Raw genomic sequence first — 57,671 nt, 5'->3', positions numbered from 1 at the left:
TTCTGTCATCAAAAACTCCATAGTCTTAGGATCATCATAAATCGTCACTGGTGTCCAAACACCATCAAGTGTTAACCCATAGCGACCAAACGAATGATTGAGCATGGTATAGATGCCATAGTTTTCATAGATGTATCTAATCCATTTGGCAGGAACACCGGTATATTGACGAATGACATTGACACCCATGTTTTTCAGGAGTGACATTTCGGTATCAAGGCCCGCTTTAATAATGTCATCCGATTTTTCCCAAAATTGTGCATTTACCGTGTTGGTACCAATGGGGATGTAATCCCAGTTCATTCCATTAATCATGAAATCCTCTCCATTGACCACCAATCTCGTGCCCGTTTCCTCACTTACAACGGATACCTTATCCGCTTGTGCGTGGACACCCATGCTGAACAGTAAAAAAATTAGTACGCGCAGATAGTTTTTCATAGTAGTGTGTTAGTTTAAGTTGATTCTGTTGTTAAGGTAATTTTGTAAATTTTGCAGACAAGGATTTCAAGGTTTCAAGACCTTAAACGATTAAACTTCCTCAGCAAAACAAAAATTGCCATTTTACAGAACGTTAAACTTAGCTTAAAGAACTATCAATTCCATAAAAAATACCTCAACAAAAAATATACAACACAAAAAAAGACCCAATTTTTTGCGACATTGTCATTGTGCCTGTTTTTACGGGGCTTAAGGAAAAGAATGGTGTTTAAAATTTATGTAAGAAAAATCAACATGTATAGGTGTTGTTGTGGAAAATAGGGCAAACTGTATAGTGCTATAGCTTAAGAATATAGTCTACAAGATTGTCCTCGTGAGCCAATTCCATCTTTTTTCTGAGACGGTAGCGTTTTATCTCCACACTTCTAACAGAGATGTTCAGCAGCGGAGCAATCTCTTTGGATGAAAGATTCAAACGTAAATAGGCACATAACCTAACATCATTAGGTGAAAGATTTGGATGTGCCTTTTTCAATTTTTTCAGGAACTTTCGGTCAGCATTGTTAAATGCTTCCTTGAACATTTCCCAATCATCATTCTGGGTAAGGTTCTTATCGATTACACGAATGATCGGCTTTATGGATTCCTTGTCCTCAACATTAGATACTAGCTGTTCCTTTACTTTAGACAGCAACTCATTTTTCCTAATAATGCTTAAGGTAGATGCTGCCAATTCATTGCTCTTACTTTTGAACTCTTGTTGAAGTTGTTCATTTTTGATCTTAACGATCTCCTTTTCATTTTGAGCCCTGGCAAGCTCCATTTCCTTTTTGTTTTGTTCTATCAATACCCTTTGTTTTTTGTGATAGTGACGCCTGTAGGCCTGATGCATCAGTAATGCTCCCAAAACAAAACCGATGACATATAAGGCCAAAAACACATTGGAGAGATACCAAGGTCTATTTATCTTGAATGAATAGGTGGCAATATTGTTGGAAATCGTATCCCCAATCTTGGCTTTAACCCTAAACGTATATTCACCAAATGGGAGATTCTCGAAAGTCGCCGTTGATTCTTCCGACCAGTTGCTCCAATTATCATAGATTCCCTGTAGTTGGAATTGATAATTGGTGTTTAAATATTTGTTGTACTCCGCAGCGAAAAACGTAATCTCCAAGTTGTTCTCGTGGCTTTCAAAATTTCCTTGTGCATCCTTTTTCACAAAGGTTTTTGTATTATTCTCCTTATTCGTCTTTGAGACATTGTCTATGTTAACTTCGAATTCCTGTTCCGTTACATCTTCAATATCCACAATCAGATAACCCGAGCTGCTCCCGATTAAATAGTCTCCACTATCTCCAAATTCCGTTACATTTTCATATCCCACTATATCACCTCTCATTTTTTCCAATAAGGGTATGGATTCAATAATAGGAGTATTCGCCAGCTTACCCTGTGAGATTATCCCAATATCATCATTTGTGAATATCCAAAGATGGCCTTTACGCTCATCCAAAATCATTTTCCCGGATACATAATTGTTTTCTGTGAACACGTTACTCAAAATACTATCCTTGATGAAGGTATTCGAATTTTCATCATATTTTAAAACTCCCTTCTTATAAGCGTATAACAGATTGCCATTATACTTTGCAATCCCCGTATTAAATCCTCTAAAGGTGGTATCGATATTTACGTTACTGGCTTTGATATAGTCCGGGTCCACCTCCATACTAAAGATTCCTTTGTACTCATGGTTCACGAAAACCTTGTCTCCAAGAATCTCAAAAAATCGTGAAGAGTTCTCAAATCCTTCAATTTTATTTCGAAGTCTCCATTCGTCCCCAATCTGTTCTAAAATATAAAGGCCGTCATAGTTTCCCTGCAACAAAAGGTTTGGTTTTCCTGGCACACGTCCAATCTTCCAGGTACCTTCCACATTGGCAACACGTCTGGCATTGCCTTCTTCAACAATAAAAGTTCCCCTGTGATGACAGCAAAAAAGCGTTTCGCCTATGATTTTTAAAGACCAAACCTGCCCCTGGGTACCTTTAATCAATCGAAAGTCCTTTGAGCTGTTTATGGGTTTATAAAAAAGTCCTTGGTTGGTACCTAAGTAGAGCATATCATTCTTCACGATTGAGGCATAAATACTACCCACCACTCCTTTATTGTCATAGTAAACCCTAATCGGGGATTTAAGGTCCAGATAGCTCACACCATTGTCCAGGCCCAACCAGATATTATGGTCTAAATCTTCCATCAGTGACAGTACCGTATTATTTCTTAGTCCCTTAATCTGGTCTATGTGTTGGATAAGCTGCCCGTTCTCATCGAGAAGGATTACCCCATTCGAAATGGTACCAAGTGCGAAACTGTTGTCTTCCAACTGTATGGCACTATATGTGCTTATTTTTGGAGACAGGCTGTCCAGACTTGATTCCCACTTTGCAATCTCTCCGTCATGGGCACTGAAAAGACCGTTATTCCGAGAAATCAACAAAATGTCATTCTCTCTTTGAAAAATATTAATGATTTCGTCCTTAACCGCAGGTCCATCATCATAAGCCAAAATCGGCATGCCATTTTCTATCCTAAATATTCCTTTATCGCTTTTCTGAAAGTAAATGCTTTCCCCCACTTTAAACATGCGGAACAAATTGGTTTCCGAATCAATGATGTGGAACGAATCATCAACAGTATTGTACACATATATTCTGTTGAGCGATTGAAACAAAATCCAACTATCCATATGGAAAATGCCCCAAAACTCCTCGTCTTGAATCAGCTTTTCCGCAATTTTTTTTGACAATGAGGTGTACTCCAGTTGTCCAAAACCATTCCGAATCCAATAGCCGAACTCCATATAACATCCTGTATAAATTCTGTCTTCCACAACCTTTACGGAACGCATGATTGTTTCATTCGGAGAGGGGAATAGCTTCCATTTGGCACCATTGAATTCCAAAAGACCCTTGCTGTTGGCTATATACAGGAGTTTGTCTTTTGATTGTGATATGGCCCAGTTTTGATTTTCGGCCTGATAATCGGACGGTGCATAATTTTGAATAGGCGGAAGCTCTTGTGAAAAGAGTGATACAGCACTTAAAAACAGGCAGAGAATAGATGGCAGTCGCATTACTTTTGAAAATCTTTTTCTTAAGATATGACCTTTTTTCAGAAAAACACAAATCGGTCTACTTCATCATTATAAAGAAAACTCATGCCGAACAGTGATTGTGTTGAAAGGGAAAGAAAAAATAATTATCTAACTTTATCCTTGAAGTTAATGCGACCTGTAAATGAGAGCACTAAAGATTGGTAAAGAAATTGAACTTTTGATTGCCTTGGTTGCAGCGGTACAAGGTTTTTACCTTTCCATCATTTCTTTCCTTTCAAGAAAAAGATCTCCATCGGCATTGTTGCTCAGCGTGGTGTTCTTTAGTGTTACCCTCAGAATAGTTAAATCTTTGCTCTGGGTTTATGCTGAGGATGTGGAGCTATGGGTATTGAATTTTGGTTTCCTTGCCCACTCGGTGTATGGCCCTGCCCTTTTCCTATATATTTATTGTGAGCTCTATAGCAAAAAGTGGACAAGCATTTTTTTCATCCATTTTGTTCCATCTCTCTTTTTACTCCTAACACTTTCCTCCCTAACCTTAGATAGGTTTTGGTACTCATTTGGATATTCAACACTGCTAATTCATCAAGGGTTGTACATAGTTGCCACTTGGATTATGTTTTTGGTCGGTCTCCGACAAGGCCATTTGGCTCATACCATTGAAAAAGAAAGAAAAAGCTGGTACATGTTGCTTTTATTGGGTGGTTTTTTACTTCAACTGGCCTACTTTTCCAATTACATACTGGGACTGACCCCTTATCTGATGGGGCCCGTGATCTACGCGATATTCTTATTTGTGACCAGTATTTATGTATTCAAGTACCCACAGGTTCTAAGTGCTTCAAAGGGCAATCAAAATATTGCCATAGCACCAGAGCATGTAGAAAGGATTAGCAAAAGGCTTTTGGAACACATGAAAACGGAGCAGCCTTTTTTAAATCCAAACTGTACACTTGGCAGTTTGGCCAAAGAAATTAATGTGCAACCTTACAAGCTGTCCTATTTAATAAATAAAGAATTTGACCAGAATTTTTCCACGTTCTTGAATACCTACAGAATCCAAAAAGCAATGCAATTGCTACAGGATGAAAATTATCGAAGTATTAAAATTTCTGCCATTGCCTTTGATTGTGGGTTCAATTCACTTTCATCTTTCAATACTGCCTTCAAAAAAGCTACTTCCCAAACACCATCAGAATTTCGGGCAGGGAATAACTTGACAGATTTGTAAATCTGTCAGCCTCTTTTCAGAATCCAATAGGTTCTTCCTTCCATCTTAATCAAATTTGAATACAAGCTTAATTCTTGGGTTCAAAATTCATGGATGTCATCGAGAAAATATTACTGGTAAAACCTAAAGAAAGGACTTCTGTTCTACTGTCCTTTTTCTTTTTTTTCAGTCTGCTTTGCGCTTATTTTGTACTAAGGCCCATACGTGATGAAATGGGTATCCAAAATGGTGCTGAAAACATGCAATGGCTTTTTACCGGCACTTTTTTGGCAATGCTTTTCATCGTTCCTGTCTTTGGCCTCTTAAACAGGAGATACAGCCCATTTAGCTTGCTTTTGTATTGCTACACATTCTTCTTTCTAAACATTCTTGGATTCTATGGGCTATTTCACCTTGAAATTGGATTGGGTTGGTTACCAACGGCATTTTTTATATGGATCAGTGTTTTTAATCTCTTTGTGGTGTCGCTTTTCTGGAGTTTTATGGCCGATTTGTTTTCGAGTTTTTCTTCAAAGCGGGTTTTCGGTGTTATCGCATCCGGTGGCAGTTTGGGTGCAATTTCAGGGCCTCTTTTGTCCAATTACCTATCCTATCTTGTAAGTTTTAAGGAAATGCTTCTGGTTGCGGCGCTATTATTATCGATTGGAATTGGCTGCATGTTAGGCCTCTTTTCCATGGCTAAAAATTCTCTCCCAGAAGAAAACAGGATGTCCAAACAAAAACGGAGCAATCAAAACAGCGGTCTGTTTTATGGCATTAGTAACACTTTTAAATCAAACTATCTTTTGGGGATAGCTACCTTTGTATTGCTTTACACTTCCATTTCCACTTTTCTTTATTTCGAGCAGGCCCATTTATTGGAAGTAGCCAGCTTAAACAGTGGTCAACGAATATCCTATTTTTCCAAAGTGGATTTGGCAACCAATACATTGGCCATAGTTGGCCAGTTGCTTTTTACATCTCGAATCATAAAAAAGATGGGTTTAGCATTAACCATGGCCATAATTCCGTTGTTGGTGGCCATCGGTTTATTCCTAATGGGTTTTAAATTATCCTTAATATTGATAGCCGTTTTGTTGATCGTTCACCGGGCCGGGAACTTTTTTCTACTGCGACCAAGCAAGGAAATTCTTTTCACCGTTACCTCGCATGAATATAAATATCAGTCAAAAAACTTTATCGACACGGCCATATACCGGGGAGGTGATGCGATAACAGGATGGTTTTTTGCCGGCCTGACCTCATTGGGATTGGGGCTGTCAACAATTGCCCTTGTTGCTGTGCCCTTGGCCTTGCTTTGGTCGTACAACGGTCTTAGGTTGGGACTTGGACATGCAAAAAGAGAACTAAATACATCAATATGAAAACTATAAAATCAAGAAGGGAAGCACTGGAACTTTGCGGCTTAGGAGCAGCCAGCCTTTTTATGCCATTTTCCATGATGGGGATTCCTTTCTCCAACGTCATGAAGCTTAGGAAAATACCCATGTCAGGAGAGCAAATCCCTGTTGTGGGCTTGGGCACCTGGCAAACTTTTGACGTAGGGTCTTCTACTGAAAAGAGAGCAATTCTATTGGAAGTATTGAAAAAAATGCATGAAAAAGGGGGCAGGGTCATTGATTCATCCCCAATGTATGGGAGCTCAGAATCCGTGGTGGGTGATTTGACCGAAAAAACCAATTACCCTAACGAGTTTTTTTATGCTACAAAAGTGTGGACGCAAGGTAAAGAAGCGGGACTACAACAAATAAAAAACTCTATAGGAAGAATAAGGCAAAAACAAATGGATTTGATTCAAATTCACAATCTGGTAGATTACCGGACACATATTAAGTCCCTTAGGTCTTTAAAAGACAATGAGACCATCCGCTATTGGGGAATTACCCACTATGTGGACAGTGCCCATGATAGGTTAGCAGCCATAATTAAGTCGGAACACCCAGATTTTGTTCAGTTCAACTATTCGATTCGGTCACGGAATGCCGAAAGGGTCCTTCTGGAAACTGCTCAGAAATACAGTACAGCAGTTTTGATAAACCGGCCCTTTGAAGGAGGCTCATTGTTCCGCCTTACCAAAAACAAGCCATTGCCAGAATGGTGTGAAGGGTTTCAAATAAAAAGTTGGGGACAATACTTTTTAAAATATATTTTATCCCATGAAGCGGTTACATGTGTTATTCCAGGTACATCCAAACCTCATCATGTTATTGACAACATGATGGCCGGATATGGCAACATGCCTGATCAGAAAACCCGGGAGAAAATGTATAGTTTTATTAAAAACTAAAAAGGCATTTTAGTGCACTTAGCCTGCTTTGTTTTCTAATCCTGTATGGATGTTTTGCGACTGCGGGAGAATCAATCAATTTCATTTGTCAATTCGTTATTCAATATCTCGTGATTTTCTAATTCAATCGAATAGGTTTTCGAACAGAACGGATTTAAACTCCTGTTCCTTGAGGAATCATGGCTACTTATCCACAACACATATAAAGAAAAGCCCGGACTTTACAATCTCGGGTTTTTTGGTTTGGTATGTCAAATTGGAAATGCCATAGGAATACAAATCATTTAATTTGGTGACATTCACTTTATCGGAGGAGACTCTTGTCTTTTTGAACTGTGGACAATCAAAATTCTCGTTCGTTTGATTGTTCCGTTGTCATCATTGTTTACCTGTTTTTATGGTAACGATCATTATTGACCCGCTGAGTTATAAAAATCCTTTGTTGAAAAAGTTGCTTTGATTTTTCATCGGCATCGAAAAAAGGTTTGAACAGTAGTTGCATTACATTGTTTAACAGCTTAGCAAAATCATTCATAATATGTGTTTTTATTGGTTTTTTACTTTTAGTTTTTAAGAAGCTGGATTTAACTTGCTTTGGGCAATCTCTCTATCCATACGTACTCCGTGGTTGCAAATTTTGCCGATTTTTCCAATACTTGATTTTTAAGCACTTTGTCAATGGATTTTTCAAATCGGGATTTATTCATGGGCTTGACCAGATAATCCTTGACGTGGTCATATTGAAATGCATGAAGCGCAAATTGCGAACGGGTGGAGTTTAAGATTACCTGACAATCATATTCTATAAAATTCAATATATCGAAACCATTTAATTCTGGCATTTCAATGTCTAGAAACAATACATCAGGACGTAAGCTATTGACGGCAGCAAGCCCTTTTATAGGATCGTTAAAAAAATCTACCAATTGTATGTTAGGGTGGTTTTCAATCAATTTACAGGTAGCCATTTGTTGTAGTGGCGAATCGTCGATTACAATTGCAGTTAAAGTCATGTTTAGTTAGTTTGGTTTATACTATTGAAACAAGTACACCGCAATTCTTCCTGACCCAAAAGGACAAACGGGCTCTTTTTTCGATAAAGGTTCAAAAGCATTTATTTTATTGGCAAAACGAGTAGGCTCTTTCTTACCAATCTTGCTGAATGAACTACCCACAAGAATGGTCCATACCAAAACCAATTAAGGTGTTGGTCGATTAGATTTCAATTAGGTGCAAAATTCATTCTCAGCTAAGTAGAAAAGTGTTTGTTCATTGGGGAAAGGCTGAGCCAAGTCTTAACACGAAAGCCGCATACCATGAACATATGGCCTTTTAAAGCGAAGTAACGTTCATAACATTAAATCTCTTAAGGAATTAAAAAAAGAAGTGGCATTTCCAGAGAATTTTAAGAAGGAATGCTGATTTGCCATTGTCTCTGACAAAGCATTCTATCCATACTATGGTCCGCCAACCAATCGGTGATTGAATACCTATGACGTACCTAAAACAATGAAACTCAAAAATGGCCTCCTGTTTGGTAATGGATCTGTACGAACCACCCGAACAAAAGGCCAACTATCCCGTCCTAAAATCTACTCAGGACTTTTCTTAATATTATTGCTTTGTCAGGACCAGTATGTCATTACCTCCCAATTCTCTTAATTCCACTTGGGTATCGGACACTGAATCAATTTCCCAACCCATATTGAGCTTTTCAAATGGAACGGAATCCGCAAAATCCAATACCAGTCTTGTATTACCATTTTCAGTACTCCATGTACCGTTAATTGGAGTGCCATTATCGGCAACAACTGTACCGTCATTGTTGAAACTTATGTTATATCCAACAAAATTTGCGGTTTCATCAATAGCTCCGTCCATATAAGAATCTACTTGCCAAATTCCATCTTCAAGCACGGTGTCGACATCTGGACCTGCATTCCCTCCAGGGTTACCATTAGTACATGCATCCTGAAATCGAAGCGTATTCCCATCACCCTCATGAAGTGTTATTTTTGTTATTCCAGGTGTTTCCAAAATTCTATTCAGGTTCCACGCGGCATTGAAGTCGTTTAAACTTGGGATATCAATGACAACAAGAATATCATTTCCTGACCCGCTGGCCGACCAAGTGCCCAAAAAGACTTCCGTTTCAGAGGCAGCCGTTAAATTACCATCTTCTTCAAAGCTAAATGCAAGATCATCGTATTGGCTTTTAAGGTTTTCTCCATCAAGACTGAACTTGTTCACTCCAAAGTCAGCGCATCCAGCAAAGGCTTCTTGAAGTTGCTCTACAGTACAATCGTTACAATTGTCATCGTCAAAATCATTGTCATCATCTTCGTCACATTCCTCGATAAAGCCTTCAATGGTATTTTCAAGCTCTTCTAAATCGGAAATTTCCAGTTCCGTATTATCGGTCAAAACCAAAACAATCGGAAATTCAATATTTACAATGTCGTCTTCATCCAACTCCTCTATAAAATCGTTCAGGGCTTCATCGCTATCCAACGAGATGGTATCGAACAGTTCGGTGTTGGGATTGAAAATGGAAACAGATATAGGATAAACGATGTCCACACATTCGATATCATCATCGACTTCGTTCTCACCTGGACAAGTTTCTGCTAAATCTTCCAATTCTTCAGCACTTGAGACCATTGTTTCGGTGTAATCAGAAAATGTAATGGTTACAGGGAAGACTATTTCCAAGGAGTCGGTATCATCATCACTCTCTTCAAAAATAAGTTCGATTTCATCAAGGTCCCCTTCCTCTTCTACGGTAATTTCAGTACCATTGACTATAACTGTCACGGGAAGCGCTATTGAAAAACAATTGGCTTGATCTAAGATATTATCCGTGGAACCGTCTTTTAGGGATGTTCTGAACAAAAGATTCGCTGCATTCGAATCTGCCTGTAAAGCTTGTTCAGGTGATGTTCCTAGAGACTCAAATTCCTCTTTCCTACAAGAGGTGTTCATTATACTTAACGCAAGTAGTAAAATGCCTAAATGTTTTGCAATATTTTTCATGTTCTTGAGGTTTCTTGTAATTTAGTATTTATACATAGAACAACTAAACGGTTTAAACTCCTGAAAAATTTTAAAAAAAGATTCTATCTTTAGTAAACTAAACTCAACCTTAATTGAAGAATATCCTATATCAGGACGTTTGTGATGAGTCCCTGTTCGCAAAAGTCTATGAAAAGTATGCCAAAAGTCTCCATGATTTCCTTTATTATAAGTATGGCGATAAGCTAAACCCTGGCGACAAAGCCCAAGATGCTTTTGCCAAGCTTTGGGAGAACTGTAAAAAAGTCACCTATGAAAAGGCCAAGTCGTTTTTGTACACCGTGGCCAACAACTTAATGCTCAATGAGGTAAAACATCAAAAAGTGGTCTTGAAGTACCAAATTGAAGCTCCTAAGGGATATACCAATGAAAACCCAGAGTTTTTATTGGAGAAAGAACAGTATTATAAGAAATATCAGCTTGCCCTTTCCAAATTATCCGAAGAACAACGCATTGCCTTCATGTTAAATAAGGTCGAAGGAAAGAAACACGAAGAAATTGCCCAATTGTTGGGTGTTACCCGAAAGGTTGTAGAGTACCGTATTTACTCAGCTTTTGACCAATTGAAGAAAGAATTGGAAAATTTTAGGATAAAATAGTCAGGAAAAATTAATTCTTAGTTGTTCTATACACAAAGATCCGAATTTATGGACCAGGAAAATTTAATACACAAGTGGCTCTTAGATGACCTTTCAGGTAAAGAAAGTAAAGCATTCGATGAACTGGAAGACGCGTCTTTTTATAAAGAAATCATTGAAGATGCGGCACGTTTCAAGGCATCCAACTTTTCAACAGTGGATGATTTCGAAACGTTCAGGGACCGTTTCATGGTACCAGATTCGAAGGTTAAAAAACTGCAGTGGCACAAGCCTATACTACGTGTGGCCAGTGTGGTGGCAGTTGTTTTCGGGCTTTATTATTTTTTCTTGTTCAATGATGTTACCAAAGTAAATACCATGGTGGCGGAAAAAACCACCATCGAACTGCCCGATGCTTCCCAAGTGGTGGTAAACGCCCTTTCAGAAGTGAGTTTCAATGAAAATGGATGGGAAAAGAAAAGGGAGATCAAACTGGAAGGCGAGGCCTTTTTTGATGTGGCCAAAGGAGCCAAATTTGACGTGGTTACCCCAGAAGGTACTGTGAGCGTTTTGGGTACGGAGTTCAATGTGAAGCAACGCGGCACTTTCTTTGAAGTGTCATGTTTTGAGGGTACTGTAAAGGTTTCTACGGGCAAACACACTACTATACTACAGGTTGGGGACAACGTTAAACTAGTTGATGGTGAACCAATAATGGGCAAAAACAGTTTTGACCAACCCCAATGGACCCAAAATAGAAGCTATTTTCAACGTACTCCCGTATCAGAAGTGCTAGCAGAACTAGAAAGACAGTATGATATTACTGTCACAACTGAAAATGTAGACACTGCCCAACTCTTTACTGGAGGCTTTGTCCAAGATAATTTGCAAGACGCACTTAGAGCCATCAGTGAGCCACTAGGCTTGAAACACGAGATACTAAAGCCACGTATGGTGCGTTTTAGTAAGCATGAGTAAAAGACTACTTGTTCTAGTTTTATTACTATTTTCTTTTTGTATTGCCAGTATCAATGCTCAATCAGAACGGGATGAACCTCTGACCACTATTTTGGAAGAGCTACAAGAACGTTTTGGGGTGCAATTCAATTATGTCTCAAAACTGGTTGATGATATCACCTTATTTGCTCCCGAAACTACTTTGAGCCTTCAAGAAACCTTGGATTATCTAAAATCCCAAACCAACCTTAGTTTTGTATTTGTTTCGGACAACATAATTTCCCTAAAGGAGGAACGCATTCTCCTGTGTGGTAATCTAATAGATATGGATACCGGAGAAGTCTTGCCCTATGTAGCGATCCAAAACAGCTCCACAGGTACATTTGCCAATGAACAAGGTTATTTTGAATTAAATGGTGTAAAACGAAGCGATATCATCCAAATTAGGCATATGGGATACAAGCCTGTCAGTTTAAATGTGGCAGATTTAGAAACCTCTAGGTGCAATACCATATTGCTTACCCCTTACCACGAAAAATTGGCTGAGATTACGGTGTACGACTTTTTGGTACGAGGTCTTGACAAGCTTGACAACGGTTCTTATCAATTGGATTTTGATCGGTTCAGAACACTTCCCGGTCTAGTAGAGGATGATGTACTGCTTTCTCTGCAAGCACTGCCGGGTATCCAAAGCATTGACGAAACGGTCTCCAATATCAATATCCGAGGGGGCAGCCACGATCAAAACCTCATCACATGGGACGGCATCAAAATGTATCAATCGGGACATTTTTTTGGATTAATATCGATGTACAATCCTCAAATAACCCAAAAAGTGGAATTGCGAAAAAATGGAAGCAGTGTTTCTGAGACTGATGGTGTGTCCGGTACAATTGCAATGAAAACCGACCAGTTTCTTAATTCTGAATTAAAAGGAAGCATAGGGGTAAATCTTATTGATGCCAACGGTTTTATCGATGCACCTATCGGAAAAAAAGCTTCTTTTCAAATTGCATCCCGAAAATCACTCAGCAATTTAGTGGAAACACCTACCTATGACAAATATTTTGAACGCATTTCGCAGGACACCGAACTCGAAAACAATTCGGCTTCCGTTACCAATACCGATATTGCATTTGATTTTTATGATACATCGTTTCGATTACTGTTCAACCCTTCGGAAAGAGACCAATTAAGGATCAACTTCATCCACACGGCCAATGAGGTGACCTTCGATGAAGTAGCAGAAGTATCGGGTACACAGGTGTTTCGGCAAAGCAATCTTGATCAAACAAGTTTGGCCGAGGGACTTTACTACTACCGCGACTGGACCGAGAAATTGACAACACAAATTGAAATATACAATACGGACTATAAGCTTAAGTCCATCAACTCCAACATTGCCGCAGATCAACGTTTTTTACAGAAAAACGAAGTTTCAGAAACCGGGATCAAAGTAAAAGTGCTGAAGAGCTCATCCGATTACTTGAATTGGACAGGAGGATACCATTTTGTAGAAACCAAGGTCACCAATTTGGATGATGTGGATGACCCAGTTTTTATTCGACTGGAGGGCGAGGTTTTGCGTACTCATGCCCTTTTCACAGAAATGGGGCTATCATCCAAGAATGCCGCCACACAATTAAATTTAGGCCTTCGTTTTAACCATCTCGATGAATTTGACAAACAGCTTTGGGAACCACGCATGAGTTTTAACCAGAGGTTGGGCCAATATTTCAGTTTAGAGTTTCTGGGGGAATTCAAGCACCAAAGCACTTCGCAAGTGATCAATTTTCAAAATGATTTTTTGGGAATTGAAAAGCGAAGATGGCAACTCTCCAACAATCAATCCATACCGGTAATTGAAAGTAAGCAAGCCTCCCTAGGGCTAAGCTTCAATAAGAAAGGCTGGCTGTTGAACGCCGTTTCCTTTTACAAGAATGTGAACGGTGTAACGACACAAAGCCAAGGTTTTCAGGATCGGTACGAGTTTGTAAAAACTTCGGGGTCTTATGAATCCAATGGATTGGACCTATTACTTAGAAAACAGTTTCGAAACAATAGTATCTGGCTTAGCTATTCCTATTTGAACAGTGATTACGTTTTTGATGAACTGACCGAAAGAAGGTTTCCCAACAATTTTGATATTACCCATGCAGTGAACCTGGCCACCAACTATGCCATAGACCAACTGCTCTTGGCAGTTGGATTGAACTGGCGTACTGGAAAACCATTGACCCTTCCCGAATCGGATAACCAAGTGTTAGACGACCAAATTAATTATGGCCAAACAAATGGAAATCGATTGGATGATTATTTTAGAGTCGATATTTCGGGCAAATATGAGTTTAACTTGAGCCATGGCAATAGTTTGGAAGTCGGTGTGGCCGTATGGAATGTTTTAAATCGTGAAAACACAATCAATACCTTTTACAGGCCAACCCTTTTTGGAGATGCTCAAAAATTTGACCAAAGTTCATTGGGAGTTACACCTAATGCCTCATTGAGGTTGATCTTCAATTGATTGGTACACGCAGTAGGATAATCAAACACATTTTTCTAATAGAACAAAAAAAAACGGCATACCCTCAAGAATTTGGTATACCGTTTCTAGTCCTCATTGCTAATGGAACTAAAGCGATCCGACTCGAAATGAACCGCTAGAGTAATTGTAAAACTATCAGGAGTATAATATTCTGAATCAAAGGAAACAAGATAAGCCCTTTGATAAAACTAGATTGTGTATTGAATATTTTTATAAAATCTTCACTTTCCACCTTTTTCAGTACCGTCATTGAATTATAATTCTTCATAGGTCAATGTCTTTGGTTACTTATATAACAACCCAAACAGTAAAACTCCTGAAAAAAACATTTAAAAGTTGTTATTCCCAGAAAACAACATTCATTGGTTTTTTCACTTTTTTAATCAACCTAAATTTCGTTTACAAATTTCCACAATGCTAAATCATATACTATACGTCGTTGAGTTCAATAAATTCGAATTATTATCTTTTAAGGATTTGTTCTTGTTTCCTTATGCTTGAAAGGTGAACCACATTAAGGAGTAATCATATAGACTTATAAAAAGAATGCAACCGAAACTTGGTTCCACGCTGCTAGGGTCCATACGCTACTAAGATCAACATTCAGAAATTCCCTTAAATCCATAGGACTTAATCCTATTAAGAGCATCATATTTATAAATACTGGAAAATGATGTATTCTAACTGTTTACCATTAAATCTATTCCATAACCGAGCCAAAAAGACTAAATCTATTTGTAAGCTTTTTCTTGCCCATAAATTCTTCCATTCTTAGGTAAGTACAAACCGTCAACCCAAATCACATATCTATCAATTGTGCTAAAAATTACCAGAAATACGGTTTTATTTTTGGGCGTAACAAGCGTAACCGCTCCCGCGAGATTTTCAACATAGTAAAAAAAGAAATCAACTATGTTTTAAGTACAAATAATTTGTGGGAGAAAAAAAAATAAATATGAAAGCAACACATTTGAATGTATTAAAAATGGCCTTTTACCTATTTATGGGCCTAAGCATTACTCTTACATCATGTTCTGGAAAAGATGGTGAGGATGGTATTGATGGAATAAATGGTATCGATGGCGAACAAGGTCCACAGGGACCTGCCGGTGAAGATGGCAACGCCAACGTCGTAGCTTCGGATTGGATGCAAATACAGTGGGATAATGCTATTCCAACAGAAGGGAGTATAATGTTAGAAGTCCCAGAATTGAACCTATCAGAATTTGTTGACAACGGAGGCGTAGTACTTGTTTACTTAAGAACATTAGCAGAAGGTGGGGCTATAACCTTTTCCCTCCCATTTACTTTAAATGATGCCACCTTTAGTTTTTACACGATAACTAATGTGGACACACCTGGAATAGTTGTATTGGCTACGGATCCTAATTCCAATTATATTCTGGACATACAAAACGACCCAGATTTCACCCTTAGATATGTCTTGGTACCTGCAAATGTGGCGGAACAAAACGGATTAACAGAAAAAACACCAGCTACTTTTGAGGAAGTCAAATTTCAATTCGGCTTGGATTAATACAAACATTGTTCAAATCAAAAGTATTGTGTGCATATACTCAAAATTTACATGACCCTGTAAGGGATTGATTTTTGAACAAAGTCCTTTGATGTAAATTTTGGTTTATAAAAACGAAAATTCCGGAAACTTGAAGTTTCCGGAATTTTGATTTTAAGGGTAGTTCCCAGTGTCCCTGGGAGGATAAGAACTTTTAATTTATCTAAAGGATAAAAAATTTGCGTAATGTCGCCTTCTACCCGACTTTTGAATCCTAAAACAGCATCAACATGGAAAAGACGGTATCGGAAGCCATAGAATATAGACGTTCAGTTCGGATTTACAGGGAAGAACCGATTGATTCTGAAAAGGTTAAAGCATGTATTGAGAATGCCGTATTGGCCCCAACGAGTTCCAATCTGCAGTTATGGGAATTTTATCAGGTGACCAATCCTGATATCAAGACCAAGATCGTGCATGCGTGTATGAATCAACCTGCAGCTAGGACTGCCCAGCAACTGGTTGTGGTCGTAGCACGAAAGGACAAATGGCGGAATCGTGTCAAGGCCAATATCGACTTCTTGGAAAAGAGTTTTGGAAAGAAACCCAAAAGTGAATATACCCAGCGTGAAAAATTCGTTTTCTCGTACTATAATAAACTCATCCCTTCTCTTTATTCGGATTTTCTTGGTATCCTGGGATTCTTAAAATATATCGTGTTCAACGTGGTGGGGCTATTCCGACCCATGTACCGACAGGTGCGGTTATCCGACATGCGTATCGTAGCGCACAAAAGCGCTGCCCTTGCCGCGGAGAATTTTATGATTTCCATGGCAGCTATAGGATATGATACCTGCCCAATGGAAGGGCATGACAGTCTTCTGATCAAAAAAGCCTTGGGATTGCCTGCCGGTGCCGAAATAAATATGGTGATCGGATGTGGCATCCGTGAACCCGAAGGGATATACGGCCCACGATTCCGGGTGCCTTTTGAGCAGGTCTACAAGCGGGTTTAGTCTTCTTTATCGGGATTCGAAATTGATTCCCTGTCTTTTTCCTGACCAACTAGACCATCGAATCCTGTGTGCAGTGTAAAATCGTGGGATTATCTACCTGTAGTTTGTGGATCATACATCAGGATCATCAATCCACCTGAGAAGGAAGCATAATAGGAAACGGAATATATTCGCACTGTGCCTTTCAAGCCCCTAGAACTCACTTTCGACTTCATCAAAGGGCAACATTTTCAAGAGTGCAATTTACCCTCCCATTTTCTAAACTCAGTTCAAATCAATGAAATGTCAATTCCTATGACACCAAACAGTCCATTGTAATTGCGCGTTAACCTAATTTAAAACAGTATTACTGATCAAAAAAATCAGCTGCAAGCGTCCCAAATTCTAGCCAAACCTATTTATTGGGCGAGATAGAAATCACCAATCCAAACTACAACCTTGACAATCCATTCTAAAAGATTTTATGCAGTCAAAAAAAAAGTCTTTAAATAATTGATTTACAGACTTTTTGAACTCAAATGTGTAGTTCCCAGTGACTGCGGGAGGGTCAGAACTTTAATTTTATCTATTTGATATTCAAAAGTTATTATTTCAATATTTCAAGAACACACAGAATCGCTCACTGGACGGCACCGGTTCTCCTTGATGAACTTATATATGTATAAAATGGCTATAATTCAAAAAGGAACGGCTGTAAGAAATAGGTTATCTTCACGATTAGTAGATGCTCAATTCTTCCTATCGCTTTATCTGTAGTTCCTCGATAGAGTTAATACAACTCTGTTTAACCGTTGTTCCCTACAAACATTTTGCAAAACCCAAATATGTGAACTCTGTTAACCCATGATGTCCAATAAGCGTTAATTAACTGGAACAATAAAAAAGACCGGAAACCAAACACATTGATAGATTAGACTCTGATTTTGTCATATCGCTCAATAAAATGACCATTTTATGTGTTCGCCCGGCAAAACTTCTCTTCCTTTCTTCTATCCCTTTCTTTTTTTATCAAATATAATTCCCTTGAAGTTTGACCTGCCACCGAAGTATTCTCTTCCGCTCTTCGTATTAGGTAGGGCATCACATCTTTAACTGGGCCAAAGGGCAAATATTTAGCTACATTATATCCTTTTTTTGCCAAATTATAGCTGATATGGTCACTCATTCCATACAACTGTCCAAACCAAATTCTCTTATCATTTTTTGAAAGTCTTTTTCCCTGCATAATATCCATGAGAATATAGGAACTTTCTTCATTGTGAGTACCCGCAAACAACGCTAGGTCTTCTAAATTGTCCAACATATATTCGAGTATGCTGTTGTACAATGTGTCTGTTGCTTTTTTATCAATACAGATTGGGTCTTTGTACCCATGAATCAAAGCTCTTTCCCTTTCTTTTTCCATATATGCGCCTCTTACCAATTTCATTCCGATTTTGAATCCCTTGATTTTGGCTATGCCATGAAGCTTTTTTAAATACTCCAATCTATCCCATCGATACGCCTGAAGTGTATTGAAAACAACCACTTCCTCCTTATTATATTCTTCCATCATTTCTTCAACAAGTCCATCTGCCGCATCCTGCATCCAACTTTCTTCCGCATCGATCAGCGCTGGAATTCCATATTCAAACGCTTTGCTACAAACCAAATGAAAACGTTCCTTAATTGACAACCATTCAGCTCTTTCAAGCTCATTTAAAGAATCTCCTTCGGAAAGCTTCTGGTAGATTTTAAAGCGTCCAAATCCTGTTGGCTTGAACACTACAAAGGGTATTGCTTTGTTTTCTTTGGCATATTCCAAGGTTTTCAATGTTTTCTGTACAGCATAAGTAAATTGGGTTTCTTCTTCCTTACCCTCAGCGGAGTAGTCCAAGACCGCATGTACATTTTTGGTATGCATTCGTTTTATGACCCTAAGGCAATCTTCTTCATTGATACCACCACAAAAATGATCGAACACCGTCGAGCGAATTAGTTTTTCCACGGGAAGGTTGGCCTTTAAAGCAAATTTTGTAACAGCCATTCCTATCTTGACCAATGGCTCTTTCTTAATCAATTCAAATAAAAAAAGAGCTCTGTCTAGTTCTGAATCTGATTTTAAAGCTAGGGCAATTTCAGTATTGTCAAAAATTCTTTTCATTGGTTTGCGTATTGAAAAAGTGATTTAAAAGAAGGTACACTGCTCCTGAGGCAATTAAGGACAAAACAGCAGGTATCCCCATGGGGTTTACATATTGGATGAAGTAACCGACCCCTACTCCTACTAGTATACTTATAGTCGCCAACCAGTTCCATGATTGTTTGGCTATGAGTAGAGTCTTGTCAACAAAAAAGTAGTGACTCATGATCACACCTGCTAACACGGGAACAATGAGGGCCGTGGCATATAGGAAATTAACAAACTGATCCATGATGCCCAGTATGGCCAATAGAATACCCACAAGAGCAAACAGCAATGTCAATACTTTTCTGCTCTTTCCATCATTTAAATTGAACATATTGCACAATACCAAGCCACCCGTATAGTTGCTCACCAACTGACTCGTCCAAGTTGCTATCCATAATACTATAAAGCCCCAAGCAGGAAAGCCAAGCTCTTGCATCACTGGTACGATATCGGAATTTCCGGTGCCAATGGACATAACCCCTCCTACGATGAACAATGGAAAACCAACCACTATGATGCCCAGAGGAATCAGAATGTTGTCTCTCCATGTGGGTTTTGCAAATCTGGTATAATCGGGTGCAATTAGCCACTGGGCGACATTTATGCTAATGATCAAGTTAATAGCCTCTATGAACGACATACTGCCTTCTGGATTCCAGGTCGATATTCTCTCCCATCCCAAATTGCTGAAAGAAAGATAAAGTGCTACCGTAACCAAGAGTATCCCTGCAGGAATGGCTATGTAATCTACCCATTTAATGGAGGCGTACCCAAGTATTGAAGGAATGGCAAAAAGGAGTCCGATAACTACAGTACTCAAAATGTATAAAAACAGGTTTTCGTCTTTGTTAATTCCCAATAAGGCACTAAAAGCGTCGGAGGCCACGGAAGTTTGAATAGCCCACCAGCCCAATGTCAGAATCAATATGACAATACCAACTACGATTTTAGACTGCTTGTTCCCAAAGCTTAATGCGGCCAATGCCGAAGATGTCAATCCGGTTTTTGCCCCAATATAACCCTGTATGGCATTCCCAATCCATTGAAAAAACACCAGACCTATCAGCAAAACTCCAATAACCTCCAATAGGCTAAAATTGCCTATTAAAATGCCTCCTACTAAAAGAACGGGTATACAAAACTCAAGTCCACCGAAAATAATGGCAGGAACATACCAAGGTTGACGTTCATTTTGTGGAACCGGTACCAAGGTTGAATCCGTATTTCCTTGTGAATTTTTTACAGAATTTTCCATGGTGAAAAGTTTAAGTTGTCAGTTCTCTTTTCGTAAGCCATTTTTGAAAATGATTATAGACTACTGCCAAAATCAAGACAAAAACCGAGGCTAAAACTCCAAGCACGACGTTATAGTAAGGTTCAATAGTGAGCGAAATCCTAATCAGGATAGTGGCCAACACAAATGCCGTGTATCGAAAAACGCGGTAATAATTGATGGTATAGCGCAAAGCGACCAATACGATTATGATATCGGTAAAAATTAAGACCGTATAAAAGGTATCAAAGGAGTGCAGATATGTTCCGGTTTGAACAAGTACCAGGAAGTCCCGAATGCCTATCAGAAAAAAGGAAATCAACAAAAAAAGTGCTAGCAGCTTTTTGACCCGTACAAATTGTGTCTGATTTACGTAGGTTTCCGATAATCGTATTTTACTGTTCAGTCTATGGGTAAACCCCATAACGGTAAATATTGCCAATCCCCCAAAAGAGTATACCAACATACTCTGAATGGTTTCCTTAGCGTCATTCCACAATAAGAAATTATCCAAATGGCTGAATTCTTTGAATGCATCGCGTAGGAAAATAAGTGAGAGTAACTCAAACTGTTTTCCCAAGGATCTTGAAACGGATTTGGGCAACACAAAAATTAAGCTCAGTAATTCCAAAATAAGAAGTATTGTAAACGCTACTTCAATAGCAAAAAACGGGTGTTTAAAAAGATTGTTGAACGGACCTACCGATAGTAGGTTATAGTAGACCAAAGAGCTACATATTCCACAAACAATAAATGATATTACCAAAAAAGAGCTTATTCTTTGGATGATTTTTGGACTTTCCCAAAACAAAACGTGTTTATCGAACAGTTTAATTATAGGCTTTATCATTCCATTCATTTTTGCAATTTGCATCCACTCCAGTTTAAAAAAGCGAAGAACACCTCCGCTTTTTTACAACTACTTCAAACAAATCAACTTACACTTAAAATTTGCTTTTATATATCGTTGAATAAAAAGAACAGTATTTTACTATCCTCCAATGTTTCCGTTTTACGTATTTCTTCCTTGTTCAAATAGATCAAATCTCCTTTGTTCATTAGCTTCTCGTTTCCATCTTTGGTTGATACTTTCAATTTTCCGGAAATCAAGTAGGATACTTCATGAAAGTCCAACCTCTTAAATGGAAGCAATTGTCCTTTTGTTAGGGTCACGGAACCACATTGCATGGCTACTCCCTTTTCGCTCTTTTCGATGATTTTTTTCAAATAACCATCATCTTCTCCTGGAAAAACCAAACGTTTTATTTCCATTCGTTTATAAGTGTTCGTTATCCAGGGAAAAATTATAATGCTCCAATGCCTGTTCTTTTGTAATGTAACCGTTCTTTATATCAATTTGTACTTTCTCTAAAGGTCTATCAGCAGGATTGCCATATCCACCACCAGTAGCGGTAACCAGTTTTACCTTGTCTCCCTTATTGAGTTTTACATTGGTTACGATATTATATTGCTCCTCTGTACCATCGGTTCTGATTACAGTGAAATAGTTGTAACTACCTTCATGACCTTCATTAAGTCCCCAAGTGGGTATTGAATAGCCCAGGAAAGCTCCCGTTAAATAGGCTTCATCAGATAAAACCCTAAACGTTAGATATTGTCCATTGCCCCCTTGAAATTCTCCATATCCACCACCTTCGTTATGAAATGCGTATTCTTCTACCACTACCCCGTATTTTCTTTCACGGGTTTCGGCAGGAATGTTGTAGGATTCTCCGTGCGCATAGGAGAATTGGCCACGATTACCATCATGAAAAGCGCATGCTCCCCAACCGCCCGAAAGTGGCTCTGCTTGAACATAGAATTCATTGGTTACCGGATGAATCCCGGAGATATAGGTTACACATACAGATCTAAAATGACCAGCCGGTAGTTTTTCCGGAACCACAGGACCCAGTGTTTTCAACAATAAATCTATCGCTGCCAAAAACACTTCGTAATAGACCGATATGGGAGCAGGTGACTTTGCACTGACAATCGTGTTTTCAGGACAAATGAGTTTTACATGCTTAAATGACCCATTGTTTGCAGGTAGGGTCGGCGTGGTAATTGCCTTAAAAGCTGCCCTAACCGCCGTTTCCAATCCCGTTCTTGATAAATTCAATGGTCCCTTTAACTGTTCATGCGATCCTGTAAAATCACAGGTCATGTTCTCATCGGAGATGGTTATTTTCAATTTCAAAGGAAATGGACCATTGCCAAAACCATCATTTTCTATCCAACCCGTGTTTTCATAAACACCATTTGGAATTTTTCGTAACTCCTTTAAACTAATGCGCTCACCATATGCCATAAATTCCTCAGCCGCTTGTTTGTAAGCTTCCAAACCATATTTTTCTATGAGCTTGATAATTCTTTCCGCTCCTACGTCGTTCGCGGCAATGCCCGAGAATAAATCTCCCAAAGTACTTTTAGGGAGTCTTACATTGGCTTCCAACATTTTAATAAGGGCTTGATTTAGCCTACCTTCTTCTTTCACTTTAACGAAAGGAAAATGAATTCCCTCTTGGTAAATCTCGGTTGACACCGTTGATACCGAACCCGGGTTTGTGCCGCCAATATCGGTCCAATGTGCTTTGTTTACGGTAAAGGCCACGCGTTCACCCTTATAAAAAATTGGTGTAATCAGCGCTATATCCGACAGATGTGTTCCACCCCCTGCATAAGGTGTGTTGGCCATTATGACATCCCCTTCCTTAAGAGGATTATCTTCCCCAAATCGCTCCAACGTTTCTTCCACCACAAGACTCATTGCGGCCAAAAATGTAATTACCCCGTTTCCTTGAGCCAATAATCGCCCTTCTCCATCGGTAATACCTACGGCATAATCCAAAGCCTCATAAATAATGGGGCTCATACTGGTGCGCTGTATGGTCTCGAACATGGCCTCGCCAATTGAGATCAAGGAATCTTGAATTATATCTGATGTAAATTTATCTAAGGCCATGGTCACTGTGTTTTAGTGATAATAATGTTTGCATGCTCATCAATTTTGAATTGATGGTTCGGGGGCACAACAGTTGATGTGGATTGTTCCACTATAATCGCGGGACCTTGCACGGTCGTGCCCGGGTCTAGCTTATCCCTGTCGTAAAAGCAGCTTTCATGTATTCCCGATTCGTCAAAATCCACTCTTTCCGTGGCAATTATAGCGTCTTTAACTGCGTTGCCTTTTGCTTCAACTTTGGCAATAACAGGTTTGTTCACTATAACTTCCGCCACTAGGTGATAGTTGACAATTTCAATTTTGGTATCGGTGAGGCTAAAGGCATATCGCTTACTGTGCAATTGGTGAAAATCTTTCTCGATTTCATCCATTTTAAGATTGTTCAGATCGGCCAACCTCAGTTTTACGGAATGTTCTTGTCCCCCATAGCGGAGGTCCAAATAATACTCAAATGTGATGTTGTATTTTTGATAAGCGTCCCTTTCATAAGCCTTGATTGCTTCGTTTTTCATTTCTTGAAAGACCTTCTTTAACATGGAAAAATTGTCGATGTTCAAGTCCATCACATCGGTACGGATATAATCCCTTCTTAAATCGGACATTAGCATTCCAAACGCCGAAAATACACCTGCATTTAACGGAACGATTACATCGGGCATTTGTAGTTCTTCGGCCAAATAAGCCCCGTGCATCGGGCCTCCACCACCAATCACCATTAAGGAAAAATCCCTTGGATCATATCCTTTGTTCACTGATACACTTTTTAATGCATTTATCATGTTGGAATTGGCCACCCGAATAACCCCCCGCGCCACTTCTTTCATCGTCATATCCAATTCTTCGCAGAGTGGTCTTGCCGCTTTCTCCATACTGTCGAAGTCAGGTTTTAGCTCACCGCCTAAGAAGTAATCTTGATGTATGCGATTACACACCACGTTAGCATCGGTGGTTGTAAAATTTGTACCTCCCTTTCCATAAGAGGAAGGACCTGGGTTGGCTGCAGCACTTTTTGGTCCAACACACATCTTTCCGCCATCATCCAACCAGGCAATACTTCCGCCGCCATTACCAATTTCAACAATATCGATTACCGGGGTAAGTATTGGGAATCCGGCCTGTGTTTTTGTTTTTTCAATGTTGTAGGTAGTGACTATTTTAGGAATCCCATTTTCAATTAAAGAGCATTTAGCGGTAGTACCGCCAATATCCAATACCAATAAGTTTTCCTTGCCAATGGTTCTCCCTAAAACAACCGCTCCTAGCATCCCACTTGCCGGTCCTGATTCGATTAATGTAATTGGATTTGCCTTAACATCTCCAACGGTGGTGATTCCCCCATTGGACTGCATGATGTAGAGGTTGTTCTTATACCCTAGTTTTTGCAAGTTATGCGTAAGATTGTTGAGGTACTTGGTAGCTATGGGTTTCACATAGGCGGAAAGTACTGTAGAACTCGTACGTTCATATTCCCTCCATTCGCGTGTGACTTCATGTGAGGTTATGACCTCAAATTGAGGATATTTGGAGCGTATATAATCAGCCAACTTTTTCTCATGAACGGGGTTCTTATATCCATGAAGAAAACAAATTGCAATCGCTTCTACACCCTCTTTGATAAACTCGGCAATATGTTTATCAACTGAAGATTCTTCTAAAGGTGTAATGATCTCTCCTAAATAATTAATGCGCTCTTTGACCTCTTGGCGCAAATAACGCTCAACAAATGGTTCTTCTTTCTTAAAGTTGAAATTGTATAAATCCGGTCTTGTCCCTCGAGCAATTTCGAGAACATCCCTAAAGCCTTCTGTTGTAATTAGCGCTGTTTTAGAACCTTTTCTTTCGGTTATGGCATTGATGACCACCGTTGTGCCGTGAGCAAAAAATTCAATGGTACCAAGATCCAAATCTATTTTATCGATAGCATTAAGAATTCCCTTCTCAAATTCACCGGGAGTGGTGCTGGATTTTGACACCTCGACATTTTTTACCTCTTTGTTTTTCTGATCATAATCAAAGAACACAAGGTCTGTAAAGGTTCCTCCTATGTCTGTTGCAACTCTCATATTCTCTATTGTTTATGGGTTATGCTGACCACAATTTTACCAACCTGCTGATTCGAAAGCATATATTCATAGGCTTTTTTGTAATCCTCAAAATCAAAAACTTTGCTCACTTTGGGTTTTAGTATTCCTTTTTTGATTCTTTCCAAAACATAAGCCTTGCATTCGTTTAGTTTGTCAATGTCCTCTACGTGGTTAAATTGAGAATAAGCATCCATCACCGCTTTTTTCCTGATAAGTGGAACCAAAGGGTATGGCGTTGGGTTGGGATCTAACAGTCCGTAAATAATTACTACTGCCCCCATTGATAGAGCATCCAAATATTCATTACAAAAATTACCGGCGATAGGGTCATACACAAAGCTGACGCCTTCCCCTTTGGTTAGCTGCATCAGTCTTTTTTCAACCGACTCCTCACTTGAAATGATAAGATGATCAATTCCAAGTTTTTTGAGGTCGTCTTTCTTAGCACTTGTTCTGGTAGAACCAATGACCATCGCTCCGGCGTCTTTGGCCAGCTCGAAGCAACCGTACCCAGCTGAACTGGAAATGGCCGGAACAAAAACAAAATCTCCTTCTTTTACATTACCTACATGAAACAAAGCAAAATACGCGGTAGAATACTGCATCCAAATAGAGCAAGCTTCCTCGATGGTTAAATTTTCTGGAGCCTTGGTCAAATAGTCCTGCGGTACCAGGGCGTACTCTCCCTGTACTCCATATTTGGCCGTATTGAAGGGTATGGAAGTAACCCTATCACCAACCTTAAAGTCAGTTACGTTTGCACCAATCTTGATAACTTCTCCCGTAGCCTCTGAACCAAGTCGCGATGGAAAATCGGGTAAAGTCGTATGGAATCCTTGGTAGTGAAGAACATCTGCCCTATTGAGGGCGAAGGCATCAACTTTGAACAGAACTTCATCATCAACCGGGTCTTCCACCGTTATATTCTCAAGAGCCAAAACGTCCAGCTCTCCTGTCTCATGAAATCGCACTACTCTACAAGTTATACTCATGTTTTTTATTTAAAATTAGAAATGAATCAACCACCCTCCTACCTTGACCAGATTAGAAGCAATCATAAAAGCTTAATTTGCTTTAGCGTGTCAGAAACTATAGGAAAGGTCCACTCCCACTGTAGTCGGTGTGTTAGGAAACCTTAAATTATTGAAACCGAACTCTGCGGTTGGGAAAAACTCTTGATTGAATTGGGTGTCGAAAATGTTATTTGCCCAAACTGTTACCCCGACATTATTGAACCTGAACTTAGCCCTTGCATTCACCAACGTATACGGCTCTTGTTTATATTCCTCAAGCGGGTCCCAATAAAGTGTACCTCGACTATCCGCATTAGCAAATAACGTTACTCCGGATTTTTCGCTAAAATTGACATTGGCATTAAACCCAATTTGAAAGGTACTCTTTACCGTGAAGGGAGAAGTATTGCCACTTACATCCACTTCTTCGTTTGTCTCATAATCAAATGCTGCAGCATTAGTCAGTAGGTTATAAGTGCCTTCTTTTATTTCGCCGTCATTTATCCCCAAACTGGCAAAAAAGTCGAGGTTGTTCGTTGCCCTGAATTTCAATTCAGATTCGAAACCTGAAATCTTCGCTTCTTCAAAATTATAGATACCCAAAATTGAGGGAGTCAATGGGATAAAGGTATATTGTTGTTGATTCTCAAAATTGATGTAATAAAAAGCATTGTTGAAGATAATCCGGTTGTTCAAGAAGCTTGTTTTTAACCCTACTTCGAAGTTATCCGTGAATTCAGGGTCATATTCCTTCTCAAATTTCACCGTTGGCTCAGAATTGAAACCTCCACTGCGATAACCACGACCATAATTGGCATAGGCCAGAACATTTTCAGATGCAGCGTATGCTATTGAAAATTTAGGCTGCACCACGGTAATATCCGTTTCAATGGCTGTGTTGGTGATACGAGAGTCGTTGGTCAGTTTATCATTGTCTACCCTAACACCTCCGGACAAAGTAAGCTTCTCTGAGACATGAAAATCCAAAAAGGCAAATGCCGCCAATGTTCTAATGGTATTGTCATCGTCATTACCGACCAAGGGATCCTCACTGTAGTTTGCATTCTCCGCAGATGCATCCACAAATCCCCCTTCATAAAAAGTGAGATTCAAAAATGTAGAGGTATTCAGATACCTTTCACTGTTTTGGAACAAGGTGCCAAAGGTATAATCTACCAGCTGAGTTTCTGCACCATTTGATGTTAGACGGAGCTCTTGACTAAAAGTATCTGAGTCTGAAGTTTGCGATACCTTACTAAAAGCATACTGTGAATAATCATTTTCGCCGATGTAATACCGCCGGGTGGCATTGAAAGAGGTAACCGATTGAAATCTGGCTTTATTGAGATTACCCTCAACCTTAAGGCTACTCAATGAATTGGATAGTTCTGAATCGCCCTGAACATCCCCGAACGGCTCGCTGGAATAATCATCATCAGCAAGTACGGGAATCGATGGGTCGAAAATATCGGTTTTGGTCACATAGTAATTTCCGCCTGCATCTACTTTGAAATTGTCTTGAACATAGGTAGCGGACCATCTAGGGTTAAAGCGATATTTAAGTTTTGCCCTAATATTGAATTCATCATAAAAGTCAACCTTTTCATTTAAGAAGGTATTGTTGATCAGCCCATCAAAGGTTTCATAATTTCCGGCAATACTATAATATAGCTTGTTCTTCACTAGGGCTCCGGAAGAAGAAAGTCCAGCACCTAACAAACCTCCATTTCCGGCATTGGTCATCACCTTGGTCTTGTTGGTATTGGTAGGCTCCTTAGTGATTATATTAATAGCCCCGGCGATAGCGTTTTTACCATAAAGCGTTCCTTGGGGACCCTTTACAAACTCCAATAGTTCGGTATCGTACAAGGTCATATTCATGGCACTTGCGTCTGGTAAAGTCATCCCATCAATGACAACAGCCACAGGAGACTCGGCATTTCTAATTTGCGAAATACCACGCACAGTTAGGAAATTCACTCCAGGTTGTTGCGCTTGGTTAAAGGTAACGTTTGAAATTTGGGATGTGAAGGATTGAATATTATCTATTCCGCTCGTTTCTATGGTCTCCGCATTAATTGCTACGGTAGTTTCGGGCAAGGTTTGTATGGCTTGGGTTCTAACCCGAGCTTTACTCGCAACAGAAGAAAATCCTTGAACGGTCACACCTTCCAATTGATTTGGCGCAGGTTGTAACGCAATGTTAAGGTAATTCCCCTCAATCTTGACGGTTTTATTCTCGAAACCCAAATAGGAGATGGTAAGTTCTTGTGTTGTTTCATTAACGGAAATAACAAATTCCCCATTAAAATCGGAAATAACCCCATTTTCTGGATTACCCGCCTCCATAATAGTTGCGCCCGGAAGAGGGTTGCCCGAATCGTCCATAATCTCACCCCCGATATCCTTTTTTGTTTGCCCGAAAACGGATAGGGATGTCATGCACAGGATACATAGGAATAGATTTTTCATTTTAAAAGTTTTTTTCAGTTAGTTGAACAAACCTATAAATACCAAAAAGTTAATTCCATCATTCCTGTTATTTTTTTATTATTAATTTAAAATAGGAATTTAAATGGAATATCTCTAATTTTAAAGGTGTTAAGAAATTTAAACCTATGAATGTAAGAGGAATTCATATTTCCAATGGTTTTATGTTAAGCCTTCATGAAGAGCTTTTGACCGTTTTCTCCAAGCATTATTCCATAGAAACAAAAACCCTGACCGTGTTTCAATTATATGGTTTTGGCAGTTATGATGAAGGGCGGCCCAGTTTAAAAGGTTTTATCACTGAAATCACTGGACAATGGATAAACGGAAAATATTTGTACAATAAAATTCGGGAAATTGAAAGGGGCAACAGTAAAAACGTAAAATTACGAAGGGATTATCTGTCCCTTTTAATTCTTGCTGCAGGGTATGATAATTATAGTCAATATCTCAACAATTCTCCTTTTATAACCGCTGCTATTCGAAAAGAGGAAGGGAGCAATTTTGATCAAACCTCCAATGATATAGACGCTCTTTATTATGTTGGGTACTATGTTGAAGATAGACAGTATTACATCAAGTCCAAATTCACCATTTATAAAATGAAAACGGCTTACTGGGAGATTCTATACTGGGAAAAGAACTACGAACCGACCTTCTACAACTATTTTGGAAAATGTGTGCCTACAGGCGAAAGTGCGTTATCCTTTTATTTCAGCAAAGAGAATTCGAACCTTAACAAGGAATGTTTTGTAAACATTTTCTACGGCAACAATATGCAGACCAAACCTGTGTTGTTAGGGGCATATTGCGGTTTTGACCGGAGCAATAACCCTGTTATCGGAAAATTAGTTTTTGAGCAGGTAAATGACGCAGATGAACAAAATGAAAAAGTAAGAAGTAAGGATATCAATCCAATTTTTCACCATTACCTATATTCCCAACGGATGGAGGTAGATGGAATACTGCCCCATAAAGATTCGGATCTTTCAGTTTCCCTGAACCGACTAGAAATCATCAATTTCTTGATTGGCGATTATCTCGGATTCTATTTGGATAAGAACAATTATTTGATTCCTATATCCTTTGAAGTTTTGAACGAACTTGGAGAGTTAAAATTCAAAGTCAACAATACCAATTTTAGGGGCATTGGCAGAATGAGCAGAACCGAGAACTACCTAATATCTGAATTCAGTGAAAGGAATATGTCATATTCGCAGTTCTCATTGCAAGTACAGCCTTTGGAAAGGGATTTGTTTCTGGGCCATATGCTGGTTTATTCTGGTGCAAATGTCCTAAATGGTAGGGTATTGTTGTGGAAAAAAAACAAAAAGTTGAAAAAGTTCATGGAACGAAATAAAGAGTTCTATCTGAACAAGACCGATTTGGAAGATTTTGTAAACACTAAGATCTCGGAATATCTCGAAATCCATATTCCAGAAACCATTCAGAGTTAATCGAAACGACCAAACATTTAAACTATGAGTCTTGAGCATATGCCCAAATTAAATGTTTGACTCATAATACCAACATTTTTTTAGAATAACGGACTATTTACTGCGAGGCAATTAATCCCAGATTTTACTCGACTTAGAAAATCCGCTTCCGAAAGTTCAATTCCCTATACCTATTTCTAAACTTATCCAAAGTTCATCGAAAGGGCTATTTTAATGACGCTAAACGGTGGGTTTATGATGCCTAGTTGACACGTCTCAAAGTAGTATTATCGACAAAAAAAAATCAACTGAATGGCGAACGAAACTAGTTTCGCGCTACAGGCGTCCCAAATTCTTGCCAAACTGATTTACTGGGCGATGCAGAAATCACCAATCCAAACTACAACCTTGACAGGATCTAAAAAGATTTTACGTAATCAAAAAAAAGTCTCAAAATCAATGATTTTCAGACTTTTTGAATTCAAATATGTAGTTCCCAGTGACCGCGGGAGGATTCGAACCCCCAACCCTCAGAGCCGAAATCTGATATTCTATCCAGTTGAACTACGCGGCCTTTTATGTTTCTTATGAACTTAATTTTGCTTTTACAATGGTAGAAATGGTCTTTCCATCGGCCTGACCAGCCAATTCTTTGGAAACGATTCCCATGACCTTTCCCATATCCTGCATTCCAGAAGCTCCTATGGCATCTATGGTTTGCACTACAATTTTTTCTATTTCCACTTCCCCAAGTTGTTCGGGCAAAAACTTTTCTATAACGGCAACCTGGGCCAATTCAGGCTCTGCAAGGTCATCACGACCCTGTTCTTTAAAAATAGCTGCGCTATCCTTACGTTGCTTTACCAACTTCTGTACCAGCCTGATCTCATCTGCTTCGCTAAGCTCACCAACAGCACCCTTATCAGTTTTAGCCAACAAGATTGCAGACTTTATGGCACGCAGTGATTCCAGTGCAACCGCATCCTTGGATTTCATCGCTGCCTTCATCTCCTCCATTACTTTTTCTTGCAAAGCCATTTCAATCTATTTTGGGCTGCGAATATAAAAAAATAAACCCGAAAGTCTATCAACCATCGGGCTTATGCTCTCCATTGAAAATGGATTTCAATTTAAACACTACTAATCAACATTATCGTGCAAAAAAGAGTTGTTGGAACGCAATTGAAGGTCATCATTGCTATCCTCACTCAATGTAGTCCTGGAAACCTTCTGCTCTTTAGGAACCTCGTTTAAATCAACACCCTGACGTTTGTAGGCTGGCTGTTTTTCTATTTCATCAATACTGTTTCGGTTGTTCTGAAACTTATAATTGAAGTTTTTCAGTTTTTTTCTGCGCTCGTCAGCACGATCTTTCAGCAACTCGCTGATCGGACTGTTAAGCGGTCCGGCGTTCGACCCCTCCGCATCATTTTCTTTATTGGCTTCCACTTTAATGGTCTTTTTTTCAAAAACCAGTTCGTTTTCCATCAATTTAGGTTCGTGGGTTTCAGCCACAGATTTAGCTCCCGTCAATTTATTTTCCAACTCCATATACTCTTCCAAATTGTAACGGGTCTCGCCTTCCTTTCTATATTCCAATACGGGCTTTACCTCAACATATTCATTTACGTTGATGTCCTTGACTTCTTCATCCAGATTAAAGGTTACTGTTTGCTCCTTTTCTTCTTCCACTTGATTTAGTGGCATATCAAAACTTAAGGTAAATTGATCTTCTTCTGCTTTGGGTGAAACAACTTCTGCATCTACAACCTCTATATTGTTCAGAATACTTTTGGTCTCGATAATGACAAAGTCATCTTCCACGTTTTCGGGCACTACTTCTTCATAAAACACATTGAAGTTTCGGATATAGCTCGTGGTCGTAATTAAATCAGATTCTTTTTCCTGCAGTTTTTCTTCAAGCCCTTCATCCATCTCCAATGTATGTTTGACCACCTGTGGTACAGGTTCCACAGGATTCTTTTCAATCCTAACATCCTGCACGGAAGTGGTCTCAGTACTAAGATCATGTTCTGCAGTCTGCTCATCCTCAAGCGTATAGAATACTTTTTTTGACTCGGTATTTACGATATCATCTTGCTGATCTATGTTAAATCCCGTAGCTATCACGGTAACCGCTATGGCCTCGCCCAAATTTTCATCCTCTCCTACTCCCATAATGATATTGGCTCCATGCCCAGCCTCGATTTGGATATGGTCATTGATTTCACCTATCTCATCAATAGTGATTTCTTGGGTACCTGATACTATGAGCAGCAACACATTTTTAGCCCCGTTTATTTTGTTATCGTTAAGCAAAGGAGAATCCAATGCTTTCGTAATAGCTTCATTGGCACGAGCGGAACCTGTTGCCGAGGCGGACCCCATAATTGCTGTTCCACTATTGGAAAGTACGGTTTTGGCATCTCTAAGGTCAATATTCTGAGTGTAGTGATGTGTAATGACTTCTGCTATACCCCTAGCGGCAGTGGCCAAAACTTCATCTGCTTTTGAGAATCCCGCCTTAAACCCAAGATTTCCATAAACCTCCCTAAGCTTGTTGTTGTTGATTACAATCAAAGAATCAACATTGGCGCGCAGTTTTTCAATCCCTAGTTGTGCTTGTTTGTTTCGCATGGCCCCTTCGAACTGAAAGGGTATGGTCACAATGCCTACGGTAAGAATGTCCATTTCCTTAGCCAACTTGGCAATAACTGGAGCGGCACCTGTTCCGGTTCCTCCTCCCATTCCCGCGGTAATAAAAGCCATTTTTGTAGTCTGCTCCAACATGGCCTTGATATCGTCCATGCTTTCCAGGGCTGCCTGCTCCCCAATTTCAGGATTAGCTCCAGCTCCAAGACCTTCTGTAAGGGATACCCCCAATTGAATCTTATTGGGCACAGAGCTGTTCTGCAATGCTTGGGCATCGGTATTGCAGATTACAAAGTCCACTCCGTTGATACCGGCCTGGAACATGTGATTGATGGCATTGCTTCCTCCGCCTCCAACTCCAATTACTTTTATTACGTTGCTTTTGTTCTTGGGCAAATCAAAAGCGATGTTGTCAAATTCAGCGTTCTTACTCATGACAGTTTTGTTTCTTTATGGGGTTACTATTCTGCATTGTCCAAAAAGTCCTTCAACTTTTCCGACCATTTATCAAAAATGGATTTCCTTGCTCTATGGCTTTCCATAGTCATTTTTCCTTCCGTGTGTCCTTGTTCTACCAAAACCTTCTCTTCTTCTGGCACTCCATCTTCATCAACAGGGAGATTTTCACTTGTTGATTCCAAGGCATTCATCAACAATCCTACGGCCGTTGCGTATAAAGGACTTGCCACCTCTTCATCGGAATCGCCGGCCAAATGCTCGTTGGGGTAGCCAATACGGGTATCCATACCGGTGATGTACTCCACCAATTGTTTTAGGTGCTTCAATTGACTTCCTCCTCCAGTGAGCACAATACCTGCAATCAATTTTTTCTTTTGCTCTTCGTGACCGTAGTTTTTGATTTCCACATACACCTGCTCTATAATTTCCACAACACGGGCATGAATGATCTTGGACAGGTTTTTAAGGGTGATTTCCTTGGGTTCCCGACCGCGTAGCCCAGGAATGGAAACGATTTCGTTGTCCTTGTTTTCTCCGGGCCAGGCAGAACCAAATTTTATCTTCAATAGTTCAGCTTGCTTCTCTATGATGGAGCAGCCTTCTTTGATATCTTCTGTTATTACATTACCTCCGAAAGGTATTACCGATGTATGACGTATGATACCGTCCTTGAAAATGGCCAAATCCGTGGTTCCGCCACCTATATCGATCAATGCTACACCAGCTTCTTTTTCCTCTTGGCTCAATACCGCCTCTGCAGATGCCAAAGGTTCCAAAGTGATGTTACCCAAATCCAAACCAGCACTTTTTATGCACCTTCCGATGTTTTTGATGGAGGATACCTGACCCACAACCACATGAAAATTGGCTTCCAGTCGACCGCCGTACATCCCTTTGGGCTCTTTTATTTCTGATTGGCCATCGACCTTGTATTCTTGGGGCAGTACATGGATGATTTCTTCACCAGGAAGCATAACCAACTTATAGACTTGGTTGCAAAGTCGGTCCAAATCATCGTTATCGATTACTTCTTCAGAATTTGGACGAGTAATGTAGTCGCTGTGCTGGAGGCTACGAATATGTTGCCCTGCAATTCCGACCACCACTGAACCAATCTTCAATCCCGAATTGATCTCTGCTTGTTCCACAGCTTGCTGAATGGAGGATATGGTCTGGGTTATATTATTGACCACCCCCCTGTGCACTCCCAGGCTCTTCGACTTTCCAGTTCCTAGAACTTCAATTTTTCCATATTCATTTTCCCTACCGATGATTGCCACGATCTTAGTAGTTCCAATGTCCAGCCCGACTGAATAATTACCCTGTTCCATACGTTATATTTTGGTGCAAACCACTTGGTTGTTGAATTCTAAACTCACTATTGCATAATTTTCCAAGGAATTGTCCTTGGTTGCCTTGGCATAAAAAGCCATGAAATTTTTAAACTTCTCATTAAGGTTATCAACCCCACCTAAATTCACCACAAAGTTTTCCATACGAAACTTTAATTGGTATTTCCCTTCCTCTTCTATATGTATTCCGATTACATTTTTCCTTAGAAAATCATCGGCGTTTATATAATTCAAAATAACGTAGGCGTCCTCCAAGGATTTCCCTGTAATTTTGCCCGTGATAATGGGAACCCTCGCCGAGTGATACTTTGACAAAGGCATGCGTTCTCCCAAATCATCCAAATAAAATTTAGAGACTCCCTCTACTCTTCCAATCGGTTTGCGTTGAACAATCTTGGATATAAGTTCCCCGTTTACAGTAAGATAGACCTGGGCGTTTTTCACCATATCATTGGACAGTAATACTTCCTCTATGGTATTCAAAACTAATTGTTCTTTAGGCCTATTTTTTACGGGTCCATAATTTTGTATTAACAATTTATTAACTGCACCTTCGGTAATGTACAAATTGTTATCTCCCATAAATACGATGGAGAAATCGTCTACCTTTTTCTTCTTGCTACGGTGATCGGCAAAGCCATAAAGCGCAATTACCGCAACAGATAAACATGCTAATTTTATGTGATCCCAGTTAACTCGCATACGCCAATTCTTTTTTTATTTTTGATACTTCCATTCCAATGTCTCCAGCACCCATACTTACCAAAACCCCTGTTTTACAGTGTTTTATCTCCTGTATCAAATTTGATTTTGAAATCAACTTCTTATTGGGGTTATCAATCTTATCCAATAGCCAAGAAGAAGTAATTCCTTCGATGGGCTCTTCTCGGGCTGGATAGATCTCCATCAGCAAAATCGAGTCAAATTGCGAAAGACTTGCAGCAAATTCGTCTGCAAAATCCTTTGTTCTGGAGAAAAGATGGGGTTGAAAAACTGCGGTCACTTGTGCCTCCTCATGCATCTCACGTATCGCTTGGTATACCGCATTTATTTCTGTGGGATGATGGGCATAATCGTCTATATAAACAAAATTCTTTTCTTTAATTTGATACGAAAATCTTCGCTGTACCCCTTTGAAGGTTTCCAAAGCCTTGGCAAGGCGGTGTGGTGGGGAACCTATTTGCACCGCCATGGCAAAAGCAGCTAATCCATTGAGCAAATTATGCCTTCCGGGTTTGTTGAATCGAACGTGTTTCAATTCTTCGGATGGGGTGACCAAATCAAATATGTAGGTGCCTTGTTCAACTTCTATGTTTTTTATGCAGAAATCAGACCCGTCTTCTATCCCAAAGGTGATTCCTTTAATGGATAATCCACTTTTCACCAATAATGATCCCTTGGGTTTAACACGGAATGAAAAATCCTTAAAAGATTGCTCCAACTCTTCCTTGGTTCCATAAATGTCCAAATGATCCGCATCCATGGAAGTTATGCATGCTATTTGGGGTGATAGGTGCAGAAAGGACCGGTCGAACTCATCGGCCTCCACCACGGAATATTGGGTGCCATCGAGTACAAAATTGCTGTTGAAATCTTCAGAAATACCTCCTAAAAATGCCATGAACGGCAGGCCGCATTCCTTAAGCAAATGCGCTAAAATACAGGAAGTAGTTGTTTTGCCATGTGTGCCGGCCACCGCTAGGCAAAAAGTATCCCTTGATATGATACCCAAGACCTCAGCACGTTTCTTTACTTGAAACCCGTTATCCTTGAAAAACTGCAGCTCAGAATGCTCGACTGGCACAGCAGGTGTATAAACAACAAGTGTGTCCCGTTCTTTGAAACTTTCCGGAATCTTCTGAACATCATCATCGAAGTGTACTAAAACACCTTTCTCCGTCAATTCTTGTGTGATGGGTGTCATGGTCCGGTCGTACCCTGCCACTTGCTTGCCCACAAAATGAAAATAATGCGCCAAAGCGGACATACCAATGCCGCCAATACCAATAAAATAGACGCTATGTATGTCTTTCAAATTCACTTCAACAACTTTTCAATTTCATCGACAATATGCTCAGTGGCTTTTGGCATGGCCAATTTTCTAATGTTTGCTCCAAGCGTTTGTTGCATTTCTTCGGAATTCATCAATTGGGAAAACCTTTCCTCAAATGTTGAATCCAACTCCATTTCTTTAAGCATGATCCCAGCATCCTTGGTCACAAGTGCTTTTGCATTCTGTGTCTGATGATCTTCGGCCACGTTCGGCGATGGGATAAACAACACGGGCTTCCCTACCAAACACAATTCGGAGACCGAACCTGCTCCGGCTCTGGAGATTATTACATCGGCAGCTGTATAGGCAAAATCCATGCGGTTGACAAATGCCAGTACCTTCACGGTTTCCGAATTGTATTTCCTGTATTCTTCAAAATAGAGTTTGCCACATTGCCAAAGTACCTGCAATCCCATTGCATCAAAGAAATCGAGTTCCCTTTCAATCAATTGGTTGATACGTCGTGCGCCAAGACTCCCCCCGAGAATCAAGATGGTTTTTCTGTTCGGATTCAACCCAAAAAAACTGAGTGCTTCTTTATTGTCCTTTTTCAAATTCACCAAATCCATACGAATTGGATTTCCGGTTTTCACAATCTTTTCCTTTGGAAAAAACCGCTCCATGCCATCATAGGCCACACATATCTTTTTTGCCTTGCCCGATAGCAGCTTGTTTGTGATGCCTGCAAAAGAATTCTGCTCTTGAAGCACACAAGGTATCCCAGCACTTGCAGCCATCCTAAGTAATGGCCCACTGGCAAAACCTCCCGTTCCGATGGCAACATCCGGTTTAAACTGCTTCACTATTTTTCGCGCACGTAACAAACTACTTATCAGCTTTAATGGAAACATGAGATTTTTCAATGTCAGTTTCCTTTGTATTCCACTTATCCACAGACCCTCAATTTTATATCCCGCCTGTGGCACTTTTTCCATTTCCATTTTATCCTTGGCTCCCACGAACAAAAACTCTGCATTGGTATGCCTTCGTTTCAATTCGTTGGCTATGGCTATGGCCGGATAAATATGTCCTCCTGTACCTCCTCCAGAAAGTATAAACCTATATCTGTCCACTCAATACTTCTAAAGGATTGGTTTCATCTATGTCATAGGATTCCTCCTCACTGGTTTCTTTTTTATTGCTTGCACTGAGCACAATCCCGATGGCCAAGCAAGTCATCCAAATGGATGTTCCTCCCATACTTATCAGTGGAAGGGGCTGTCCGGTAACTGGAAACAGCTGCACCACCACCGCCATATTGATAAATGCTTGAAAAACAATGGGCAGGCCCACTCCAATTACCAACAATTTTGAAAAAACTGTTTTAGCCGAATGTGCCACAACCACTATCCTGAACAATAGCAATAGATAGAAAAAGAGCAACGCTCCTCCTCCCAACAAACCGTATTCTTCGATAATTATGGCAAAAATGAAATCGGAGGTGCTCTGTGACAACATGTTCTTCATAACACTTTTACCAGCACCCTTGCCTACCACACCTCCCTCTGCTATGGCTATTTTGGCCAAGGTCAACTGATGTAAGTCGTCCTTATCCGCTTTCTCTGGATGTACAAAGGTTTCTATTCTAGATTTCCACGTCCCTGCCCGTTGCGGCAACACTTCTGGGGCCTTGAAAAGGACAAAAAGAAACATTCCTCCCAAAACCAAAACTGTACCCACCATTGCTAATAGGTATTTCAGCGGATATCCACCCAAAAAACACAACACCAAAACCAAAAAACTGATTATGGCAGCAGTGGAGAAGTTTTCGGGCAATATGAGCAATACAACAAGGGCTGTAGGCAGCCAAAGTGGCAAAAGACTTTCTTTAAAGGTGATCTTTACATCCTTTATCTTGGTCAAATAACGAGCAATCCAAATCATTAAAACCACGGAAGCCAAGGTGGATGTCTGGAAATTGACCCCGACAAATGGAATCTTTATCCACCGATTGGCCGTAACACCACCTATTCGGGTCTCCACGGTGAGGGTATATGCCAATAGCAACAAAACTATGGGCAGTGCAATAATGGAGAGGCCCTTAAAGTAATGTGCAGGTATGCGATGTACAGCATATATAATTCCGAAGCCCAAGAACAGGAGCACGGCATGTTTTACCAAATGACCAAAAGTGGTTCCATCATCGTTTACATAAACCAAATTGGTGCTTGCGCTGTAGACAGGTAAAAATGAGAAAAGGGCCAATAGGGCCACTACGCCCCAAATGGCTTTATCACCTTTCAAATTTTTGAAAACTGTCATCACGTTCTATAGATTTTTTATTGCGTTTTTGAATTGATTTCCTCTATCCTCGTAATTTTTAAAAAGGTCGAAACTGGCGCACGCTGGCGACAGCAGTACGGCATCACCACGTTCGGCAATCTTGTAGGCCACCTTCACGGCTTCTTCCATGGAATAGGTTTCGACCATCAAGTCGATGACGTTGCCAAAGGCGTCTTTAAGTTTCGTGTTATCCATTCCCAAGCAAACAATCGCTTTTACTTTCTCTCGCACCAAAGGCATTAGTTCGGAGTACTCATTGCCCTTATCAATACCTCCAGCAATCCACACTATCGGTTTTTTGATTCCATCCAGGGCATAAAATGCTGCATTTACATTGGTTGCTTTGGAATCGTTAATGTATTCCACGTGATTTATCTTCAAGACCTTCTCCAATCTATGGGGTACCCCTTGAAAAGACTGAATACTTTGACGAATGGTCTCTTTTCTGACATTCACCAGCAATGCCGCCAAACTGGCTGCCATCGCATTTTTTACGTTGTGCTGGCCTTCCAAGGCCAAAATATCTGTACTCATTTCCAAGGTTTTATGTTCTATTTTTAATTTCATTGTATCATTTTCCAGCCAAGCTCCTTCCTTTTGTTTCTCCTTTAAGGAGAAAGGAACCAATTTGGATTGAACTGGGTTTTCTTTTAACCAATCACGGATTACTTCATCATCGGCATCATATATCAGATAATCATGTTCATCTTGGTTCATGGCTATCCGAAATTTGGAGGCGATATAATTCTCAAATATGTACTCGTATCGGTCCAGGTGATCGGGTGTAATGTTAGTGATCATGGCAATTCGTGGTTTAAAATCCAAAATACCGTCCAACTGAAAACTGCTGATTTCCAACACATAATGTTCAAAATTTTGTTCCGCCACCATTTTTGCAAAACTGTCACCGATATTTCCTGCCATACCCACCTTCAATCCACCATTTTTCAACAGATGGTACGTAAGCATGGTCGTGGTTGTCTTTCCATTGCTGCCTGTTATCCCGATAATGTTTGCATCAGTATACCTAGAAGCAAACTCGATTTCCGAAATCACAGGGATGTTCTTCGCCACAAGCTTTTTTACCAAAGGCACCGCATCTGGAATACCAGGACTTTTCATCACTATATCGGCCTTCATGATTTTGGTTTCGGTATGTTGGCCCGATTCCCATTCAATCTCAAAATGTTCAAGAACTTTGCTGTATTCCTTTTTTATTTCTCCTTTGTCCGAAACAAAGACTTCAAATCCTTTTTGTTGCCCTAAAATGGCAGTTCCCACACCACTCTCCCCTGCACCAAGTATCACCAAGCGCGCCATTTATCGAATCTTTAGGGTGACAATACTTATGATTGCCAATAATATTCCTACAATCCAAAAACGGGTAACAATCTTACTCTCGTGATATAATTTCTTCTGGTAATGATGATGCAAAGGGGCCATGAGAAATATTCTTTTTCCTTCGCCATATTTCCTTTTAGTATGTTTGAAATAGCCTACCTGCATCATCACCGACAAGGACTCGGCGAAGAAGATTCCACACAAAATGGGAATCAACAATTCTTTGCGCACAATGATTGCAATTACTGCGATTACACCCCCAATGGTCAAACTGCCCGTATCTCCCATAAAAACCTGGGCGGGATAGGCGTTGTACCATAAAAATCCGACCAAGGCACCAACAAATGCAGCAATAAATACAACCAACTCACCTACTCTGGGCAAATAAAAAATGTCCAAGTAGTCTGAAAACTCGATGTTACCGGATACCCAAGCAAAAATGCCAAGTGTGAGCACAATTATGGCCGAGGAACCTGCTGCCAAACCATCAATACCATCGGTGAGATTAGCACCATTGGAAACCGCTGTAATAATAAATATGACCACAGGGATAAAAATCAACCAAGCATAGTCTTCCAAACCTTCCCCTGCCCATGAAATCCATTCTGCATAATCAAGTTCATTATTCTTAAAGAAAGGGACGTTGGTACGAACCGCTTTGGTTTCCTCCCCATAGACTCTTTCCACTTTAAAATTTTCAGTGATCCTTGTGGTATCCTTTTCTTTGATGGTCACCGCAGGATGGAAGTAAAGCGTAGCACCTACCACCAATCCCAAAACGATTTGGCCAATTACCTTAAATCTCCCCTTTAGGCCCTTTTTGTCTTTCTTGAATATTTTGATGTAATCATCGATAAACCCGATAAGGCCCATCCAAAGTGTGGTCACAACAAGAAGAATCACATAGATGTTCTTGACATCGGCAAACAAAAGCACCGGTAGTAGCGTTGACATGATGATTATGACACCTCCCATAGTAGGGGTGCCAGCCTTTTGCTGTTGTCCTTCCAATCCCAAATCCCGAATGCTCTCCCCTATCTGCTTTTTTTGAAGAAACAGGATTATCCGCTTTCCGTAGACCATAGCAATCAATAGTGACAACAACACCGACATGGCGGCGCGAAAGGTGAGGAATTGGAAAAGTCCTGCACCTGGCAATTGATATTGATTCTCTAAGTATTCGAACAAGTAGTATAGCATGTGCTACGTTATTTGTTTAAGTTGTTCAAGGCTTCCTTCACTTCTTTGAAATCATCAAAATCCACCCGAACCCCATTGGTCTCCTGATATGTTTCATGGCCTTTGCCAGCAACAAGTATAATGTCGTTGGGTACTGCCAGCTTACAGGCCGTTTTAATGGCTTGTTTTCTATCTTCAATGGAAAGCACTTTATTGGAGTTTTGGGGTTCAACTCCTGCTTCCATCTCTTGAATTATTGTGCTGGGTGCTTCACCTCTTGGATTATCGGAAGTGAAAATGACCTGATTGCTCATCTCTGAAGCGATATGACCCATAACCGGACGCTTAGACTTGTCACGATCACCACCACACCCCACTACGGTGATGACGTTTTCATTTCCAGTCCTCAATGCATTGATGGTCATCAATACATTTTTCAATGCATCCGGTGTATGGGCATAATCAACAATTGCCTTAATTTTTTCTTTTGAAATGAAATATTGAAACCTGCCATCCACCGTTTCCAGTTCGCTAATGAGCCGAAGAACTTCTATTCGTTCCAAGCCCAAAATATCAGCAGTTGCATAAATGGCCAGGAGATTGTAGGCGTTAAAATCTCCAATCAGTCGGGTCCATAGTTCGTTATCATCAATCTTTAACAATTGCCCGGTAAATTGTTTTTCCAATATTTGACCCCTATAATCGGCATACGATTTTAATGCGTAGGTGATTTTCTTCGCTTTGGTATTCTGCAACATTACCAAGCCGTTCTTATCATCAATATTTACCAGAGCGAAAGCGCTTTTTGGGAGTTCATCAAACAATATTTTTTTGGTGTCCCGATACGCTGCGAAAGTCTTGTGATAATCCAAATGATCATGAGAGAGATTGGTGAATATCGCCCCAGCAAAATGTAGTCCCTTGGTCCTTTTTTGATGGATGCCATGAGAGCTCACTTCCATGAAGCAATACTCCACTCCCTCTTCATTCATTTTGGCAAGATGTTCATTAATCGTAATAACATCGGGAGTGGTATGTGTGGCCTTGTATTCCTTTTCATCAACCATCACCTTTATGGTTGAAACAAGACCCACTTTGTAACCTGCCTTCTTAAAAAGCCGATACAATAGGGTACTTACCGTGGTCTTACCATTGGTTCCAGTAATGCCCACCAGCTTAAGATTCTTGGAAGGATTATCAAAATAGTTGGACGCTATTATGGCCAGTGCACTGTTGCTATCCACCACCTTTACATAGGTTACCCCGTTAACCATAATTTCTGGAAGTTCTTCACAGACAACGGCCTTTGCCCCAGATTCCACAGCTTTTTGGATGTATTTGTGCCCATCCGTTAAAGTTCCGCGAATAGCTACGAACACATCGTCCATTTCCACTTTTCTGGAATCGAAGTGTACATGATTGACCATTACATTGGTATTTCCGCTTACCGCGGAAAGGCTTACCCCATACAATATGTCTTTCAACAACTTCATGAAAGCTCCAGTATTATTTTATCAACTTTTTTGATGTCGGCACCCTGCTCAATGGACTGTTTTATCACCTTTCCATTGCCTTGAACCTCTACTTTTAGACCCAAATTTTCCAATAGGGACACGGCATCCATCCCACTCATTCCTTTAACATTGGGAACCGTGCTGTATTTTTTTTGTGCCTGGGCGTAGTACCTTTGATACGCTCTTTCCAGGTTCTCCTGGTTATAAATTCGCTTTTCCACCTCATCGACCATAGGTGATATGGCATGAATTTTTTGGGCCATGGACTTAAACACAGGACCAGAAACATCTGCTCCATAGTACCCGACACTTTTATCGGGCTCATGAATAATCACGATACACGAGTATTTGGGATCGTCCGCTGGAAAATAGCCCACAAAAGATGAGATATAGGCCAGTTTATCCGGGTTTTTCTCTACGTAGTTTTTTTGACAAGTTCCCGTTTTGCCCGCCATGGAAAAGTTTTTGGAGTACAAGCCATGGCCGGTACCGTTTTTCTTTTCTACCACATCTTTCATCAACTGTCGCACTTTTTTCACGGTCTCGTCAGAGCATATGGAAGGGTTCAGCACCTGTCTGTCAAATTCTTTGATCACCTTGTTTCCTTCACGTACTTCCCGTATCAACCTTGGCTTGACCAACACCCCATCATTGGCAATGGCATTGTAAAATGATAATGTCTGAATTGGTGTCAATGATACTTCGTATCCGTGGGACATCCATCCCAAGGAAATTCCAGACCATCCTTTGTCTCCAGGATATCGTATTACGGGACTTCCTTCACCTATAATGGGTAAATCAAGCTTTTTGTGCAGTCCCATATTCATCAAACGGTTGACAAATTTCTCAGGCTGTTCCTTGTAGTTCTCATGAATAATTTTAGCAAAGGCGGTATTGGATGAGACCGCAAAGGCTTCGGAAACTGAAATTTTTCCATAACCTCCCCATTTGGAATCCTTCACCACACGGTCATAAATGCGATATCTTCCCTTTTCGGTATCTATCACTGTGCTGGTATCCACCACCTTGTCCTCCAGTGCGGCTACCAAAGACATCAATTTAAAAGTAGATCCCGGCTCATGGGATTCCCCAACAGCATAATTTAACTTTTCATAATATTTTCCGCTTGTGGTTCTCCCAAGATTGGAAATTGCCTTTATTTCTCCCGTTTTGGTTTCCATGACAACCACGCAGCCATGGTCGGCCTTATATTTCTCTAGTTGCGCCAGAAGTTCGTGGTGGGCAATGTCTTGAATATTGATGTCTATTGTGGATACTACATCAAGTCCATCTTGGGGTTCAACGATATTGTCCAACCCCACAGGTTTCCATTGACCTTTCGCAATTTTTTGCTTCAGGCGCTTTCCTTCTTTTCCCCTTAAATAGGCTTCGCCGAAGGCACCATCCAGCCCTACGCGGGTGTAGTATCCATTCTCATCGACCCGTTCATACCCAATACTCCGAGCGGCCATTTTTCCCAAGGGGTATTCCCTAACCACTCTATGCTTTTCAATGAATCCGCCTTTATACGGTCCCAACTCAAACAAGGGAAACTGTTTTATACGCACATAATCCAAATAATCCACGTTCCGGGCCACCAATGTGTAACGGTTGTTATTGGCCCTCGCCTTTCTAAACAATTGTCTATAATATGAAGACGGTTTGTTGAAAAGTTGAGCTAAGGAATCAGAAAGGGACGTTATGTGGTTTTGAAAGTTTTCCTCAGAAACAGTCACCGCATCAAAACGTATCTCATATTTTGGAACGGATGCTGCCAATAGGCTGCCATCGTGTGAATACAGATTTCCCCTATTGGGTTCAATTGTGAACATTTTTTCCGTTTGACTGAGCGCCAACTCCCTATAATCCTCACCTTTGATCATTTGAATGTCGACCAATTTGACCACAACGGCAATGGAAAAAACAAGAAGACCTCCTGCCACCAGGTACAGCCTATTCATAATATTTTTTTCCGTAATCGCCATTATTATTCAGATTTTACTTTTATTTTTTTTGGTGGATTTTCTGAAGGCATAACACCTCGGGAAGCAACTGCTTCTTTAAGGGTGGATTCCAGTTTTAGTTGTTGCACTTCAGACCTGCCTTCCACAAACTCACTTCTCAGTTTCCTAACTTCCTCATTGAGTTTGGCGATTTCCAAGACTTTTTTGTCCGCGTGATGACTACTAGAAATCATAAGTGCCGCCAAAAAGGAGGCAAAAAACAAAAACATCCAGTTTTTAGGAGCATCACCGCTCACCAAAAACTTTCCCTTTAAAATGTCAAGCAATCCTTTTCTCATCTTTGTTCTCTATATGCGTTCCGCAAGGCGGAGTTTTGCACTTCGTGCCCTATTGTTCTTTGCTATTTCTTCTTTAGATGGAACAATCAACCCACCAACCTTTTTTAGCGGGACATTGATATTCCCATAAAAATCCTTCTCTGGCTCTCCTTCAAAATTCCCTGCTCTTATGAAGCGTTTCACCAATCGGTCTTCCAAGGAATGATAGCTGATCAAGCTAAGCCTCCCGCCTTTTTGAAGCACTTCGGGAACTTGAGTCAAAAAATCTTTCAATGCTTCCATTTCCTGGTTCACCTCAATCCTGATTGCCTGATACACCTGTGCCAATACCTTATTTTCCTTCATCTTGGGCAAAAACGGTTGTAAAACATGCTTCAAGTGCGCTGTTGTTTTAATGGGTGATTCCCTTCTTGCATTTTCAATAGCTCTGGCAATGGCTCGCCCATTGCGCAAATCGCCATACTCAAACAAGACCTTCGCCAAATCTTCCTGCGAATAAGAATTCACCACCTCAAAGGCCGACACCTTTTGCTTGGTGTCCATCCTCATGTCCAAGTCCGCATCAAACCGAATGGAAAAACCACGTTCTGCCATGTCAAACTGATGGGACGAAACCCCAAAATCAGCCAAGATTCCATCAACTTTCTGAATGCCATAGAACTTCAAATACTGTTTCAGATATCGGAAATTCTGGTTGATCAATTGAAATCTCGGATCATCCAGTGCATTTGCCAAAGCATCTTCATCTTGGTCAAAAGCAAATAACTTCCCATCGATACCCAGTCTTTTCAATATTTCTTTGGAGTGCCCTCCACCACCGAAGGTGACATCCACGTATACTCCATTTTCCTTTACGGCCAATCCATTCACTGATTCTTTCAACAGGACTGGATTATGATAGGCACTACTCATCGTCAGCAAAAATCTCTTCCGCCAAGTCTGCATAATCCTTTTCACCTTCGGACAGTACTTTTTCGTACTTCTCTTTGTTCCAGATCTCTATTTTATCGAACACTGCATTGAGCACCACCTCTTTTTCAATTCCAGCATACGCTACCAAATTTTTTGGAATCTGGAGCCTTCCCGAATCACCGTCAATGGCAACCTCTTTCATTCCAGCCACAAAATTTCGCACGAAGGCATCATATTTTCTGTTGATTCGACTTTTTTTGAGGACTTTTTGCATCAGCACATCAAACTCGTTTTTGGGATATAGCTCTAGACATTGCTGAAAAACGGACCTTTTGATAATGAACCCGTCCTTCAAAACAGGCAACAACTGATTCTTCAGGGAAATGGGCAAGAGCACCCTCCCTTTTGAATCCGCTTTACAATCATGTTGTCCTATGATATGGGTCACTAGAAATCAATTGGTTACTTATTACAACTCAAATATATATATTTTATTTCCACATTTCTCCACTAAAAACCACTTTTGTTAATAAATTCGCCACTTTTTGGATGAATAACAAGAATTTTAGGACAAAAACAATTTTGAATATGCAATAAGTGGATATTGATTTGGTTTAGAGGATATGCAAAAAATTGGTTTCATCATGGTAATTCATAGAAATCTGTGTGATATGAAATGCCTATATTTGCGCTCTTAGGACCAACTAACTATTGATGGAAAATCACATTATTGAGGACGGTAAATACCGATATATTGAGATAGGTGATGGCACACCCATGATTATTCTACATGGTCTTATGGGTGGGTTGAGCAACTTTCAAGGAGTATCTGAATACTTCCCTTCAAAAGGGTATAAAGTGTTGATTCCGGAACTGCCCATTTATGACATGCCCATGCTCAAGACAACGGTAAAGAATTTTGCCAAGTTCTTGGAAGGGTTTATTGAATTCAAAGGATTAAAAGATGTGATTCTTTTGGGAAATTCCCTTGGAGGCCATATCGGATTGCTTCATACCAAAATGTTTCCTGAAATGGTCAAGGCCCTCGTGATCACTGGTAGTTCGGGATTGTATGAAAGCGCCATGGGCGACGGTTATCCAAAACGTGGTGATTACGAATTCATTAAAAAGAAAGCACAGGACGTTTTTTACGACCCTGCGGTAGCTACCAAGGAAATAGTGGATGAGGTTTTTGCCACTGTGAACGACCGCATGAAATTGGTGAAGACATTGGCCATTGCCAAAAGTGCCATTAGGCATAATATGTCCAAAGATCTACCACACATGCACACCCCTACGTGTATTATTTGGGGAGAAAACGATACGGTAACCCCACCTAACGTGGCCAAGGAATTTCATGAGCTCTTGCCGGATTCAGACCTGTTCTGGATATCAAAATGTGGACATGCACCCATGATGGAACACCCAGAGGAATTCAATGTGATATTGGAGGCCTGGTTGGCCAAACGCAACTTCTAACCATGAAAATAACTTCGGCGGAATTTGTAATGAGCAATTCCAATGTGGCCCATTGCCCCAATGAGCCATTGCCCGAGTATGCCTTTATAGGACGTTCCAACGTGGGAAAATCATCCCTGATCAACATGTTGACGGGGCGAAAAAGTCTGGCCAAAACTTCAGGAAGACCTGGCAAAACCCAATTGATCAATCATTTCAAAATTAATGGAAATTGGTTTTTAGTGGATTTACCGGGATACGGGTACGCCAAGGTTTCCAAAAAGGACAAAAAGATTTTTCAAAAATACATTACGGAGTATTTTGAAAAAAGAAAGCAACTGGTCTGCGGATTTGTTTTGGTGGATGTTCGTCATGAACCGCAACCCATTGACTTGGAGTTCATGGATTGGTTAGGAGAAAATCAGATTCCTTTCGCCATTATTTTTACGAAGGCGGACAAAATTAAACCTTCCGATTTGGACCAAAAGGTAAAAGACTATCTTCAGCAATTGTTGGACGGTTCATGGGAGGAGACGCCACCTTATTTTGTTACCTCCTCTGCGAAGCATATTGGACGGGAAGAATTATTGAGTTATATAGATGGCATAAACCAAGATTATTTTAAAGCCACTTCTTAACGGGCCCGTTGGTTTATAAGTCCCTTCAACTCTTTAGATGTTGTCAACGCATTCAATTCTTGGGTGGAGATAAAAAGCTCCAATTCGTTTTTTCCTTGAACAAGAACTACTGGAAAAGTGAATTTGTGTCCAAACTTACTGGCATATTTTTTTTGGAATTCATCTCTGTGCAGAAACTCCATCTTGTGGTCGCTCTCTTGACGGAATTTCTTCCATACTTGATTTTCACCCACAAGCCCAAATGTGATATTGCACAGACTGCATTCGTATGTTGATGGACTGAACACTTTGTGCATGCTGTCCAACAATGCATTTTTGGCACCCGAATTGGCATTGTAAACAAAAATAAGGGATAACGAATCCTCCTTACTCACGCCATTTTGATGCGCTTTGGTCTTGGGCTTTTTAGAAACTCTCAAATTGTTGGGGAATAATTAAATGCGTATGGGTTCCTTATTCGTAAGATTGACCTCATTCAAAAGGTCATCGGTGAACTTTAAATGGCCCTTGGTGGTAATAATCTTAAAACTGTTGGATTTTAAACGGGCAACGGTATCCAGTAACAACCACTTCGATTTCAGCAACTTGGGTTTTTTGGTCTTTAGACTAATGTCAAAAAAGTACTTTCTGCCATTTTTGGTGGCAGAAATGTCCGCTGCGACCTGAACATCACCTGATTTTGTTCGAAATGATTTAGGGCGTTCATGTCCGGACAGATCTACTTTTATGTTGTCAAACCCTCTTCCTTCGAGATATTCTACCGACTTTTTTAAAAATGCTTTGTTTTCCTTCTTTTCTTCTCCTATCATAGTCTATAAAATAAGAAAAAAAAGGAGACTGGCAAATTCTTATGAAACAAACACTATTTCAACTCCAGCTTTTCTGCAAAGTATTCGCAGAAGTCCTTCATGGTAGCCGTCATCTTTTCGTCTTGGGTAGCCTTATAAAAAGTATCCGCCATCGTGACCAGGGTTTGATGAAAAAAGATTTTCATTTCTTCAACGGGCATATCCTTGGTCCAAAGGTCAATTTTAAGAGACTCCTTGTTTTTACTATCCCAGACGGACAACAGAAGGGCTTTGGCCTCTTCACTGTTAATTCCTCCGTCTTCGGCCGACCAGGTCAGTTCTTCTGGCACGCGGTTTTCATCCAATCCCACTTTCAATTTTATCTCTGAAGTATGTACAACAGCCATCTATTTTCTTGGTTTATAGTTTGATTCTTGCAAAATTTCCGCAGCGGGCATATCTAAAAGCCGTTGCAATCCAATATTATTTTTATCCATAAAGGCCCTAACAACCTGCCAGCCCATATACCTGCCCAATCTGCCGGGCGACTCATTGTCCAAGGCCAGACGGAACTTTGAGAAAGGTGCTGGATCCAAAAACCGTCTGTCCAGTTCCGAATCGGTGCTGTAGAGCAATTCGCGCTCAACAAAATAGCGCCAAATCTGCTCCTCATTGGCCCTGGCCCACTCCATTTCTTCTTCGGAATATCCAATTTTTTGGGCATCGGACAGCAGCGGAAGCAATTTATCCTTTAGGTACAATTCTTTGCCATAATAAATCATTCGAGACAAAAAGGTGCGATTGTTTGGGAGGCGAAGCACCTTTTTCGAAAAGGCACTTGCGATATCAGAGGTAAGATATCCTTTGTCAAGTCCAGAAGCAATATATCGCTGCAACCCTTGGTAAAATCGATGGTCCTTTCCCAAATAATTATCCAAACCTATCAATAATAAGGTATCGGTCAATATGATACGGTCTTTGTAACGCACATCGGAGGTCAATGTAATCACTTTGGGCACCTCAAAATTTGGAAAATAATAGGCTGTGTGTTGAAACAGGGACTTTAAATCCTCGGTTTCTTGATCAAAATCACCAAATGTTTGCTCCACTTCTTCAGAGAGTTCCTGTTGAAGGGTATCGGATAATTTCGCAATCCAAACACTGTCAGGAAACTGGTCTGGAAAAAGATAGGGATACTTTTTTTTAAGCTGCGGGATCTCCTTAGGAGAAGCTTTTGCAAATTCACGGTCAAATCGAAGAATTTGCAAGTCAATTTGGGTTTTTGAAATGGTGTCTTCGGTCTTATCCGCTTCTTTACAGCTCATCATAAAGCAACACATCACACAAAAAGCAAAACCAACCAGTACACTTAAATTAAAGTATTTGGACAACCTCTTTATTATTAGCATGACAGCGTTTAAATTTACAGGGCACAAAGGTAATTTATTGAATCTAAAAAGAGATATATGCAAACGGAAAAGGTAATCACCCATATTGTGGATTGGTTAAAAAACTATGCTCAAAAAGCAAATTGTGATGGATTTGTCGTTGGCGTTTCTGGGGGAATTGATTCTGCCGTGACCTCCACGCTGTGCGCCAAAACAAATCTAAATCTTCTATGTGTTGAAATGCCCATACACCAAGGCAAGAACCAAGTGACCCGTGCAGACAGGCATATTGAATGGTTGATGGAAAATTTTCCAAATGTAAACAGACAGCCTGTGAACCTAACGCCCGTTTTTGACAGTTTGGTGGCTTCCCTACCCAAAGTGGAAAATGAAGAGGACCGACACATGTCGCTTGCCAATACACGGGCTCGACTGCGCATGACCACACTGTATTACTTTGCTGCGCTAAAAGGATATTTGGTAGCGGGGACCGGCAACAAAGTTGAAGACTTTGGAATAGGGTTTTACACAAAATATGGCGATGGCGGCGTGGACCTTAGCCCAATTGCGGATTTGCTCAAGACAGAAGTATATGAACTCGGAAGGGTTTTGGGTGTAAATGAGGATATTATGACTGCTCCACCAACGGATGGGCTTTGGGGGGATAGCAGGACTGACGAAGACCAAATTGGAGCCTCGTATCCAGAACTGGAATGGGCCATGAAAATGGACAATATAGGCAAGACTTCGGATGAGTTTACAGGCAGGGAAAAAACGGTGTTTGATATTTATAAAAGATACAACACAAACAACAAGCATAAGATGATTCCTATACCTATTTGCGAAATTCCTGCACACTTAAAGTAGCTTTTTGACGGAAAAACCCCTGATTAAAACGAAAAAAACCCCAAAAAAACTAAGGTTTTAAGAAAAAAATTACAAATTTACGACCCTAAATCGCTATCTTGCTTGCCATCTTTATGTAAGTAAATAAGTACTAAAACCAAATAAATAGGCGAATGATAAAAGTTTTAATTGCTGACAACCATCCCATAGTTCGACTAGGAATAAAGCAGGTACTCGAATCCAGTTCAGAAATGGAAATTATTGCAGATGTTTCCACCACTACGGAACTGTTCGAGGTCCTTGAAAAAGTTACCCCCGACGTAGTGATTCTTGAAATGGACATTCCAGAAATTAATGGTATTGCCACATTGCGGAAGTTAAAACAGGAATTCCCAAACATTAAAACCTTGATGTTCAGCGGACAGTCTGAAGATGTTTATGCCCTGAGCACCATTCGTGCCGGAGCCTACGGATACTTGTCTAAAAGTTCCGATTTGGATTACATTGTTTCTGCCGTAAAAAAGGTAAGTACAGGCAATATGTTCATCACCAACGAACTTGCCCAACGCCTTGCTTTTGATGAAGGCACACAGAAACCAAGAAGGTTCTTTAGAAAACTCTCTTCGAGAGAGGTAGAGGTATTGAAACTTTTGGCCAGTGGCAAAAGAAACAAGGAAGTGGCAGAGGGTCTCAACCTAAATGAAAAAACGGTCAGCACCTACAAAGCCCGTTTAATGAAAAAATTAAACGTTGATAATTTGGTGGACCTGTTGCAACAAGCCAAGGCTTTGGAACTATATTAGCACTTACATCCTTTACAATTAGAATCCTGGGCAATCCCTAGGATTTTTTTATGAAAGCACACGATTAAGCTTAGCGTTCAGCAGTTTGTTCAATTGAAGGTAATTGACGATTTCTTCCAAAACTTCCGAGTTGTCCCCATTCTGGCCTTCGGTGTTTTGTTGCAATTTTTTAATCCGATTTTTTATCAAGTTACAACGCAACGTTAGTATGGTTTCATCTACCAATTGGGCCACACCATGTTGTTTTTCCTTGGGGTAGATATCCTTACGTTCCCAATTGTGAAGCACGTATTGCTCCTCTTCCATTAAAATGGAAGACACCTCAGGAACAATCTTTTGGTCCAATTTGGACAAAAAAGCATTTATCGAAAACTCTTCGTTCTCATTTAAGTCTTCTATCAAAGTATAATAGATTGTCCGGAACTGTTCGTTGGTCAACTCAATTTCATCTTCCTGAAGGTCCAGATACACTTTTTCATACACCTTCGCCTCAACAATCTCAGGCTCCAAGACCAACTCACCCTCTTCATTTTCTTTAAGTACCAAATCCTCAAATTCCTGTTTTTGGTTGCCGTATAGAAGAAGCATCTCAATAATTTTTCGCTCCATCTCATATTGCACATCTACCTTTTCAACCGGATCAGGCTTGACAACTTCAAACGCCTTTTGCTTCTGTTTTTTAATTTTTTGGGCATTGGCAAATTCTTTTTTGTCTATTTGGGCCAACGTATTATAGAGCACCTCTTCAGAAATATCCATCATTTTGGCACATTCCTGAATATAGATTTCCTTTTTTATCCGATCTGGGATCTTGCTGATGCTATTTACAATATCCCTAACCGTGTCTGCTCTTTTAATGGGGTCGTTTGCCGCCTCCTTTGCAAGTAACGAAGTTTTAAATTGAATGAAATCTTTGGAGTTTTCTTCCAAATACAGCACCAAGTCCTCGTAGGAATTGTTTTTGGCAAAACTGTCTGGATCCTCACCTTCAGGAAAAGTACAGACCTTAACGTTCATTCCTTGTTCCAGAATCAGGTCGATTCCTCTCAGGGAAGCGCGTAAACCCGCAGCATCGCCATCAAAAAGCACGGTAATGTTATTCGTTAGCCGATTGATCAACCGAATCTGTTCAGGAGTCAATGCCGTTCCACTGGAAGCCACCACATTTTCCACCCCACTTTGATTCATTTGAATAACGTCGGTGTACCCTTCCACCAAATAGCAATTGTCTTCTTTGGCAATGGCCTGCTTGGCAAAATAAATGCCATACAGCACCTTACTTTTATGATAGATCTCACTTTCAGGGGAATTGAGGTACTTGGCCGCCTTTTTATCGTTGGTCAAAATACGACCTCCAAAACCCAACACCCTGCCACTCATGGAGTGGATGGGAAACATGACCCGTCCTTTGAATCGGTCGAACTGCCTGTTAGCTCCGCCTGCTTGTTCTTTTACAATAGTCAATCCCGTTTTTTCCAGAAACTCCAGTTGGTATCCTTCCCCCAAAGCGTTTTGGGTAAAAGCTTCCCATTGATCCAGACTGTAGCCCAGCCCAAACTTTTTTATGGTCTCATCGGTAAAACCACGTTCTTTAAAATAGGTAAGTCCAATTGCCTTTCCTGGTTCAGTTGTCCATAGGGTTTTTGAGAAATACTTTTGCGCATACTCCGACACCAAATACATGCTCTCCCGCTCATTGGCTTTCTCCTTATCTTCATTGGTCTGTTCGGTTTCCTCTACTTCAATATTGTATTTTTTGGCCAGATACTTTATCGCTTCAGGGTAGGTAAAATGTTCGTGCTCCATCAAAAAGGCCACAACATTGCCTCCCTTACCGCTGCTGAAATCTTTCCAAATCTGCTTTACTGGGGACACCATAAAGCTGGGGGTCCGCTCGTCGGTAAAAGGACTTAATCCTTTAAAGTTGGAACCGGATTTTTTCAATTGGACAAAGTCACCAATAACCTCCTCTACTCTGGCGGTTTCGTATACTTGGTCTATGGTATTCTTGGTAATCAACGGCAATTCTTTCTATAAGTCTTTAAAGGTAATTAAAAACAAAATTTTTGAACGGACATTTTCGTTAGATCATAAAGGCATTTCTTCATATTTGGAACCGGTTCCAAAAAGTGTGTGTTTGAGTCACTATTGAAAAGATGACCCAAATGGGATATCTTTATGTTTCAACACTTCAAAATGATTCTCTTTTTCGGAACAAGGCCGGGCAAAAAAGAAAGCAAAATGCTAAAAAGGGTAGCCTGTCCCCATTGCAACCAAACGGGCACCATGACCGTTGTGTCCCAACCTAACTATGCTCATCTGTTTTGGATTCCAATCTTTACGATCAAAACGGAACAATTTGCAGAGTGTTCCCACTGCAAACGGGTTTTTTATAAAGAAGAATTCACCAAAGAAATGGAACAGGCCATGTAACCAAGGGCATTTACTTTTCACGGTCTACCACATAATTGACCATCAAAGTCAATGCACTTTTGTATTCAGAATCGGGGTAGCTGTCCAATAAGCCCAAAGCCTCATCCTTGAATTCCAACATTTTGGATACGGCGTACTCCAGTCCACCTTTTTCTTTTACATAGGCAATCACTTCCTTTACCCTTTTCTTATTCTTATTATGATTTTTAATGGAATTGATCAACCAGCGTTTTTTGTCTTTTTCGCTGTTGTTGAGCGCATAAATAAGGGGAAGGGTCATTTTTTGCTCTTTGATATCAATTCCCGTAGGTTTTCCAATTTTTTCGGTGCCATAATCAAAAAGGTCATCCTTAATCTGAAAGGCCATACCGCATAACTCTCCAAATCTTCTAAAAGTTTCCACTTCTTCAGATTCAGGTTTTACAGAGCAAGCTCCCATGCTGCAACAGGCTGCTATTAATGTAGCTGTCTTTTGTCGGATTATATCATAGTAGACTTCTTCCGTGATATCCAAAAGGCGTGCCTTCTCAATTTGGAGCAGCTCACCCTCGCTCATGTCGCGTACCGCATTGGAAATAATATGCAACAAATCGTAATCCTTGTTTTCCAAAGCTACCAATACGCCTTTGGAGAACAGAAAATCGCCCACTAGAACCGCTATCTTATTTTTCCAAAGTGCATTGATGGAGAAGAAACCTCTTCGTTTGTGGCTGTCATCCACCACGTCATCATGCACCAGACTGGCCGTGTGAATCAATTCTATAATCGAGGCACCGCAATAGGTTCTTTCGTTTACCTCCCCATTTAACAATTTGGCCGTGAGAAACACAAACATGGGACGCATTTGTTTCCCTTTTCGGTTGACAATGTAATACGTTATCCTATTGAACAGCGCGACTTTGGAAGACATGGATTTATGGAACTTTTCCTCAAAAAGCTCCATTTCCTGGTCTATCGGTTCCCTAATTTGAGATACAATCTTCATCGCGGTTTCAAAGATACTTATACCAATGTTTTTAACTAGGTGTTAAGAGCAAAATAATATGGTAAGGCTTAGCTTAGTTCTTGACAATCAAAAAATCGAAACAACATGGTGAACCTCAATATCATACCTTTTCCATTTTTTATTTTCTTAGTGTCCAATTGCTACGCACAAGAAATACAGGTGGAACGCATGAAAGTTTCATGGCAACATCATGATGAAGTCGTGAGTTTTACTGCCTCAGCTCCAGATGATGGATGGGTGGCTCTGGGATTTAATTCTAAAGACGATATCGTTGGCAGTAATTTAATCATGGTCGGAGTGACCGGTTCTAAAGTAACTGCAGAAGACTTCTATGTAGTCAGTGCCGGCAACCCACAACCTGTAAAAAGCTTGAATTCTGAATCCCAGATAATAAATTCTTCAGGTTCGGAAGAAAATGGAATCACAACGGTTACCTTTTCCATACCCATTAAGGCTTTTGATGATTATCATTTTGATTTGACCAAAGGAAGAAAACTTTGGTTAATCTGTGCTTACAGTATGGAAGATGAATTCGACCATCATTCGCGAATGCGGAAGCATGTAGAAATCACTTTATAAATTCAGGATTTATTGGCCAACTGTCCACATGCAGCATCAATGTCCTTTCCTCTTGATCTTCGAACAGTTACCGTAATCCCATGGGATTTCAATGTTTTTTGATACATCTCCAAAGCCGTGTCTTCCGCCTGCTGGAATTCGCCGTTGTCAATGGGATTGTACTCAATCAGGTTGACTTTGGAAGGGGCAAACCTACAAAATTTCACCAAAGCATCCACAGCCTCCTGTGTGTCATTGATTCCTTTCCAAACAACATATTCATAAGTGATTCGATTTTTGGTCTTACTGTACCAATACTCCAATGCCTCCCTTAAATCTTTTAATGGAAAAGTGGCATTAAAGGGCATGATGGAAGTACGTACCTCATCAATAGCTGAATGCAACGAAACGGCCAACTTGAATTTTACTTCCTCATCGGCCATTTTTTTTATCATTTTGGGTACGCCTGAAGTTGAAACAGTAATCCGCTTCGGTGACATGCCCAATCCTTCTGGTGAGGTAATTTTTTCAATGGCCTTCAATACATTATTGTAGTTCATTAAAGGCTCTCCCATACCCATGAAGACTATATTGCTTAAAGGCCTATCAAAATACAAACGACTTTGATTGTCTATGGCCACCACTTGGTCATATATTTCATCGGGATTGAGGTTTCGCATGCGCTTTAACCTCGCAGTGGCACAAAAACGGCAGTCCAGACTGCATCCCACTTGGCTCGACACACATGCGGTGGTTCGGGTATCGGTAGGGATGAGCACTGACTCCACTACCAATTCATCATGAAGCTTCACGGCATTCTTAATAGTGCCATCAGAGCTTCGCTGCATCGTGTCCACCTTTATATGGTTGATGACAAAGTTCTCCTCCAACATCTGTCGGGTTTCTTTAGACAAGTTGGTCATGGCATCGAATGTGTGTACGGATTTCTGCCATAACCACTCGTAGACCTGATTGCCACGAAAGACCTTATCCCCCCTGTCCTCAAAAAAAGCACGCAATTGCTCTTTGGTAAGTGCCCGTATGTCTTTCTTTTTCACTTCCATTGGTGCAAAGATAACCACAAAAAAATCCCGCCGGTTTAGGAGCCAACGGGATTTGCACTATGTAGTTTTTATTTTTTAAAGGATAAGCATCGCGTCCCCATAGGAATAGAAACGATATCCTTCCAGAATGGCCTGCTTGTATGCTTTTTTCATCAAATCATGTCCTGCAAAAGCCGATATCATCATCAACAAGGTCGATTTTGGTAGATGAAAATTGGTCACCATGCAGTTGGCTATGCTAAACTCGTAAGGAGGGAAAATGAACTTGTTGGTCCATCCCTCAAAAGTGTTCAGCGTATGCTCTGAAGAAACTGCACTTTCCAAACCTCGCATTACCGTGGTGCCCACGGCACATACTTTTTTCTTGTTCTTTTTGGCGCTGTTGACAATTTCGGTTGCTTTTTCATCAATCACCAACTCCTCACTGTCCATTTTATGTTTGGACAA

49 protein-coding genes and 1 tRNA gene (2 of these 50 running past the window's edge) are annotated in these 57,671 nt (G+C 40.3%); 15 read left to right on the top strand and 35 right to left on the bottom strand.

Translation table 11 applies throughout. The annotated features are described in order from the left end of the window. Both GTQ34_RS10800 and GTQ34_RS10795 read right to left on the bottom strand, forming a co-directional pair. A protein-coding gene (locus tag GTQ34_RS10800; RefSeq protein WP_166523822.1) for a glycoside hydrolase family 2 TIM barrel-domain containing protein crosses the window boundary here: on the bottom strand, positions 1-441 show its 5' end (the start). It extends 2,748 nt beyond the left edge of the window; the window shows 441 of its 3,189 coding nt (coding positions 1-441); its start codon is at positions 439-441; its stop codon lies beyond the left edge, outside the window. 337 nt (positions 442-778) lie between these two features. Then, complete coding sequence (locus GTQ34_RS10795) at positions 779-3,580, bottom strand: helix-turn-helix and ligand-binding sensor domain-containing protein (protein WP_166523821.1); 2,802 nt, start codon at positions 3,578-3,580, stop codon at positions 779-781. A 163-nt stretch (positions 3,581-3,743) separates the two neighbouring features. Here GTQ34_RS10795 and GTQ34_RS10790 point away from each other — a divergent pair, with 163 nt between their 5' ends. The 3 genes from GTQ34_RS10790 (at position 3,744) to GTQ34_RS10780 (ending at position 7,080) form a co-directional block, all read left to right on the top strand. Then, positions 3,744-4,793 (top strand): helix-turn-helix domain-containing protein, encoded by a 1,050-nt coding sequence (locus GTQ34_RS10790; protein WP_166523820.1) that lies wholly within the window; start codon positions 3,744-3,746, stop codon positions 4,791-4,793. A gap of 89 nt (positions 4,794-4,882) precedes the next feature. Then, the gene (locus tag GTQ34_RS10785; RefSeq protein WP_166523819.1) at positions 4,883-6,157 is read left to right on the top strand and encodes an NTP/NDP exchange transporter; all 1,275 of its coding nucleotides are present in this window, start codon (positions 4,883-4,885) and stop codon (positions 6,155-6,157) included. Beyond that, on the top strand, positions 6,154-7,080 hold the full coding sequence (locus tag GTQ34_RS10780) for an aldo/keto reductase (RefSeq protein WP_166523818.1): 927 nt from the start codon (positions 6,154-6,156) through the stop codon (positions 7,078-7,080). Before GTQ34_RS10785 ends, GTQ34_RS10780 begins: the two co-directional genes overlap by 4 nt. 584 nt (positions 7,081-7,664) lie before the next feature. On the opposite strand, the gene GTQ34_RS10775 is transcribed toward GTQ34_RS10780, so the two are convergent. Together GTQ34_RS10775 and GTQ34_RS10770 are read right to left on the bottom strand one after the other, a co-directional pair. Beyond that, positions 7,665-8,093 carry a LytR/AlgR family response regulator transcription factor gene (locus GTQ34_RS10775; RefSeq protein WP_166523817.1) on the bottom strand — a complete coding sequence of 143 codons (429 nt, stop codon included), beginning with the start codon at positions 8,091-8,093 and terminating at the stop codon, positions 7,665-7,667. Positions 8,094-8,694: 601 nt separating this feature from the next. Further along, positions 8,695-10,113: a hypothetical protein gene (locus GTQ34_RS10770; RefSeq protein WP_166523816.1), complete on the bottom strand. Its 1,419-nt coding sequence runs from the start codon at positions 10,111-10,113 to the stop codon at positions 8,695-8,697. 113 nt (positions 10,114-10,226) lie between these two features. On the opposite strand from GTQ34_RS10770, the gene GTQ34_RS10765 reads away from it, so the two are divergent. The 5 genes from GTQ34_RS10765 to GTQ34_RS10745 all read left to right on the top strand — a co-directional run bounded on the left by GTQ34_RS10765 (position 10,227) and on the right by GTQ34_RS10745 (position 16,764). Continuing rightward, positions 10,227-10,751 carry an RNA polymerase sigma factor gene (locus GTQ34_RS10765; protein WP_166523815.1) on the top strand — a complete coding sequence of 175 codons (525 nt, stop codon included), beginning with the start codon at positions 10,227-10,229 and terminating at the stop codon, positions 10,749-10,751. Positions 10,752-10,799: 48 nt separating this feature from the next. Continuing rightward, entirely contained in the window at positions 10,800-11,708 is a 909-nt protein-coding gene (locus GTQ34_RS10760; RefSeq protein WP_166523814.1) for a FecR family protein, read from the top strand. Beyond that, the gene (locus tag GTQ34_RS10755) at positions 11,701-14,211 is read left to right on the top strand and encodes a TonB-dependent receptor (RefSeq protein ID WP_166523813.1); all 2,511 of its coding nucleotides are present in this window, start codon (positions 11,701-11,703) and stop codon (positions 14,209-14,211) included. The genes GTQ34_RS10760 and GTQ34_RS10755 overlap by 8 nt, the downstream gene beginning before the upstream one ends. Positions 14,212-15,187: 976 nt before the next feature. Further along, positions 15,188-15,769, top strand: coding sequence for a collagen-like protein (locus GTQ34_RS10750; RefSeq protein ID WP_166523678.1), 582 nt, complete (start codon positions 15,188-15,190; stop codon positions 15,767-15,769). A 269-nt stretch (positions 15,770-16,038) separates the two neighbouring features. Next, entirely contained in the window at positions 16,039-16,764 is a 726-nt protein-coding gene (locus tag GTQ34_RS10745; RefSeq protein WP_166523812.1) for a nitroreductase family protein, read from the top strand. Between the two features lie 952 nt (positions 16,765-17,716). Here the strand turns inward: GTQ34_RS10745 and GTQ34_RS10740 are convergent. From GTQ34_RS10740 to GTQ34_RS10705, 8 genes are all read right to left on the bottom strand, one after another. After that, positions 17,717-18,907: a proline dehydrogenase family protein gene (locus GTQ34_RS10740; protein WP_166523811.1), complete on the bottom strand. Its 1,191-nt coding sequence runs from the start codon at positions 18,905-18,907 to the stop codon at positions 17,717-17,719. Beyond that, positions 18,891-20,189, bottom strand: coding sequence for a cytosine permease (locus GTQ34_RS10735; protein ID WP_166523810.1), 1,299 nt, complete (start codon positions 20,187-20,189; stop codon positions 18,891-18,893). Before GTQ34_RS10735 ends, GTQ34_RS10740 begins: the two co-directional genes overlap by 17 nt. A 10-nt stretch (positions 20,190-20,199) precedes the next feature. Further along, positions 20,200-21,081 carry a hypothetical protein gene (locus GTQ34_RS10730; RefSeq protein WP_166523809.1) on the bottom strand — a complete coding sequence of 294 codons (882 nt, stop codon included), beginning with the start codon at positions 21,079-21,081 and terminating at the stop codon, positions 20,200-20,202. Between the two features lie 83 nt (positions 21,082-21,164). Further along, the gene (locus tag GTQ34_RS10725) at positions 21,165-21,479 is read right to left on the bottom strand and encodes a cupin domain-containing protein (protein ID WP_166523808.1); all 315 of its coding nucleotides are present in this window, start codon (positions 21,477-21,479) and stop codon (positions 21,165-21,167) included. Positions 21,480-21,483: 4 nt separating this feature from the next. Beyond that, positions 21,484-23,172: a hydantoinase B/oxoprolinase family protein gene (locus GTQ34_RS10720; RefSeq protein WP_166523807.1), complete on the bottom strand. Its 1,689-nt coding sequence runs from the start codon at positions 23,170-23,172 to the stop codon at positions 21,484-21,486. 2 nt (positions 23,173-23,174) lie between these two features. After that, positions 23,175-25,235 (bottom strand): hydantoinase/oxoprolinase family protein, encoded by a 2,061-nt coding sequence (locus tag GTQ34_RS10715; RefSeq protein WP_166523806.1) that lies wholly within the window; start codon positions 25,233-25,235, stop codon positions 23,175-23,177. A gap of 5 nt (positions 25,236-25,240) precedes the next feature. Continuing rightward, complete coding sequence (locus GTQ34_RS10710; protein ID WP_166523805.1) at positions 25,241-26,248, bottom strand: zinc-dependent alcohol dehydrogenase family protein; 1,008 nt, start codon at positions 26,246-26,248, stop codon at positions 25,241-25,243. A gap of 90 nt (positions 26,249-26,338) precedes the next feature. Next, on the bottom strand, positions 26,339-28,741 hold the full coding sequence (locus GTQ34_RS10705; protein ID WP_166523804.1) for a TonB-dependent receptor: 2,403 nt from the start codon (positions 28,739-28,741) through the stop codon (positions 26,339-26,341). A 146-nt stretch (positions 28,742-28,887) separates the two neighbouring features. Here GTQ34_RS10705 and GTQ34_RS10700 point away from each other — a divergent pair, with 146 nt between their 5' ends. Then, a complete protein-coding gene (locus tag GTQ34_RS10700) occupies positions 28,888-30,216 on the top strand; it encodes a hypothetical protein (RefSeq protein WP_166523803.1) in 1,329 nt (442 codons plus the stop codon). A gap of 479 nt (positions 30,217-30,695) precedes the next feature. Here GTQ34_RS10700 and GTQ34_RS10695 read toward each other — a convergent pair. The 15 genes from GTQ34_RS10695 to GTQ34_RS10625 all read right to left on the bottom strand — a co-directional run bounded on the left by GTQ34_RS10695 (position 30,696) and on the right by GTQ34_RS10625 (position 46,690). Continuing rightward, positions 30,696-30,769, bottom strand: a tRNA-Arg gene (locus GTQ34_RS10695). Positions 30,770-30,780: 11 nt separating this feature from the next. Next, entirely contained in the window at positions 30,781-31,233 is a 453-nt protein-coding gene (locus GTQ34_RS10690; protein ID WP_166523802.1) for a GatB/YqeY domain-containing protein, read from the bottom strand. Between the two features lie 102 nt (positions 31,234-31,335). Then, positions 31,336-33,282 carry a cell division protein FtsZ gene (gene ftsZ, locus GTQ34_RS10685; RefSeq protein ID WP_166523801.1) on the bottom strand — a complete coding sequence of 649 codons (1,947 nt, stop codon included), beginning with the start codon at positions 33,280-33,282 and terminating at the stop codon, positions 31,336-31,338. Between the two features lie 26 nt (positions 33,283-33,308). Continuing rightward, positions 33,309-34,637, bottom strand: a complete 1,329-nt coding sequence (gene ftsA, locus GTQ34_RS10680) for a cell division protein FtsA (RefSeq protein ID WP_166523800.1) — start codon at positions 34,635-34,637, stop codon at positions 33,309-33,311. 3 nt (positions 34,638-34,640) lie between these two features. Further along, positions 34,641-35,360: a cell division protein FtsQ/DivIB gene (locus tag GTQ34_RS10675; RefSeq protein ID WP_166523799.1), complete on the bottom strand. Its 720-nt coding sequence runs from the start codon at positions 35,358-35,360 to the stop codon at positions 34,641-34,643. After that, positions 35,350-36,699 carry a UDP-N-acetylmuramate--L-alanine ligase gene (murC, locus tag GTQ34_RS10670; RefSeq protein ID WP_166523798.1) on the bottom strand — a complete coding sequence of 450 codons (1,350 nt, stop codon included), beginning with the start codon at positions 36,697-36,699 and terminating at the stop codon, positions 35,350-35,352. Before murC ends, GTQ34_RS10675 begins: the two co-directional genes overlap by 11 nt. Further along, complete coding sequence (murG, locus tag GTQ34_RS10665; protein WP_166523797.1) at positions 36,696-37,784, bottom strand: undecaprenyldiphospho-muramoylpentapeptide beta-N-acetylglucosaminyltransferase; 1,089 nt, start codon at positions 37,782-37,784, stop codon at positions 36,696-36,698. The genes murC and murG overlap by 4 nt, the downstream gene beginning before the upstream one ends. Next, positions 37,771-38,976, bottom strand: coding sequence for an FtsW/RodA/SpoVE family cell cycle protein (locus GTQ34_RS10660; protein ID WP_166523796.1), 1,206 nt, complete (start codon positions 38,974-38,976; stop codon positions 37,771-37,773). Before GTQ34_RS10660 ends, murG begins: the two co-directional genes overlap by 14 nt. Positions 38,977-38,979: 3 nt before the next feature. Beyond that, a complete protein-coding gene (gene murD / locus GTQ34_RS10655) occupies positions 38,980-40,314 on the bottom strand; it encodes a UDP-N-acetylmuramoyl-L-alanine--D-glutamate ligase (protein ID WP_166523795.1) in 1,335 nt (444 codons plus the stop codon). After that, positions 40,315-41,535 carry a phospho-N-acetylmuramoyl-pentapeptide-transferase gene (gene mraY, locus GTQ34_RS10650; protein ID WP_166523794.1) on the bottom strand — a complete coding sequence of 407 codons (1,221 nt, stop codon included), beginning with the start codon at positions 41,533-41,535 and terminating at the stop codon, positions 40,315-40,317. It abuts the gene before it with no gap. A gap of 8 nt (positions 41,536-41,543) precedes the next feature. Beyond that, the gene (locus GTQ34_RS10645; protein WP_166523793.1) at positions 41,544-43,007 is read right to left on the bottom strand and encodes a UDP-N-acetylmuramoyl-L-alanyl-D-glutamate--2,6-diaminopimelate ligase; all 1,464 of its coding nucleotides are present in this window, start codon (positions 43,005-43,007) and stop codon (positions 41,544-41,546) included. Beyond that, entirely contained in the window at positions 43,004-45,013 is a 2,010-nt protein-coding gene (locus GTQ34_RS10640; protein ID WP_166523792.1) for a penicillin-binding protein, read from the bottom strand. The genes GTQ34_RS10645 and GTQ34_RS10640 overlap by 4 nt, the downstream gene beginning before the upstream one ends. Positions 45,014-45,015: 2 nt before the next feature. Then, the gene (locus tag GTQ34_RS10635) at positions 45,016-45,330 is read right to left on the bottom strand and encodes an FtsL-like putative cell division protein (protein ID WP_166523791.1); all 315 of its coding nucleotides are present in this window, start codon (positions 45,328-45,330) and stop codon (positions 45,016-45,018) included. A 9-nt stretch (positions 45,331-45,339) separates the two neighbouring features. Continuing rightward, positions 45,340-46,242, bottom strand: coding sequence for a 16S rRNA (cytosine(1402)-N(4))-methyltransferase RsmH (rsmH, locus tag GTQ34_RS10630; RefSeq protein WP_166523790.1), 903 nt, complete (start codon positions 46,240-46,242; stop codon positions 45,340-45,342). Then, entirely contained in the window at positions 46,235-46,690 is a 456-nt protein-coding gene (locus GTQ34_RS10625) for a division/cell wall cluster transcriptional repressor MraZ (protein WP_166523789.1), read from the bottom strand. Before GTQ34_RS10625 ends, rsmH begins: the two co-directional genes overlap by 8 nt. A 266-nt stretch (positions 46,691-46,956) precedes the next feature. Between GTQ34_RS10625 and GTQ34_RS10620 the strand changes: the two genes are divergently transcribed. After that, positions 46,957-47,721: an alpha/beta fold hydrolase gene (locus GTQ34_RS10620; protein ID WP_166523788.1), complete on the top strand. Its 765-nt coding sequence runs from the start codon at positions 46,957-46,959 to the stop codon at positions 47,719-47,721. Between the two features lie 2 nt (positions 47,722-47,723). Next, positions 47,724-48,338: a ribosome biogenesis GTP-binding protein YihA/YsxC gene (gene yihA, locus GTQ34_RS10615; RefSeq protein WP_166523787.1), complete on the top strand. Its 615-nt coding sequence runs from the start codon at positions 47,724-47,726 to the stop codon at positions 48,336-48,338. Here yihA and GTQ34_RS10610 read toward each other — a convergent pair. The 4 genes from GTQ34_RS10610 to gldB are packed head-to-tail and all read right to left on the bottom strand — an operon-like array spanning position 48,335 to position 50,466. Beyond that, positions 48,335-48,757: a GTPase gene (locus GTQ34_RS10610; RefSeq protein WP_235915023.1), complete on the bottom strand. Its 423-nt coding sequence runs from the start codon at positions 48,755-48,757 to the stop codon at positions 48,335-48,337. The two genes, yihA and GTQ34_RS10610, sit on opposite strands and share 4 nt — an antisense overlap. 15 nt (positions 48,758-48,772) lie before the next feature. After that, on the bottom strand, positions 48,773-49,147 hold the full coding sequence (locus GTQ34_RS10605; protein WP_166523786.1) for a hypothetical protein: 375 nt from the start codon (positions 49,145-49,147) through the stop codon (positions 48,773-48,775). A 53-nt stretch (positions 49,148-49,200) separates the two neighbouring features. Then, the gene (gene gldC, locus GTQ34_RS10600; protein WP_166523785.1) at positions 49,201-49,533 is read right to left on the bottom strand and encodes a gliding motility protein GldC; all 333 of its coding nucleotides are present in this window, start codon (positions 49,531-49,533) and stop codon (positions 49,201-49,203) included. Next, entirely contained in the window at positions 49,534-50,466 is a 933-nt protein-coding gene (gene gldB, locus GTQ34_RS10595; RefSeq protein WP_470299677.1) for a gliding motility lipoprotein GldB, read from the bottom strand. 126 nt (positions 50,467-50,592) lie between these two features. On the opposite strand from gldB, the gene nadE reads away from it, so the two are divergent. Together nadE and GTQ34_RS10585 are read left to right on the top strand one after the other, a co-directional pair. Further along, a complete protein-coding gene (gene nadE / locus GTQ34_RS10590) occupies positions 50,593-51,381 on the top strand; it encodes an NAD(+) synthase (RefSeq protein ID WP_166523783.1) in 789 nt (262 codons plus the stop codon). A gap of 152 nt (positions 51,382-51,533) precedes the next feature. Further along, positions 51,534-52,163, top strand: coding sequence for a response regulator (locus GTQ34_RS10585; RefSeq protein ID WP_166523782.1), 630 nt, complete (start codon positions 51,534-51,536; stop codon positions 52,161-52,163). Positions 52,164-52,211: 48 nt separating this feature from the next. Here the strand turns inward: GTQ34_RS10585 and dnaG are convergent, their stop codons facing one another. After that, entirely contained in the window at positions 52,212-54,182 is a 1,971-nt protein-coding gene (gene dnaG / locus GTQ34_RS10580) for a DNA primase (protein ID WP_166523979.1), read from the bottom strand. A gap of 222 nt (positions 54,183-54,404) precedes the next feature. Between dnaG and GTQ34_RS10575 the strand changes: the two genes are divergently transcribed. Further along, positions 54,405-54,596: a zinc-ribbon domain-containing protein gene (locus GTQ34_RS10575; RefSeq protein ID WP_235915022.1), complete on the top strand. Its 192-nt coding sequence runs from the start codon at positions 54,405-54,407 to the stop codon at positions 54,594-54,596. Positions 54,597-54,606: 10 nt separating this feature from the next. Here GTQ34_RS10575 and GTQ34_RS10570 read toward each other — a convergent pair whose 3' ends face one another. Continuing rightward, positions 54,607-55,581, bottom strand: coding sequence for a polyprenyl synthetase family protein (locus GTQ34_RS10570; protein ID WP_166523780.1), 975 nt, complete (start codon positions 55,579-55,581; stop codon positions 54,607-54,609). Between the two features lie 105 nt (positions 55,582-55,686). On the opposite strand from GTQ34_RS10570, the gene GTQ34_RS10565 reads away from it, so the two are divergent. Next, complete coding sequence (locus GTQ34_RS10565) at positions 55,687-56,181, top strand: DOMON domain-containing protein (protein ID WP_166523779.1); 495 nt, start codon at positions 55,687-55,689, stop codon at positions 56,179-56,181. 2 nt (positions 56,182-56,183) lie between these two features. On the opposite strand, the gene rlmN is transcribed toward GTQ34_RS10565, so the two are convergent. Together rlmN and queA are read right to left on the bottom strand one after the other, a co-directional pair. After that, positions 56,184-57,224, bottom strand: a complete 1,041-nt coding sequence (gene rlmN, locus GTQ34_RS10560) for a dual-specificity RNA methyltransferase RlmN (RefSeq protein ID WP_166523778.1) — start codon at positions 57,222-57,224, stop codon at positions 56,184-56,186. A 75-nt stretch (positions 57,225-57,299) separates the two neighbouring features. Then, positions 57,300-57,671 carry the final stretch of a tRNA preQ1(34) S-adenosylmethionine ribosyltransferase-isomerase QueA gene (gene queA, locus GTQ34_RS10555; protein ID WP_166523777.1) on the bottom strand. Its footprint extends 678 nt past the window's final position, so the window shows 372 of its 1,050 coding nt (coding positions 679-1,050); the start codon falls outside the window, past its right edge; its stop codon occupies positions 57,300-57,302.

The sequence above is a fragment of the Flagellimonas ochracea genome, from assembly GCF_009903685.1.
In the GTDB taxonomy this organism is placed as follows: domain Bacteria; phylum Bacteroidota; class Bacteroidia; order Flavobacteriales; family Flavobacteriaceae; genus Flagellimonas; species Flagellimonas ochracea.
Note: the sequence above shows the minus strand (reverse complement) of the source record. Positions and strands in the feature narration are given on the sequence as shown.

Bases quoted from the DNA above. Each gene is read 5' to 3' on its own strand.
- GTQ34_RS10795 (WP_166523821.1), bottom strand. From the start codon at position 3,580: ATGCGACTGCCATCTATTCTCTGCCTGTTTTTAAGTGCTGTATCACTC.
- GTQ34_RS10790 (WP_166523820.1), top strand. From the start codon at position 3,744: ATGAGAGCACTAAAGATTGGTAAAGAAATTGAACTTTTGATTGCCTTG.
- GTQ34_RS10785 (WP_166523819.1), top strand. From the start codon at position 4,883: ATGGATGTCATCGAGAAAATATTACTGGTAAAACCTAAAGAAAGGACT.
- GTQ34_RS10780 (WP_166523818.1), top strand. From the start codon at position 6,154: ATGAAAACTATAAAATCAAGAAGGGAAGCACTGGAACTTTGCGGCTTA.
- GTQ34_RS10775 (WP_166523817.1), bottom strand. From the start codon at position 8,093: ATGACTTTAACTGCAATTGTAATCGACGATTCGCCACTACAACAAATG.
- GTQ34_RS10770 (WP_166523816.1), bottom strand. From the start codon at position 10,113: ATGAAAAATATTGCAAAACATTTAGGCATTTTACTACTTGCGTTAAGT.
- GTQ34_RS10760 (WP_166523814.1), top strand. From the start codon at position 10,800: ATGGACCAGGAAAATTTAATACACAAGTGGCTCTTAGATGACCTTTCA.
- GTQ34_RS10755 (WP_166523813.1), top strand. From the start codon at position 11,701: ATGAGTAAAAGACTACTTGTTCTAGTTTTATTACTATTTTCTTTTTGT.
- GTQ34_RS10750 (WP_166523678.1), top strand. From the start codon at position 15,188: ATGAAAGCAACACATTTGAATGTATTAAAAATGGCCTTTTACCTATTT.
- GTQ34_RS10745 (WP_166523812.1), top strand. From the start codon at position 16,039: ATGGAAAAGACGGTATCGGAAGCCATAGAATATAGACGTTCAGTTCGG.
- GTQ34_RS10740 (WP_166523811.1), bottom strand. From the start codon at position 18,907: ATGAAAAGAATTTTTGACAATACTGAAATTGCCCTAGCTTTAAAATCA.
- GTQ34_RS10735 (WP_166523810.1), bottom strand. From the start codon at position 20,189: ATGGAAAATTCTGTAAAAAATTCACAAGGAAATACGGATTCAACCTTG.
- GTQ34_RS10730 (WP_166523809.1), bottom strand. From the start codon at position 21,081: ATGCAAATTGCAAAAATGAATGGAATGATAAAGCCTATAATTAAACTG.
- GTQ34_RS10725 (WP_166523808.1), bottom strand. From the start codon at position 21,479: ATGGAAATAAAACGTTTGGTTTTTCCAGGAGAAGATGATGGTTATTTG.
- GTQ34_RS10720 (WP_166523807.1), bottom strand. From the start codon at position 23,172: ATGGCCTTAGATAAATTTACATCAGATATAATTCAAGATTCCTTGATC.
- GTQ34_RS10715 (WP_166523806.1), bottom strand. From the start codon at position 25,235: ATGAGAGTTGCAACAGACATAGGAGGAACCTTTACAGACCTTGTGTTC.
- GTQ34_RS10710 (WP_166523805.1), bottom strand. From the start codon at position 26,248: ATGAGTATAACTTGTAGAGTAGTGCGATTTCATGAGACAGGAGAGCTG.
- GTQ34_RS10705 (WP_166523804.1), bottom strand. From the start codon at position 28,741: ATGAAAAATCTATTCCTATGTATCCTGTGCATGACATCCCTATCCGTT.
- GTQ34_RS10700 (WP_166523803.1), top strand. From the start codon at position 28,888: ATGAATGTAAGAGGAATTCATATTTCCAATGGTTTTATGTTAAGCCTT.
- GTQ34_RS10690 (WP_166523802.1), bottom strand. From the start codon at position 31,233: ATGGCTTTGCAAGAAAAAGTAATGGAGGAGATGAAGGCAGCGATGAAA.
- ftsZ (WP_166523801.1), bottom strand. From the start codon at position 33,282: ATGAGTAAGAACGCTGAATTTGACAACATCGCTTTTGATTTGCCCAAG.
- ftsA (WP_166523800.1), bottom strand. From the start codon at position 34,637: ATGGAACAGGGTAATTATTCAGTCGGGCTGGACATTGGAACTACTAAG.
- GTQ34_RS10675 (WP_166523799.1), bottom strand. From the start codon at position 35,360: ATGCGAGTTAACTGGGATCACATAAAATTAGCATGTTTATCTGTTGCG.
- murD (WP_166523795.1), bottom strand. From the start codon at position 40,314: ATGGCGCGCTTGGTGATACTTGGTGCAGGGGAGAGTGGTGTGGGAACT.
- mraY (WP_166523794.1), bottom strand. From the start codon at position 41,535: ATGCTATACTACTTGTTCGAATACTTAGAGAATCAATATCAATTGCCA.
- GTQ34_RS10645 (WP_166523793.1), bottom strand. From the start codon at position 43,007: ATGAAGTTGTTGAAAGACATATTGTATGGGGTAAGCCTTTCCGCGGTA.
- GTQ34_RS10640 (WP_166523792.1), bottom strand. From the start codon at position 45,013: ATGGCGATTACGGAAAAAAATATTATGAATAGGCTGTACCTGGTGGCA.
- GTQ34_RS10635 (WP_166523791.1), bottom strand. From the start codon at position 45,330: ATGAGAAAAGGATTGCTTGACATTTTAAAGGGAAAGTTTTTGGTGAGC.
- rsmH (WP_166523790.1), bottom strand. From the start codon at position 46,242: ATGAGTAGTGCCTATCATAATCCAGTCCTGTTGAAAGAATCAGTGAAT.
- GTQ34_RS10620 (WP_166523788.1), top strand. From the start codon at position 46,957: ATGGAAAATCACATTATTGAGGACGGTAAATACCGATATATTGAGATA.
- yihA (WP_166523787.1), top strand. From the start codon at position 47,724: ATGAAAATAACTTCGGCGGAATTTGTAATGAGCAATTCCAATGTGGCC.
- GTQ34_RS10605 (WP_166523786.1), bottom strand. From the start codon at position 49,147: ATGATAGGAGAAGAAAAGAAGGAAAACAAAGCATTTTTAAAAAAGTCG.
- gldC (WP_166523785.1), bottom strand. From the start codon at position 49,533: ATGGCTGTTGTACATACTTCAGAGATAAAATTGAAAGTGGGATTGGAT.
- gldB (WP_470299677.1), bottom strand. From the start codon at position 50,466: ATGTGTTGCTTTATGATGAGCTGTAAAGAAGCGGATAAGACCGAAGAC.
- nadE (WP_166523783.1), top strand. From the start codon at position 50,593: ATGCAAACGGAAAAGGTAATCACCCATATTGTGGATTGGTTAAAAAAC.
- GTQ34_RS10585 (WP_166523782.1), top strand. From the start codon at position 51,534: ATGATAAAAGTTTTAATTGCTGACAACCATCCCATAGTTCGACTAGGA.
- GTQ34_RS10575 (WP_235915022.1), top strand. From the start codon at position 54,405: ATGCTAAAAAGGGTAGCCTGTCCCCATTGCAACCAAACGGGCACCATG.
- GTQ34_RS10570 (WP_166523780.1), bottom strand. From the start codon at position 55,581: ATGAAGATTGTATCTCAAATTAGGGAACCGATAGACCAGGAAATGGAG.
- GTQ34_RS10565 (WP_166523779.1), top strand. From the start codon at position 55,687: ATGGTGAACCTCAATATCATACCTTTTCCATTTTTTATTTTCTTAGTG.
- rlmN (WP_166523778.1), bottom strand. From the start codon at position 57,224: ATGGAAGTGAAAAAGAAAGACATACGGGCACTTACCAAAGAGCAATTG.